This window comes from Paenibacillus sp. OK003 (assembly GCF_900109515.1).
GTDB lineage: Bacteria > Bacillota > Bacilli > Paenibacillales > Paenibacillaceae > Paenibacillus > Paenibacillus marchantiae.
Window position 1 is genome coordinate 57672 of record NZ_FOBD01000015.1, and the last position, 57671, is coordinate 115342.

General features: G+C 47.1%; 53 protein-coding genes, 2 tRNA genes and 1 riboswitch (2 of these 56 cut by a window edge). Of the genes, 9 read left to right on the forward strand and 46 right to left on the reverse strand.

What is annotated here, in order from left to right; all coding sequences use genetic code 11:
• From BMW94_RS21890 to BMW94_RS21930, 9 genes are all read right to left on the reverse strand, one after another.
• On the reverse strand, positions 1-227 hold the 5' end (the start) of the coding sequence (locus BMW94_RS21890; RefSeq protein ID WP_091001032.1) for a S1C family serine protease. Its footprint begins 1474 nt before the window's first position; the window shows 227 of its 1701 coding nt (coding positions 1-227); the start codon lies at positions 225-227; the stop codon falls past the left edge of the window.
• A gap of 148 nt (positions 228-375) precedes the next feature.
• Complete coding sequence (locus BMW94_RS21895; RefSeq protein WP_063564237.1) at positions 376-1038, reverse strand: response regulator; 663 nt, start codon at positions 1036-1038, stop codon at positions 376-378.
• Positions 1035-2072, reverse strand: a complete 1038-nt coding sequence (locus BMW94_RS21900; protein WP_175480806.1) for a HAMP domain-containing sensor histidine kinase — start codon at positions 2070-2072, stop codon at positions 1035-1037. The genes BMW94_RS21895 and BMW94_RS21900 overlap by 4 nt, the downstream gene beginning before the upstream one ends.
• A 3-nt stretch (positions 2073-2075) precedes the next feature.
• Positions 2076-3131, reverse strand: a complete 1056-nt coding sequence (liaF, locus tag BMW94_RS21905; protein WP_091001033.1) for a cell wall-active antibiotics response protein LiaF — start codon at positions 3129-3131, stop codon at positions 2076-2078.
• 170 nt (positions 3132-3301) lie between these two features.
• A complete protein-coding gene (locus BMW94_RS21910; protein ID WP_090902048.1) occupies positions 3302-3487 on the reverse strand; it encodes a hypothetical protein in 186 nt (61 codons plus the stop codon).
• Between the two features lie 112 nt (positions 3488-3599).
• Complete coding sequence (locus tag BMW94_RS31165) at positions 3600-4373, reverse strand: 3D domain-containing protein (RefSeq protein WP_302848009.1); 774 nt, start codon at positions 4371-4373, stop codon at positions 3600-3602.
• Between the two features lie 146 nt (positions 4374-4519).
• Positions 4520-6457 carry a threonine--tRNA ligase gene (thrS, locus tag BMW94_RS21920; protein WP_091001034.1) on the reverse strand — a complete coding sequence of 646 codons (1938 nt, stop codon included), beginning with the start codon at positions 6455-6457 and terminating at the stop codon, positions 4520-4522.
• A 5-nt stretch (positions 6458-6462) separates the two neighbouring features.
• Positions 6463-6690 carry a hypothetical protein gene (locus tag BMW94_RS21925; protein WP_063564233.1) on the reverse strand — a complete coding sequence of 76 codons (228 nt, stop codon included), beginning with the start codon at positions 6688-6690 and terminating at the stop codon, positions 6463-6465.
• Positions 6691-6886: 196 nt separating this feature from the next.
• A complete protein-coding gene (locus BMW94_RS21930; RefSeq protein ID WP_091001035.1) occupies positions 6887-7831 on the reverse strand; it encodes a putative sporulation protein YtxC in 945 nt (314 codons plus the stop codon).
• 179 nt (positions 7832-8010) lie between these two features.
• Here BMW94_RS21930 and BMW94_RS21935 point away from each other — a divergent pair, with 179 nt between their 5' ends.
• From BMW94_RS21935 to BMW94_RS21950, 4 genes are all read left to right on the forward strand, one after another.
• The gene (locus BMW94_RS21935) at positions 8011-8415 is read left to right on the forward strand and encodes a hypothetical protein (RefSeq protein WP_063564231.1); all 405 of its coding nucleotides are present in this window, start codon (positions 8011-8013) and stop codon (positions 8413-8415) included.
• Between the two features lie 312 nt (positions 8416-8727).
• Positions 8728-9222 (forward strand): cation:proton antiporter regulatory subunit, encoded by a 495-nt coding sequence (locus tag BMW94_RS21940; protein WP_053780467.1) that lies wholly within the window; start codon positions 8728-8730, stop codon positions 9220-9222.
• Between the two features lie 4 nt (positions 9223-9226).
• Positions 9227-10465 carry a cation:proton antiporter gene (locus BMW94_RS21945; RefSeq protein ID WP_063564230.1) on the forward strand — a complete coding sequence of 413 codons (1239 nt, stop codon included), beginning with the start codon at positions 9227-9229 and terminating at the stop codon, positions 10463-10465.
• A gap of 114 nt (positions 10466-10579) precedes the next feature.
• The gene (locus BMW94_RS21950) at positions 10580-11485 is read left to right on the forward strand and encodes a YitT family protein (protein WP_091001036.1); all 906 of its coding nucleotides are present in this window, start codon (positions 10580-10582) and stop codon (positions 11483-11485) included.
• Between the two features lie 85 nt (positions 11486-11570).
• Here BMW94_RS21950 and BMW94_RS21955 read toward each other — a convergent pair whose 3' ends face one another.
• The 6 genes from BMW94_RS21955 to metA all read right to left on the reverse strand — a co-directional run bounded on the left by BMW94_RS21955 (position 11571) and on the right by metA (position 18503).
• Positions 11571-12584, reverse strand: a complete 1014-nt coding sequence (locus BMW94_RS21955; RefSeq protein ID WP_091001037.1) for a zinc-binding alcohol dehydrogenase family protein — start codon at positions 12582-12584, stop codon at positions 11571-11573.
• A complete protein-coding gene (locus BMW94_RS21960; protein WP_091001038.1) occupies positions 12581-13558 on the reverse strand; it encodes an aldo/keto reductase in 978 nt (325 codons plus the stop codon). The genes BMW94_RS21955 and BMW94_RS21960 overlap by 4 nt, the downstream gene beginning before the upstream one ends.
• A 249-nt stretch (positions 13559-13807) precedes the next feature.
• The gene (mqnC, locus tag BMW94_RS21965) at positions 13808-14944 is read right to left on the reverse strand and encodes a cyclic dehypoxanthinyl futalosine synthase (RefSeq protein ID WP_091001039.1); all 1137 of its coding nucleotides are present in this window, start codon (positions 14942-14944) and stop codon (positions 13808-13810) included.
• A 243-nt stretch (positions 14945-15187) separates the two neighbouring features.
• Positions 15188-16381, reverse strand: a complete 1194-nt coding sequence (locus BMW94_RS21970) for a trans-sulfuration enzyme family protein (RefSeq protein ID WP_091001040.1) — start codon at positions 16379-16381, stop codon at positions 15188-15190.
• Positions 16374-17561, reverse strand: coding sequence for an aminotransferase class I/II-fold pyridoxal phosphate-dependent enzyme (locus BMW94_RS21975; protein WP_091001041.1), 1188 nt, complete (start codon positions 17559-17561; stop codon positions 16374-16376). Before BMW94_RS21975 ends, BMW94_RS21970 begins: the two co-directional genes overlap by 8 nt.
• A 24-nt stretch (positions 17562-17585) precedes the next feature.
• Positions 17586-18503 (reverse strand): homoserine O-acetyltransferase MetA, encoded by a 918-nt coding sequence (gene metA, locus BMW94_RS21980; protein WP_091001042.1) that lies wholly within the window; start codon positions 18501-18503, stop codon positions 17586-17588.
• Positions 18504-18736: 233 nt separating this feature from the next.
• Positions 18737-18861: riboswitch (SAM riboswitch) on the reverse strand.
• A 454-nt stretch (positions 18862-19315) separates the two neighbouring features.
• Between metA and corA the strand changes: the two genes are divergently transcribed.
• A complete protein-coding gene (corA, locus tag BMW94_RS21985) occupies positions 19316-20251 on the forward strand; it encodes a magnesium/cobalt transporter CorA (RefSeq protein WP_091001043.1) in 936 nt (311 codons plus the stop codon).
• Positions 20252-20347: 96 nt separating this feature from the next.
• Here corA and BMW94_RS21990 read toward each other — a convergent pair whose 3' ends face one another.
• From BMW94_RS21990 to BMW94_RS22025, 8 genes are all read right to left on the reverse strand, one after another.
• Positions 20348-21349: an HRDC domain-containing protein gene (locus BMW94_RS21990; RefSeq protein ID WP_091001044.1), complete on the reverse strand. Its 1002-nt coding sequence runs from the start codon at positions 21347-21349 to the stop codon at positions 20348-20350.
• A gap of 185 nt (positions 21350-21534) precedes the next feature.
• Complete coding sequence (locus BMW94_RS21995) at positions 21535-22413, reverse strand: ROK family protein (RefSeq protein WP_091001045.1); 879 nt, start codon at positions 22411-22413, stop codon at positions 21535-21537.
• A 71-nt stretch (positions 22414-22484) separates the two neighbouring features.
• Complete coding sequence (locus BMW94_RS22000; protein ID WP_091001046.1) at positions 22485-23180, reverse strand: MOSC domain-containing protein; 696 nt, start codon at positions 23178-23180, stop codon at positions 22485-22487.
• Between the two features lie 29 nt (positions 23181-23209).
• Positions 23210-24316 (reverse strand): phosphodiester glycosidase family protein, encoded by a 1107-nt coding sequence (locus BMW94_RS22005; RefSeq protein WP_368086929.1) that lies wholly within the window; start codon positions 24314-24316, stop codon positions 23210-23212.
• 5 nt (positions 24317-24321) lie between these two features.
• A complete protein-coding gene (locus tag BMW94_RS22010) occupies positions 24322-25215 on the reverse strand; it encodes a 5'-3' exonuclease (protein ID WP_072734037.1) in 894 nt (297 codons plus the stop codon).
• A gap of 173 nt (positions 25216-25388) precedes the next feature.
• Positions 25389-25754: an arsenate reductase family protein gene (locus tag BMW94_RS22015; RefSeq protein WP_091001048.1), complete on the reverse strand. Its 366-nt coding sequence runs from the start codon at positions 25752-25754 to the stop codon at positions 25389-25391.
• Positions 25755-26111: 357 nt separating this feature from the next.
• Complete coding sequence (locus BMW94_RS22020) at positions 26112-27095, reverse strand: RluA family pseudouridine synthase (RefSeq protein ID WP_091001049.1); 984 nt, start codon at positions 27093-27095, stop codon at positions 26112-26114.
• Positions 27092-27673, reverse strand: a complete 582-nt coding sequence (locus BMW94_RS22025; protein WP_064639452.1) for a cob(I)yrinic acid a,c-diamide adenosyltransferase — start codon at positions 27671-27673, stop codon at positions 27092-27094. Before BMW94_RS22025 ends, BMW94_RS22020 begins: the two co-directional genes overlap by 4 nt.
• A gap of 226 nt (positions 27674-27899) precedes the next feature.
• Here BMW94_RS22025 and BMW94_RS22030 point away from each other — a divergent pair, with 226 nt between their 5' ends.
• Entirely contained in the window at positions 27900-28511 is a 612-nt protein-coding gene (locus BMW94_RS22030) for a DedA family protein (RefSeq protein ID WP_091001050.1), read from the forward strand.
• 105 nt (positions 28512-28616) lie between these two features.
• Here the strand turns inward: BMW94_RS22030 and BMW94_RS22035 are convergent, their stop codons facing one another.
• The 7 genes from BMW94_RS22035 to BMW94_RS22065 form a co-directional block, all read right to left on the reverse strand.
• Entirely contained in the window at positions 28617-29153 is a 537-nt protein-coding gene (locus BMW94_RS22035; protein WP_175480807.1) for a bifunctional adenosylcobinamide kinase/adenosylcobinamide-phosphate guanylyltransferase, read from the reverse strand.
• Between the two features lie 37 nt (positions 29154-29190).
• A complete protein-coding gene (locus BMW94_RS22040) occupies positions 29191-29742 on the reverse strand; it encodes a type 2 periplasmic-binding domain-containing protein (RefSeq protein WP_091001052.1) in 552 nt (183 codons plus the stop codon).
• A gap of 162 nt (positions 29743-29904) precedes the next feature.
• Positions 29905-30171 carry an aspartyl-phosphate phosphatase Spo0E family protein gene (locus BMW94_RS22045; protein WP_053780449.1) on the reverse strand — a complete coding sequence of 89 codons (267 nt, stop codon included), beginning with the start codon at positions 30169-30171 and terminating at the stop codon, positions 29905-29907.
• A gap of 145 nt (positions 30172-30316) precedes the next feature.
• Positions 30317-31486 carry an aminotransferase class I/II-fold pyridoxal phosphate-dependent enzyme gene (locus tag BMW94_RS22050; RefSeq protein WP_175480814.1) on the reverse strand — a complete coding sequence of 390 codons (1170 nt, stop codon included), beginning with the start codon at positions 31484-31486 and terminating at the stop codon, positions 30317-30319.
• Between the two features lie 52 nt (positions 31487-31538).
• The gene (locus tag BMW94_RS22055; RefSeq protein ID WP_024628343.1) at positions 31539-32039 is read right to left on the reverse strand and encodes an Lrp/AsnC family transcriptional regulator; all 501 of its coding nucleotides are present in this window, start codon (positions 32037-32039) and stop codon (positions 31539-31541) included.
• A 158-nt stretch (positions 32040-32197) separates the two neighbouring features.
• Positions 32198-32593 (reverse strand): spore coat protein, encoded by a 396-nt coding sequence (locus BMW94_RS22060; RefSeq protein WP_091001054.1) that lies wholly within the window; start codon positions 32591-32593, stop codon positions 32198-32200.
• A gap of 35 nt (positions 32594-32628) precedes the next feature.
• On the reverse strand, positions 32629-32862 hold the full coding sequence (locus BMW94_RS22065) for a hypothetical protein (protein WP_053780447.1): 234 nt from the start codon (positions 32860-32862) through the stop codon (positions 32629-32631).
• A 96-nt stretch (positions 32863-32958) separates the two neighbouring features.
• Between BMW94_RS22065 and BMW94_RS22070 the strand changes: the two genes are divergently transcribed.
• Positions 32959-34176 carry an NAD(P)/FAD-dependent oxidoreductase gene (locus tag BMW94_RS22070; RefSeq protein ID WP_091001055.1) on the forward strand — a complete coding sequence of 406 codons (1218 nt, stop codon included), beginning with the start codon at positions 32959-32961 and terminating at the stop codon, positions 34174-34176.
• 61 nt (positions 34177-34237) lie between these two features.
• On the opposite strand, the gene BMW94_RS22075 is transcribed toward BMW94_RS22070, so the two are convergent.
• From BMW94_RS22075 to BMW94_RS22090, 4 genes are all read right to left on the reverse strand, one after another.
• Positions 34238-35452: an MFS transporter gene (locus tag BMW94_RS22075; protein WP_091001056.1), complete on the reverse strand. Its 1215-nt coding sequence runs from the start codon at positions 35450-35452 to the stop codon at positions 34238-34240.
• A gap of 128 nt (positions 35453-35580) precedes the next feature.
• Positions 35581-36147: a hypothetical protein gene (locus BMW94_RS22080; RefSeq protein WP_091001057.1), complete on the reverse strand. Its 567-nt coding sequence runs from the start codon at positions 36145-36147 to the stop codon at positions 35581-35583.
• Positions 36148-36267: 120 nt separating this feature from the next.
• Positions 36268-36645 (reverse strand): DUF350 domain-containing protein, encoded by a 378-nt coding sequence (locus BMW94_RS22085; RefSeq protein WP_053780553.1) that lies wholly within the window; start codon positions 36643-36645, stop codon positions 36268-36270.
• A gap of 114 nt (positions 36646-36759) precedes the next feature.
• Positions 36760-39129: an endonuclease MutS2 gene (locus BMW94_RS22090; protein ID WP_091001058.1), complete on the reverse strand. Its 2370-nt coding sequence runs from the start codon at positions 39127-39129 to the stop codon at positions 36760-36762.
• Positions 39130-39316: 187 nt separating this feature from the next.
• On the opposite strand from BMW94_RS22090, the gene BMW94_RS22095 reads away from it, so the two are divergent.
• Together BMW94_RS22095 and BMW94_RS22100 are read left to right on the forward strand one after the other, a co-directional pair.
• Positions 39317-39682 carry a phage holin family protein gene (locus BMW94_RS22095; protein WP_091001059.1) on the forward strand — a complete coding sequence of 122 codons (366 nt, stop codon included), beginning with the start codon at positions 39317-39319 and terminating at the stop codon, positions 39680-39682.
• A 216-nt stretch (positions 39683-39898) separates the two neighbouring features.
• Positions 39899-40285: a cupredoxin domain-containing protein gene (locus BMW94_RS22100; protein WP_368086932.1), complete on the forward strand. Its 387-nt coding sequence runs from the start codon at positions 39899-39901 to the stop codon at positions 40283-40285.
• 104 nt (positions 40286-40389) lie between these two features.
• On the opposite strand, the gene BMW94_RS22105 is transcribed toward BMW94_RS22100, so the two are convergent.
• The 12 genes from BMW94_RS22105 to BMW94_RS22160 form a co-directional block, all read right to left on the reverse strand.
• Positions 40390-43077, reverse strand: coding sequence for a cell division protein ZapA (locus BMW94_RS22105; RefSeq protein ID WP_175480808.1), 2688 nt, complete (start codon positions 43075-43077; stop codon positions 40390-40392).
• A 138-nt stretch (positions 43078-43215) separates the two neighbouring features.
• On the reverse strand, positions 43216-45669 hold the full coding sequence (pheT, locus tag BMW94_RS22110; protein WP_091001062.1) for a phenylalanine--tRNA ligase subunit beta: 2454 nt from the start codon (positions 45667-45669) through the stop codon (positions 43216-43218).
• Positions 45670-45741: 72 nt separating this feature from the next.
• A complete protein-coding gene (pheS, locus tag BMW94_RS22115) occupies positions 45742-46776 on the reverse strand; it encodes a phenylalanine--tRNA ligase subunit alpha (protein WP_091001063.1) in 1035 nt (344 codons plus the stop codon).
• Between the two features lie 459 nt (positions 46777-47235).
• Positions 47236-49128 carry a ribosomal protection-like ABC-F family protein gene (gene abc-f / locus BMW94_RS22120; RefSeq protein ID WP_091001064.1) on the reverse strand — a complete coding sequence of 631 codons (1893 nt, stop codon included), beginning with the start codon at positions 49126-49128 and terminating at the stop codon, positions 47236-47238.
• A gap of 479 nt (positions 49129-49607) precedes the next feature.
• Positions 49608-49678 (reverse strand) — tRNA-Gly (locus tag BMW94_RS22125).
• Between the two features lie 11 nt (positions 49679-49689).
• Positions 49690-49763, reverse strand: a tRNA-Pro gene (locus BMW94_RS22130).
• A 142-nt stretch (positions 49764-49905) separates the two neighbouring features.
• Positions 49906-52032: a bifunctional diguanylate cyclase/phosphodiesterase gene (locus tag BMW94_RS22135; RefSeq protein ID WP_091001065.1), complete on the reverse strand. Its 2127-nt coding sequence runs from the start codon at positions 52030-52032 to the stop codon at positions 49906-49908.
• Positions 52033-52434: 402 nt separating this feature from the next.
• The gene (locus BMW94_RS22140; protein ID WP_091001066.1) at positions 52435-53391 is read right to left on the reverse strand and encodes an aldolase catalytic domain-containing protein; all 957 of its coding nucleotides are present in this window, start codon (positions 53389-53391) and stop codon (positions 52435-52437) included.
• An 83-nt stretch (positions 53392-53474) separates the two neighbouring features.
• On the reverse strand, positions 53475-54791 hold the full coding sequence (locus BMW94_RS22145) for a hypothetical protein (RefSeq protein ID WP_091001067.1): 1317 nt from the start codon (positions 54789-54791) through the stop codon (positions 53475-53477).
• Entirely contained in the window at positions 54788-55903 is a 1116-nt protein-coding gene (locus BMW94_RS22150) for a DUF58 domain-containing protein (RefSeq protein ID WP_091001068.1), read from the reverse strand. Before BMW94_RS22150 ends, BMW94_RS22145 begins: the two co-directional genes overlap by 4 nt.
• Before the next feature lie 3 nt (positions 55904-55906).
• On the reverse strand, positions 55907-56875 hold the full coding sequence (locus BMW94_RS22155; protein WP_091001069.1) for an AAA family ATPase: 969 nt from the start codon (positions 56873-56875) through the stop codon (positions 55907-55909).
• A 127-nt stretch (positions 56876-57002) separates the two neighbouring features.
• Positions 57003-57671 carry the 3' portion of an ATP-binding protein gene (locus tag BMW94_RS22160; protein WP_091001070.1) on the reverse strand. Its footprint extends 435 nt past the window's final position, so 669 of the gene's 1104 nt are visible here — the last part of the coding sequence; its start codon lies off the right edge, out of view — the gene reads right to left on this strand; it ends in the stop codon at positions 57003-57005.

Consider the following 57671-nt stretch of genomic DNA (forward strand, 5'->3'; position numbering starts at 1 on the left):
GTAGGTACCGGTTTCACGGGGTCAGGTCTTGTAATCTCTACATTTCCTTCTTCACGTTGATTATGTTCGCCATTATAACTTGCTGTATCTTCCTGATTCACGGACTGAAAAGGTCCATAAGAATAATAATAGGAGGAATCGTCCGTCCCGGATGAATTGCGATTCTCCGCTTGTTTCGTTTCATTTTCCTCGTCTTGACGGTTCGCTCTGTAATTACGTTCGTCCATGCCTCTCTACCTCCCAATCTCTTCTTCGCAAGAGATATTCTTTAACTGTCCTTATTTTGTACTTTAAACCTTAACCGTACCTTAAAAACAATTAAAAAGGAGATAAAAGCACACTGTTATAGAACATTTTTCCCGCCAAATCTACATTCTAACCCTTATTCTTCACCCAGCCCTGACGATGAGCGTAGATTGCCAGCTGTGTCCGATCGTCCATTTCACATTTCATCAGCAAATTGCTCACATGCGTTTTGACGGTTTTGATACTAATATGTAGTTCTTCCCCGATGTCCTTATTGGTTTTGCCCTCTGCAATTAGTAAAAGCACTTCCTTTTCCCGTTCCGTCAGTCCGGATTCGTTCTCTCTTGCTGTGCGCTGTCTGATGCCACGGGTCAAAGCCTGCGATACGTCGCCTGTCATTACAGGCATACCTCGGTATGCTCCCTGCAGAGCATAGATTAACTCTTCAGCAGATACCGTCTTCAGCACATAACTGACCGCACCGGCTTCAATCGCTTGTACCACAAGGTCATCCTCCAGAAAACTGGTCAGCATCACAATTTTCATCCCCGGAAATTCGGTCATAATCGCTTGTGTCGCTTCCGCGCCATTCATTACCGGCATCATCAAGTCCATCAGGATCAGGTCAGGCAGTTCGTTTTCTCCCAGCTTGCGCAGCTGATTCAATGCATCCTGTCCGTTGCCCGCTTCCCCCATCACATGAAATGTAGGCTCCAGCATAAGATACGTTTTTAACCCCATCCGCACCATATCATGATCATCCACAATCATTACATTTACTATTCCGCTCATTCCGTTTCCCCCTCTGGTTCTTTCGGGAATTTCGGGATGAATACCCGCACCGTCGTCCCCGCTCCCGGCTTCGATATAATCTGAACCTGTCCCCCAAGCTTCTCTGCCCGTTCACGCATCGTTGATAATCCGTATGAACCAGGCCGTTCCGCTTGCTGCAAAAACCCCTGACCGTCATCGCTAATGCTCATGCTGATCTGATGTTCACTCTCTCGTATGGACAGACTGACCAGACCCGCTTCCGCATGTTTGACCACATTAGCGACCGCTTCCTGAATAACAAGAAACAGCTGGTGCTCGATGGCATCGGAAATTCCGCCATCCAGTTCCAGCTCTTTCACTCCTTTTAAACCATTCTGCCTGCAATAATCCGGGAACCAGCTGTCCAGCGCTTCGCCAAGATTCCTTCCCTCCAACTCCACTGGGCGAAGCTGAGCGATGAGCCCTCGCATCTGCCGCTGTGCGATATGGGACATCTGAATAAGTTGATCCAGCACTTTGCTGCCATGCTCGGGATTCATCTCCAGCAGACGTGGTAAGGAGGAAGCCGACATATGCATGGCGAAAAGCTGCTGGCTGACCGTATCATGCAAATCTCTTGCCATCCGTTTGCGTTCTTCAATCACAGCGCGTTCGGATGCCTGTTCCTTTTCAATGACTTCCTGCTCACCAAGCCGCTGAAGCAATCTCATTTTTTTCTCAATCGAATCCATCATGACATTGAATTCCTGATATACCCGTCCGAAGGAGGCATCATCTGCCTCAGGCATACGAACAGCGAGATTGCCCTTGGACACTTTCAGCATGTTGAGATCCAGAAGATCAATCTTGCGTTGAAGCCGCAAGGCGGCAATATATCCCGTGATTATGGTAGCCAGGAGCACAACAGCAACATAGGTCCACGCACGCTGACGCCCTGTTCCCATCAGCACTTCCCCGTACAGCAAGTAAAACCCGCCCAAAGTAATGAGTCCGGTCAGCGCAAAATACATCATCAGTTCCCACTTGTTTGCTTTGAGAATCGTTCGAATCATGCGTTAACCCACCTTGTTCACTTTGACATCTCCAATAAACACACTCACAACAATCCGTACTTTTTTTCCTGCTTCGCGATAATGCGCCGTTTCAGCCTGAGCACTGCTTAGGAAGCCACCCCGTTTTTGATTTAACAGCGACATGTCTCCAATAAACGAATTCGTCGTCACGGTCACACCCAGATCCATATCTTCCGGTACAAATACCTTCACATCCCCGATAAAAGAGGAAATGTTAATCTTCGTCTCACCGTAAGGTATTTGCGCCTTCGTCAAATCAATCACCGTATCGCCAATAAATGCCGAAATGTTCATCGGTTTCAGGGAAAACACTTCCTGACCCATATACATATCGCCGATAAATGCCGATTTGTTAATCGTATTCTCATGGCCACCATAATAATTCGGATCATCATCATAGTGGTCATCGTCATCAAATGTTCCATATGCCTTTTTATTTGAATCGTAACCTTTATGCTTGTGATGATGATGTTGATGTTTATGATGGTGTTGATGTCCGTGTGATTTATGGTCTTCCTTATCTGTATAAAATGATCCATGCGAATCATTCTTCTGTTCCTGTTTCGGTTTGCCAAATGTTTTCTCGAACTGTTCATCAAACGAAGACGGCATTTCCAGGTCCTCAGGGGACAATGGCTTATATGGTGGCTCCGGCGGTGGAGGCGGTTGTATTTGGTCATGATGTTTCCGGTCGCGACGACGAGGTCCGATCAGAACAAACAATCCCCCACCAATCAGCATTACCGGAATTAGGTAGCGAATGAACTCACCCATGGAGTAATCAATCCACCCCAGATTGCGTGCCAAGAAGTATCCACCTATCGCCAGTACAATGGCCGGTCCAATCAATGCATGACTCCCGTTGCGCCGAATTTCGGTTATCCCTTTTACACCCCACCAAATCAAAAATAACGGCCAATATGTTCTGAACATGTATCCGATATCTATGTCATAGCCCAATTGCCTGAACAATATTATTGCGCCAATCGCAATAAGAGGAATGCCAACCCACCAGCGGTCCCGCGTAGATCGTTTCATCGCTCATGTCTCCTTTGTCTGTATTCTGTATCCAGTTTACATCAGACAAGAATTGGTTAACAGCGGCGGCAGATGGAATTGATCTCGGTCTCCAGACGGAGGCGGAAGGGTATTTATGTAAAATATTAAAAACACCCTGGAGAAATTCTCCAAGGTGTCTGCGCATTGATTTACTTTTGTGTTTTGCCTGTGTTCTCAGTACCGAACTCAGCATTGTATTTTTCATCAGGTGTTTGGAAGTTATCCTTCACTTTGTTTTGGTGCGATTGCTTCACTTTGCTTGCTACATTCTCTTCTCCAAACTCAGCATTGTACTTCTCGTTTGGCGTTTGTGAACCTTGAGATTTCTTAGCCACGACGATCACCTCTCTCTTCATATTTACATTGCATGTCTGCAACGCGGGGTTCGTCCCCAGAGAGTATTATGTGAAGAGTGCGCGTACGTTATTCATGTATTAAAATCCATCATTATACGGCCTTGTCGAGCCATGAATCCGGTACGGATTTGTACACATCAATGGCTTCCGATAATTCTTCCAGCATTTTTTCGGTGCATTTTCCAGCGCCTTGTTTGATTACCTGCACTTCGACGTCCTTTTTGCCCCATTCCTTATACACTTGCTTGGTTGTAGGGAAATAGAGATCAATTTTATTGCCCTTAATCGCCGAGCCCGTGTCAGCTACGATGCCGTAACCGTAACCAGGGATATATAAAATGGAGCCCAGTGGAAACAGCTTCGGATCAGCTGCAATCGTTGAGACCGTTTCTTTATCGCGGCGTACCTTTACACCTGAATACGTAATTCCGTATTGAGGATGTTTTGGACCTTTTCCGGTTGATTCCACACCTGCGGTGTATCCGGTAGCCGTTACCTTGTGTGTGTCCAATACCTGTTCTGTACGTGGAGCAAGCACAGGCATGGATGGGTCCACTCCAATCTGCTTCTTCGGAATTTCCGGTCGCGGAATGACAATAGGCTGCGGAGACCATAAAAAACCCATATAGACCAAGGTTGTGAGTTGAGCCTGATCGCTGTATTCATAAACTGCCGTTTTAGAATGTACGCCTTCAAGCTCTCCTGAAGTTTCGCTGTGCCGATTCTCCACATATATGACTTCATTTTCCTCTTCAAAGGTATAGGCTTCTACCTGATTCCAGCCCAAGACTACTCCGGTGAGCACTACACAGCAAGAGATGATGAACCTTATGTTTTTCTTTTGAATTAAGAATTGCTTTTTCATTATAGAACCTCCCCCTTACTGCAAAGGTTTTCCAAAATGAAAAAATTCTATACTTTTCTCGGTGAGGGCAAAAAAAACCGTCTGAACCCTTGGATTTACTCCAATATGATTCAAACGGTTTTCTATTATAGAACCACAATTCTGGATTACACCAGTCTTGTTGCAATCTCTTCTTTGAGCTGGGCTACAATTTCGTCCAAAGGTTTCATGCCGAGATCGCCTTCTCCACGTTTCCGCACAGATACACCCTCTGCATTACGTTCATTTTCACCAACGACGAACATGTAAGGCATTTTCTCAAGCTGTGCTTCACGGATTTTATAACCAAGCTTCTCGTTGCGCAGATCTGCTTCAGCAGAGATGCCTGCACGTTTCAGCTTCGCTTCCACTTCACGTGCGTAGTCGTCAAAGTTGCCGGATACCGGAATAACCTTCGCCTGTACAGGAGACAACCACAGTGGCAGAGCCCCTGCAAAGTTCTCCAGCAAGAATGCAGTGAAACGCTCCATCGTACTGATTACACCGCGGTGGATAACGACCGGACGATGTTTCTGCCCATCATCTCCCACATATTCAAGCTCAAACCGCTCTGGCAAGAGGAAGTCCAATTGGACAGTAGACAATGTCTCTTCTTTGCCCAGTGCTGTCTTGATCTGAACATCCAGTTTTGGACCGTAGAATGCCGCTTCGCCTTCTGCTTCATAGAATGGAAGGTTGAGTTCTTCCACAACTTCACGCAGCATGCGTTGGGACATCTCCCACATCTCGTCGTTCTGGAAGTATTTCTCGGTATCCTGAGGATCGCGATAGGACAGACGGAAACGATATTCGTGAATGCCGAAATCTTTATAAACCGTTTGAATCAGCTCAATAACACGAGCGAACTCTTCCTTGATCTGATCCGGGCGTGCGAATATGTGAGAGTCGTTCAGCGTCATCGCACGTACACGGTGCAGACCTGTCAACGCGCCAGACATTTCATAACGATGCATCATGCCAAGCTCGGCAATCCGAATCGGCAGATCACGATAGCTGTGCATGCTGGACTTGTACACCATCATATGGTGAGGACAGTTCATCGGACGAAGAACGAGTTCTTCATTGTCCATAACCATTTTTGGGAACATGTCTTCCTGATAGTGCTCCCAGTGTCCGGATGTTTTGTACAATTCAACATTACCCAGCACCGGCGTGTACACATGCTGATATCCGAGGCTCTCTTCCAGATCCACGATATAACGCTCCAACGTCCGGCGCAGCTTGGCACCATTAGGCAACCAGATTGGCAGACCTTGTCCAACCAGTTGGGAGAATGTGAAGATTTCGAGTTCCTTACCCAGTTTACGGTGATCCCGTTTACGTGCTTCTTCCAGGAAATGCAAATGCTCATCAAGCTGTGCTTTTTTCACAAAAGCCGTACCGTAAATACGTTGCAGCATTTTGTTTTTGCTATCTCCACGCCAGTAAGCACCGGCAACATTCATCAGTTTGAATACTTTGATTTTGCTGGTGGAGGGTACGTGTGGTCCACGACACAAGTCGAAGAATTCACCTTGCTCATAAATAGTGATAACACTGTCTTCCGGTAAGTCACGAATCAATTCGAGCTTGTAAGGATCGCCCACTTCTCCGAAGATTTTGATCGCTTCCTCGCGGCTAACTTCCTTACGTACAATCGGCAAGTTCTCATTAACAATACGTTCCATTTCCTTCTCGATCTTTTGTAGATCTTCGGGATTGAGCGGTTGTTCCAGATCCATATCATAGTAGAACCCATCTTCAATGACAGGGCCAACACCCAGATGTACCTCTTTGTTTCCATATAAACGCTTCACAGCTTGAGCGAGCAAGTGAGCTGTACTGTGGCGCATCACTTCCAGGCCTTCTGGTGAATCCAGTGTTACGATCTCCACCAATGCTCCCTCATGAAGTGTTGTGGACAAGTCCACCACAATTCCATCCAGTTTGCCGGCTACGGCATTTTTGCGCAGTCCGCTGCTAATCGAAGCGGCCACATCTTCAATGCTGCTTCCGTCGGCATACTCACGAACCGAACCATCGGGTAGTTTAATGTTAACTGCCATTTGTCTCATTCCTCCTGTAAATTCAACCTCTGTCCATACATGATCATGGATGGATAATCTATTGCTGTTCCTGCAATCTTTGCAAAGGAACGCAAAAAACACCCGTCCCGGCAAAGGGACGAGTGTTGTATACTCTCGTGGTTCCACCCTAATTCAGCTGCTTCATCCGTATTGGAAGTACAGCCCTCATTGGCATGACGGTAACGGGCATGACCCGGCATATCCTTACTCATGGATGACTACCTGTATATATGGAGGTAATCTTCATATCCATTTTCAAAACTGCAGCTCCAAAGGGGTAAACCAAACGTGGCATCCGGAGGAAATTTCAGCCTGGTTCCCTCTCTCTGCACCGACCGAGCGTATGGTTCTTGTCTTTGTCAACGCTTTTGCTTATTGTTCCATAACAACTCAAATAAATATCATGGATCAACAGTTATTATAATTGCCGATATCACTTGCGTCAAGACCTGTCAACAATCCGGAGCGCAGTACTTCACACTCGGGGCAATGATGGCATAATTGCACCTTGTCCTCAAAGATCTGACGGATCGTAGAGATGATAGGCAGATCTGGAGTGCGCGTATGCAGCATGACCTTTTCAGGCGAGATGGAGATTAGCGTACTCACAATCATGTCTTCGATATCCATTTCCAATTCAAGTCCTGGCATCTCCACGACGACCTGTTCATCCTTTTGCACGGGCAGCACATTAAGCGCAGCATCCAAAACCTGAAATTCATGCAATCCTTTGTGAATCAAATGCACAAGAGGTACTTTCGCCTCCTGAAAGAACACAAAATATTTGAGCAGCCCCATAAACTCTTCATATTGACGATCCATCCAGAATTCATCCAGCGCATATTCTACCAGCTCATGAAGTTCCTGCTTATATGGACGAATCCGAAAATTAAGAATGCCTTCAAGATGAAAAAAATGAACCTCCTCCAAATCCTGCTTCAATCCATTGGCCAAAGTGGTACGGCGACGCTCGCGCAGTCCTGGCTGATCCAAGTCACCATTGAATAATAAAGGCATGCATATCCGATTTACCTTCTCCACCTCATGTTCATCCATGACAGAGCAGGCCTTGGAGATCATCTCTTCCACCATAATACGTTCACGCGTATCCATGATGTAATCTGCAAGTCCCGCAGCAAGCAAATCGCTGATCTGGGGCAGCCACTGCTGGAAGTCAGCGTGATTCTCATTGCCTCTGCATACCCAGGCCGCTCTGCCGTCATTATGTTTGAAGGTGAGCCGAAATCCTCTTTTGCTTATATGTAAACCTTTGGTTTTTTCCTTCACACAACGATAAAATTGATCCGCTTCCTCCTGCCCTGATACATCGGTCCATACGGCGAACAGTTCCATAAGAATCACTCCTTTCCTTCCTGTTCAAAGTATATGGCAAGGCTGATAGGGATATACGAAGCGGATTGATGGAAAGCGTGTCATGATTTCTCAGTATATTATCAATTGGTTTGGAGTTAAGACAAAAATGTGTTATTATTTTTATAACAGTATGTTTCACGGAAAAGGGGGAAGCCAAAATGAGACAACAACCAAGAATACTCCGTTACGCTTTTATTATCATTTTGTGCGTATTCCAAGCGTTGTCCTTCCCTATTCCGATGCAGTCGGAATCCGCTGTCGAGGTAACCGTTGAGACGACTTCCAACAAGGAAGTGCTTGTCCACACATTGGAGTCTCAGCAGAAACCTGCCATTCGCAAATACCCACAAGTCATGTCGAAGTTGATTGCGGTCACGCATAACAAACCTGTCTTTCTTGTGCTCGCTTTGTTGCTAATGCTGCGAATTCCTACACCGCGTCTACCCTTTAAACCGTTGATTTGTCTGTTTAAACGCAGATTATTTCTGCTACCCATCAAATTTACCAGTATGTATGTATCTCCCACCCCTATAGCACCAAAATACGTGAACGCTCTTAACTAGCCGTTACACCGTATTTTAGGTTGCTTTGCATGGAGACACCTCTGTCTGAAAGACGGTGTGCTTGTGCATAACTTATAACCCTTTTAGCAAATGTTAGATATCGATCAGCCTCATTGGCAACACCTATTTGTTAGCATCTATTTTGTTATCCCCATTTTCATTAAAAATTCACAACACAAGGCTGTGTGTCAGGAGTCCCTGGCTCTGTTTACCCGCATCATTTAATGTTCCTAAGTGCAGCAGTTCATTCTATTTTCGGGAAATAAGCCTGTCTTCTGTGGCCAGCCCTCAATTTAAGGAGGCATACTATCCATGGATGTACGCGAAACAGATTTGCCGGGAATCGGCAAGAAATTTCAGATTGAAACGAGCAGTGGAGATAAAATTATTGTCATTATTCACGATGACGGTCGCCGGGAAATGTACCATTTTGAGTACGATGATCCAGACCAAAGCATCTCCATGATTACGCTGGATGACTATGAAGCAAGACAGATTGCTGCCATCGTTGGTGGATTGACCTACAAACCAAAGCAGCTTGAAAATATTGAAGTAACGTTTGACGATCTGATTATTGAATGGTACAAAATCGAGCCATCCTACGGATGTATCGGTAAATCTATTGGTGAACTGGACGTACGTCAAAACTCAGGGGCAACGGTTATTGCCGTTGTAGAGAAGAATCACAAAAAACATATCAGCCCCGGTCCGGAGGTCGTGATTAGTGCAGAGTCCACGGTAGTAGCCGTTGGCGAACGCAATCAGCAAAAGCTATTCAAATCCCTCCTCCTGACCGGAAGGGGGTGAGTCGATGGATCATCTGATATTCGAAGTGGGTCTGGCACTTGTGCTCATTGCAGCAGCCGGACTCTTGTCCGCAAAACTGAGATTTTCGGTCGTTCCGTTTTATATTCTGATCGGGATGGCTGTTGGGCCACATGCTATGAAAATCTGGCATCTGGACTTCCGTTTCATTGAAAGTCAGCCGTTTATTGAGTTTATGGGCCGCATTGGTATTCTCTTCCTGCTCTTCTATCTAGGGCTGGAATTCTCGGTTGGTCGTTTGATCAAATCGGGTAAATCCATTGCAGTCGGCGGGTCTATCTATATTGGGATTAACTTCACGCTGGGATTAATATTCGGTTTTATGTCCGGTTTCCCAGTTGCAGAAGCACTTATTATCGCAGGTATAACTACCATCTCTTCCAGTGCCATCGTGGCCAAGGTACTCGTGGATTTGAAACGAACGGCCAATCCTGAAACAGAGATGATATTGGGTATTATTATGTTCGAAGATGTATTCCTCGCTGTATATATCTCGATCTTGTCCGGACTTGTGCTTAGTGATTCATCCTCCATCGGAGGCGTCATCATGTCCGCACTTATTGCTCTCGGATTCATGCTTATCGTGATTATCCTTGGACGCAAAGCAACACCGCTACTAAACAAATTGCTTAAAATTCGATCGAATGAGCTATTCTCTCTCGTTGTATTCGGAGCCTTGTTCCTGGTAGCCGGCTTCTCTGAAACCATTCATGTTGCCGAAGCGATTGGTGCATTACTGGTTGGTCTGGTGCTTGCTGAAACAGAACACGCGAAACGGATTGAGCACTTGATTCTACCGTTCCGTGACTTCTTCGGAGCAATCTTCTTCTTCAGCTTTGGATTGTCCATTGATCCGTTGTCCTTGGGTGGCGAAGCCGTATGGTTAGCTCTGATTGCAGTTGTTATTACATTGTTCGGTAACTTCCTGGCAGGTATGATGGCCGGACGCAGTGCAGGACTATCGCCCAAAGCATCGGCGAATATTGGATTAACCATTGTGTCACGGGGTGAATTTTCCATCATCTTGGCCAACATGGGTAAAGCCGGAGGACTGTTGCCAATGATTCAACCGTTTGCCGCGCTCTATGTCCTAATTCTGGCCATTCTGGGTCCTTTATTAACCAAAGAGTCCAAACATGTATTCCGTTTATTAGATAAAATATTCAAGTTCAAGGATCCTCGGAAAAAGAAAGAAGAACCAAAGGTTCTGCAGAAAGAAGGATAATTCCTTATGTCTGTACTGAACAGACACACTAACGTACTTCGCGGCTCTTACGCCGATCTTTCTGTGACTAACCCAGGGAGAATGGCTCGAAAGCCGCACTAAGGAGGATGACCTATGAAAGCACCTCTGATATCGGCTAATCCGGTGCCACAAACCGCCAAGACCAGATTGTCATCTACTCGTCGCCTGTTGAATTTATTGTTTGTAATCGCGGGTGGAATTCTGGCCTCCGTGGGACTTGAATTGTTTCTACATCCCAATAAAATCATTATTGGAGGCATTACGGGCATCTCTTCGTTGTTCGCTCACTGGACTGAGATGAGAATTGGTTTGTTCCTGTTTTTGTTCAACGTTCCGTTTATTTTTCTGTCCTATAGGCTCGTGCAAAAGAAATTCGTACTGGTCACTGTTCTGGGTTTGGTTGTCTTTTCGATTGGTGCCATTGTGCTTCATCCCATGCCGCCGCTTGTTGAGCACCCGCTGGCTGCCGCCATGTTTGGCGGATTATGTCTCGGTCTAGGAATTGGGCTAGTCGTGCGGTATGGTGGGACACTGGATACGCTGGAAATCGGTGATCCGTCCTCCCGTCCACCTGAACGTGTATTTAGCGGGAAACGGATGCTTATCGAAAAAATAATCATGCTGCTCAACTTGTTGATTCTAACCGCTGCTGGTGTTGTCTTCGGTTGGGATCAAGCGATGTACTCGGTAATTGCTTATCTCATTGCATATGAAATGGTGTATATTGCATTCCGCGGATTCACAGCTAAGCGCAAAATATGTATTTTAACCACACAAAGCGCTCAAGTTGAAAAAGCCATCCGTAAACGGCTGCGCCGTGAACCTGGAACATTGCATTCTTCAACGGATCCAGGGCATCCAGCTGTCGCTGAAGGTTGGATCCAACACGTTCCGGGAGCACTCTACTATGAGATTCATTTCCTCGAAATGATCTGGCTCAAATCCATTGTGCGTCACATTGATCCACATGCGGGCATTGTGACAAATCCGGAAAAATAAAAAAACGCTCTCTTCCCCTATGGATGGACAGTATTGTCCACCAAGGTCAGAGAGCGTTTTTTTCTGTTATCAGACTTACTTGTTATTATAGCTCAACGATGGCTTTGACTACATGTGAGTCTGGCAATAGCCATTGGTCTATTGCAGAAGGCAACTCATCAAATTCCACTCGGTGTGTGATATAACCATCCATGCTTAATTTCTTTTGACGCAAGGTGGACAGGACCTGTTCAAAATCTTCACGGGTTGCATTTCGACTACCCAGGATGCTCATCTCCCGCTTGTGGAACTCAGGATCATGAAAGGTAATATCCGCTTTCACCAGCCCAACAAAAATGAGTTGACCACTATGCGCCACATATTGGATGGCATCATTCATGGAATTCACGTTACCGGTTGCATCGAAGACAGCTGTAGCATAGTCGCCTCCCGTGATTTCAGCCACTTGTTGTACAGTATGTTCACTAGCCTGTACCAGGTCATCCGCTCCAGCCCAAGTCCGGCTAAGCTCCAGTCTGTCCAGATTACGATCAACAGCGATAACACGTGCTCCCGCCTGTTTGGCAAATGCCATCACACCCAATCCAATGGGGCCAGCTCCAATCACAACCACATGCTCACCAGGCTTGATTCCTGCTCTTCTGACGGCATGGGCTCCAATGCTTAATGGTTCTACCATTGCCGTCTCATCCAGCGTCAAACCTTCTGCTGAGAGCAGATGTGAGACAGGCACGCTGATTTTTTCTCTCATGCCTCCGTCTACGTGCACACCCATGACTTGCATGGACGCACAACAATTGGTTTTTCCACTGCGACATGCAATACAGTGCCCGCAGTGCAGATACGGAATAATACTTACCTGATCGCCTAGCTGTAATCCTTCGTCGTTCGGACCGATTTCTTCAATAACAGCCGCCAGTTCATGACCCAGAACACGAGGATAGGTAAAGAATGGCTGGTTGCCTTTGTACGCATGCAGATCCGTTCCACAGATCCCAATCCGTCGAATGGCAACCAACGCCTCTCCTTCTGCTCGTTCCGGTTGAGGCAGGTCCTGGAGCTTCAATTGATCTATTTCTTCACATACAATGGCTCTCATCGTTGTTCCCCCTTGGATGCTTCTGCTGTCGTGTTGCTTGGCCTAATATTATATTCAGGTCGTCCGCTTGACCACGTCTCGTTATGCAATGGAGCCAGAATGCGCAGCACTTCATCCAGCAGGCTCTGATCCATCGGTTCCTCTATCCAGGCTGCATTATTGAGGATATTGCGCTGGCTGGCACTGCTCACCAGTGTTGTCGGAATTCGTTCATTCGACGTGGAGAATTGCACGGCCAGCTTGGCAATGTCACTGCCTTGTTCTGCACAGAAGCGGGCAGCCTTCAGGCAGAGTTCTTTCACACGATCATCTGCCGGATGCCAGGCAGGAGCACCTCGGGTACTCAACAAGCCCATAGAAAGAGGCGAAGCATTGACGAGGCCAATTTCTTTTTTTTCCAACAGGGGCAATAACGATAATAATGAGGTATTATTCAATGAATAATGACAATACGAGATGATCGCATCCGCATCGATCTGTGGCAGAACCTTCTCAAACAAAGGCAAGGGTAAACCACAAATGCCCGCATGTCGTATAACTCCCTGCTCTTTCAGACGCAGCAACGTTGGAAAAGCTTCTTCGATAATAATCTCTGCTGGCACAAATTCAATATCATGCAGGAACAGAATGTCGATATAATCGGTATGCAGTCGATCCAGGCTCTCTTGCACACTATCCAGAATCCGCTGACGTGAAAAATCAAACTCATTTTCCCCATACCGTCCGGCTTTGGTTGATAACATATATGAACTGCGCGGCAAGCTGCGGATGGCTTCACCCAACACCGTCTCCGCTTTTGTCAGCCCGTAGTAAGGCGAAACGTCTATGTAATTCATCCCCGCATCTACGGCCGCATGTACAGTGCGAATCCCTTCGTCCCGGTCAATGTCACGAAATACAGAACCTAGAGAGGATGCTCCAAAGCTCAGTACAGGTACTTCCAGTCCCGTCTTACCAAGTCTTCTTGTTTTCATATGCCTGCCCCTTCCCAGCATGTCTGCTTACTCACATGTCCTTTCATTGTAACAGTTGAATTTCAAACTAAAATATCGCCAAATGCGTAATATGTACTGTTTGATGATCTGTGAACAATCGCTTGGTGTGAAGTCAAATTAAAAAGTCCGCCGATTCCCCCTTAAAGAGTAATCAACGGACTTCATACCAAACTGACTGAATGATCTTATCCATTCAATTGATCAGCGTGATGTACTATAAAATAAATATTAGTTCTGCATTACAAAATCTTGTTGAATGGCATTATTCTCATCAAACGTCCGCAGGATGTCATATTTTGTGTTACGCTGTGCCGGAATATAACCGGACTCCCGAATCAGTTGCGTAATGGAACCAATGTTGACTTTGTACGTTGCACCAGCAGCCGATACCACGTTCTCTTCAATCATGGTGCTACCAAAGTCGTTGCAGCCAAATTCAAGTGATTTTTTGCCGACTTCAGGTCCCATCGTTACCCATGAGGATTGAATGTTTTTGATGTTGTCCAATACCAGTCGACTGATCGCTACCGTCTTCAGGTACTCTTCAGGCGTCTGGCGCTCCAGCTTCAGGTTCGTATTGTCCGGTTGGAATGTCCAAGGAATGAACGCCAGGAATCCTTCGGAATCATACTTGTTCGCAATGCACTCATCCTGAGCTTCACGTACACGAAGCAGATGCAGTGCGCGCTCTTCCATCGTTTCACCAAGGCCGATAACCATCGTTGCCGTTGTGTTCATACCGATACGGTGAGCTGTCTGCATAACGTCCATCCAATCGCGCCATGAGCCTTTCAAACGGCTGATTTTGCGGCGTGTGCGGTCATCCAGGATTTCGGCACCACCACCAGGCAGGGAATCCAGTCCCGCTTCGTGAATTGCACGTACAACCTCTTCCAAAGTAAGACCGTCGGATACTTCGACCATTTTCATAATTTCGGCTGGCGAGAAGGAGTGCATCGTAATATTAGGGAAACGCTCCTTGATCGCTTTGAGCAAATCGGTGTAATAGCTAAACGGCAGATTCGGATTCGTTCCGCCTTGCATCAGAATCTCGGTACCATTCACGTCTTCGGTTTCTTGGATCTTCTGGAAGATGACTTCATCGGGAAGTACATATCCTTCGTCAGAGCCAGGTCTGCGGTAGAAAGCACAAAAACGGCAGTACACATCACACACGTTCGTGTAGTTGACGTTACGCCCAATAACAAATGTTCTGTATGGTTCGGGGTGCATGCGTTTTACAATCACATTGGCGGCGGCCCCGATTTTGTCTACTTCATTCGATTCAAACAGCTGAATCGTGTCTTCCAAGTCCAAACGTTCGCCCCGAAGGGCTTTATCTAAGATACGGTCTACCGTACTCATCGTAAAAAAGCCTCCCTCATGAAGAGAAAATAGTATTACGATCCGTCCCAACTTGCTCATATAGATGAAAGTTTTGGTGGCAACATCGCATTTCTGTACTCCACATATCGTAACACAGGTTACATGTGAAAAAAAGCACCTTATGAGAAGGTGCTTTAAAAATGAATAAAAATGTTTACATATGCGATCTATTTCATTTCTTTTGCAGCGGGCTCTAACACCCGTGTTTCAATACTATCGACTCTACGAGTCCTGAAGTGCCTGATCCAGATCTGCAATCAGGTCATCGATGTCTTCCAGACCTACCGAGAAGCGCAGTAATCCGTCAGTTATACCTCGATCACGGCGAACCTCAGCCGGCATAGCCGCATGAGACATCATCGCAGGATAAGACAAGATACTTTCAACCGCACCCAAACTCACGGCAACAATTGGCAATTTCACACGGTTGAGTACAGCCTTGGCCCGATCTCCCGAACCTACGTCAAACGACACGACAGCGCCGTATCCGCTTGACTGACGTTCATGAGCTTCACGGCCGGGATGATCCAGCAGCCCCGGATAAAATACAGCCGTAATATCACTGCGTCCACTAAGCCAAGCAGCCAGCTTCGCTGTGCTCTGTTCACTATGTGCCATGCGCGCACCCAAGGTTTTCATACCACGCATCAGCAGCCAGGATTCTTGAGCCCCGAGCACGGTTCCAAGTCCATTCTGCAATTGTTTTAGCTGTCTTCCCAATGAATCCGTACGAGCAACGGCTAAACCTGCCAGCACATCACTGTGTCCGCCAAGAAACTTGGTCGCACTATGTACGACAATATCCACCCCGAGCTCAATCGGACGTTGGTAATAAGGTGTCATGAAGGTGTTATCGAGAATGGAGATTAGCTCATGTTCCTGTGCCCAGGAAGTGACCGCAGCAATATCCGTGATCCGAAGTGTCGGGTTGGATGGTGTCTCCATATAGACTGCCTTCGTATTCGGTTTAAGTGCTGCCTTTACTTCCTCAATATTGGTCATATCCACAAAGGTAGTCTCAATCTGCATCCGGCTCAGAATGGAAGTAAGCAGTCGATACGTACCTCCATATACATCTTCCGTCACAATCATGTGATCGCCTGCCGAGAACATCATGAACACACTGGAGATGGCAGCCATGCCTGAGGAATAGGCAAATCCACGTGCTCCACCTTCCAATAATGTAATGTAATCCTCCAATGCCTGACGAGTGGGATTACCTGAACGGCTATAGTCATGTTGAGGTGGATTAAAAATATCAAAATGATGGAATGTCGATGCCTGGTAAATGGGTACACTGGAAGCCCCGGTGGTTTTATCGATTTCGTCACCGAAATGCAGCAGCTTGGTATCGAACTTCAGGTCAGAATGAACATTGCGTTCATGATTGTTGGCATTATTGTTTTGCTCACTCATGATGTGTTCCCCCTTCTATCTCCTGCTGTGCAGCTGTAAGTGCATTACCCAGATCGGCAATCAGATCATCGGCGTGCTCGATCCCAACAGAGAATCGCAACAGACGGTCATCTACACCTACCGCGTCACGAATTTCAATCGGAATATCCGCATGGGTCTGTACCGCAGGATAAGTCATCAACGACTCTACACCCCCGAGGCTTTCCGCAAAAGCAATCAGTTTGATGTGACGCAGCAACGGTTCAACATAACGAGCATCCTTTACTTTGAAAGAGAAAATGCCTGTATTTCCACTGGATTGTTTATTCTGTATTTCAAATCCGGGATGATCCGACAAACCAGGATGATACACTTCATTTACGGCTGGGTGCTCCAAAAGGTACTTGGCAATCGTCAAAGCATTATACTCATGCCGCTCCATGCGAAGAGCAAGTGTCTTCATGCCTTTCATCAGCTGATAGGAGTCGCTTGGAGACAACACTGCTCCAATGGAATTGTGCAGGAATGCCATTTCGGCCGACAACTCTTCCCCTTTGGTAATAATCAATCCGGCAAGTACATCATTATGACCACCCAGATACTTTGTGGCACTATGGATGATGATATCGGCACCTAGTTCAATTGGACGCTGGAAGAAAGGAGTCAGTAGTGTATTATCCACAATGGTCAGCAAGTTATGGCTCTTGGCCCAGGAGCAAACCGCTTCCACATCCGTAATCATCATCAATGGATTGGTTGGTGTCTCAATAAATACCGCTTTTGTATTCGGCTGACGAACACTTTCCAGAGCAGCCAAGTCATTAGTATCGACGTAACTTGCTGTCACACCAAATCGAGACAGGATGCGTTCAAGCAAACGATACGTTCCGCCGTACAGATCCAGCGATACAATCAGATGGTCCCCTTGTCCGAATAAAGCGAAAATCGTTTGCAAGGCTGCCATGCCGGAGCTACAGGCAAAACCTGCATCACCGGATTCCAACGCTGCCGCTGCTTCTTCCAACACTTTACGGGTTGGATTGGTCGTACGAATATAATCAAATCCCGTGCTTTGTCCAAGCTTGGGGTGGCGAAACGCAGTGGATTGATAGATCGGAAAATTAATGGCGCCCGTTACCGGTTCATTGATTGAACCGATTTGGGCCAATCGGCTTTCGATTTTCAACTTGTTGTCTTCCATTGCTGCATCCTCCTGTAATGTCGATTAGATTTGCGGACCAATATCGTAAGGGGTCTCTTGATACACATAGTAATTGAGCCAATTAGAGAATAATAAGTTTGCATGTGCCCGCCAAGTGGCCGGGGGAACACGGGAAGGATCGTCATTCGGGAAATAATGTCTAGGCAGCGCAATGTTCATGCCTTTAGCCGCATCCCGATCATATTCCCATTTCAATGAAAGCGGATCATACTCGGCATGTCCGGTTGCAAAAATCTGTTTGCCGTCTTTGGTAGCAACCAGGAAAATACCTGCTTCCTCTGATTCAGCCAATATTTCAAGGTTTTCATTTTTTTCAATATCTTCACGGCGCACTTCCGTATGACGGGAATGCGGGACGTTGAATACTTCATCAAATCCGCGCAGCAACTGCACATTGGATCTGTTGATCGTATGTGAGAATACGCCAAAACATTTTTCATCCAGCGGAACTTTGGGAACTCCGAAATGATGGTATAAACCCGCTTGGGAAGCCCAACATATATGCATAGTCGAAGTCACATTGGTTTTGGTCCATTCGAAGATCTCCTGGATTTCTTTCCAATAATTCACGTCTTCAAAGTCCATTTGCTCTACAGGAGCGCCTGTAATGATCATGCCGTCAAAGCGGCGGTGTTCGATCTCATCAAAGGTTTTGTAGAACAAGTCCAAATATTCCTGGGAAGTGTTCTTGGACGTATGAGACTTCGGATGAACCAGAACGATATCTACCTGAATGGGTGTGTTACCCACCAGACGAAGCAATTGAGTTTCTGTCGTTTCCTTTGTAGGCATCAGGTTTAATATAGCGATACGTAGTGGACGAATGTCCTGCTGGTAAGCAGATGTCTCGTCCATGACAAAGATGTTCTCTCCTGCAAGTACTTCCTTGGCAGGCAATGTGTCTGGAATTTTGATTGGCATGGTGTTTCTAACTCCTCCTTGTGCATAAATAGATGCAGCCACTGCGGATTCGATACGATTCGCATCCGTACAGTTATAGGCTGCCATGAGCTGCCTGCAGGCGCTGAATTGCAACCACATTGCTGGCGGCAGGCTCAAGTTCCTTAGCGAAAATCACTGCTGAGAAGTCGGTGCATATAACAAAGACCTTCCTCGGATTCCGAGAAAGGTCATATGTAAATAGATATGCGCCTCTCTCATCTCTCAGTTACAACAGTGTCACTTGGACACTTGGTCGCTGCAAGAATTAGCACCGTGCGGTATACCGCCGGTTGCCGGGTTTCATCGGGCCAGTCCCTCCACCTACTCTTGATAAGATTTCGCTTTATTCAATTGTAAAAACTAGTGTGGTTCACCTTTTACTTTAAGACATTAATCTCCTCACGTCAAGGTGTAGTTCTATGTATGTTCCTCAGGATCGGAACCGTTCATCAACCGTTGTCATACACTGCTCCAGGGCGCGAAATCGACACATTTTTGCGCTTGAAAGGACCCTGTACCAGCGGTATACTAGACAAGTGTTATAAACCCTTATGTGAGAGGTGACATATTCAATGGATGGCGACCCGAGGCCTGACTGGCAGCCGAATTCCGACAAACTGCATAGAGAATTGATATCAGCATGCCGGCAGCGGGACGTTACTTCCGTTTGATTATAGAGCGAACGCAGTCCTGACTTCCAGGCTCCGCTGCCGACCGGCTGATCTGTTCTTTTTGCGCCCATATTTGATGAAATCCGCCCATTTGGCGGGTGCAGAAGGAGTAGATGAATAATGAAAATCCGGTTGGTAAACAACGGTGTATTTATTCCGGTGGACGACATTCAGCAGGCGCTGACTCCACCAGCGGAGGGATTTTACTGGATTGATGCGGACGTAGACGATTTGGCGGTACTTCAACCGCTGTTCATGATGCATGATCTGGCCGTGGAAGACTGTTTAAGTGACGAAGAACAACGTCCGAAGATTGAAATTTATGAGAGCCATTATTTTATTGTTATTAACAGCATTCGTTTTGATGATGAAGAGATTTTCTTACGTGCCGTCAACTTGTTCCTTGGCAGACACTTTATTATCAGTGTGACCAAACAGAAAGTCAGCGAATTGCGGACATTGAAACCAATCCTGTGGGAACAGGAAATCAGTACGCCGGATAAGCTGCTGTATCTGCTGGTTGACTTGATTGTTGATAATTATTTCACCGTAGGTGACCGAATTGAAGCACGCATCGAGAAGCTGGAAGAAGACATTCTGATGCATACCAAGAAGTCTCATCTGAATGAGATAATCGGGCTGCGCAGTGAGATTCTGTGGCTGAAGAAAGTGCTGGGACCTCAGAAAGAGGTCATCAACACACTTAATAAAAAAGATCTGCGTCTTATTGATGATCAACTGCAGAAGTATTTCAGTGACATTTATGAGAATGCTGTGAAAATATCCGAAACCTTTGAGACTTATCGCGACTTGATGGGGAACTTGCGAGAAGCTTACCAATCCAGTATCGCCAACCGGGCGAATGAAATCATGCGTGTGTTCACCGCCATTACCACGGTGTTCATGCCGCTGACCGTGATCACTGGCATCTATGGGATGAACTTCACGAACATGCCTGAGCTGGACTGGAAGTATGGTTATTTTGTCGTCATTGGCCTGATGGTTACACTGGGCCTGAGCATGTTCTTTATTTTCCGCAAAAAAGATTGGATTTGAAATTTCAAAGACGAAGCGCTCCATACCTGGAGAAACGCCTCGTCTTTTTGATATTCTATTTTAGAATGAATACATCCGCTGATCTATCCCCATTTTCTAGCCTGCATTCCGCTCCGTCTCCGTGTGACGACGAAACCGGATGCGAATCATGCGCAGTCTTTCGTAGACCTGCTCCAGATTGCTCCCACCAGGCTTCTCTTCTCCATACACCTTATGTAACACAGGCTTCAGAAACGTATCTCCCAGCTCCTCGTAGGCACTCCATACCGCCTCTTGCTCCTCTTCAGGCATGACAGCAAGCTCCGCATCGAGCAGACAATCTGTGTCATACCCCTCCAAATCCAGTGTCTCCAATAGCTCAATTAGCTCCCGCCGGGACAATCCGGAACGATTCACGATCTCCTCCAACGTATATCCTTCCTTCATACCTTCAAGTACCTGCTTCCGTGTGGTGAATCTGTCCAGCTCCTGCTTGTATTTCTGCTCTCTCTGTTTGTACAGCCAGCTCTCATATTCTTGTTCCCTCAGAACCGTATACACCCAATCTAGCGGAAAAGATGTGGAACGTTCCAGTCCATTCGTAAGCTCCAGCCATTCCTCTCCGTACTCGGAAGCCTTGCTCTCTCCTACGCCAGGCAATTGCATCAATTCATCGATGGTTTGTGGAACAAATGCACTAATCATGCGCAACAACCGGTTCGTTGCAATAAAATAGGGGGCCTTCCGGTCAGAAGCTGCTCTCTTCCTGCGCCATATACACAGATCCATATACAGCCCCTCATTGCCATATAATTCACTGTAACAATGAAGACGCTGACCGCCATAATTGCGCGACTTCAGATCATCATTTTCGTGAAACAAATTTTGCAGCAATGGACGATATCCTTCGCCCATCTGTATGGCTAACTGATGACGATACACATGTAACAGCTCGTCCCACGAACTGCCAGCATACCAGATGGCATCCGTACGATCTCCTTCCTCATATCGGCTCCATCCCAGATGCCACGCTCCTTCTTCTTCACCGATCCACAACTGGGCATGTTCTTCATTTTGACCTGACATTCTGGATAATCTGTTCATGAAAATGACTTCCATTTCTTTTCCCTCCTTCAATAGTTCAGCTCACACACAGTCTGTTTTGTGCTAAATTAAGCAACAAAAAAAACACCTCTCCTGCAAAATCCATGCAAGAGAGGTGCTTCCTCATTAACCGTGCTATGCTGTTGCTCATATATTACCACAATGGATAAATTAGTCAACCACTTGTTTTGTAAAGCTATTTACTTGTTCAAAGCCAATTTCGCCAGCGCAAGCGAACCACACAGTCCTGCATTATCGCCAAGTCCCGGTGAAACGACATACTGATCAATGTCGGACTGAAGTGCAGGATGCTGAACGTATCCAGCAAGCAATTCCTGCAACTTGCTGCGAACCATTGGGAACAGATGCTCCTGCTTCATCACACCGCCGCCCATTACAATTTTCTGCGGAGTGAGGATCAACACATAGTTCATCAGGGCATGCGCCAGATAATGTGCTTCAATCTCCCAGGCCTTATGATCGGCTGGCAGTTCGTAAGCCGGCTGCTCCCAACGTTTATTGATGGCAGGACCTGCGGCAAGGCCTTCCAGACAGTCTCCATGATACGGACAGAACCCTTCATACGTATCTTCGGGATGTCTGCGTACAATGATGTGTCCCATCTCTGGATGCGACAATCCATGCACCATTTTGCCACCTACAACTGCGCCTGCACCAATACCCGTTCCGACAGTAATATACAGACAGCTATCCAGGCCTTGTGCAGCCCCCCAGGTTGCTTCCCCAAGAGCAGCACCGTTTACATCCGTGTCAAACGTCATCGGTACATCAAAGTGCTCCTTGAGCTTACCAATCAGGTTGTACTGACCCCAATGCGGCTTCGGTGTTGTTGTGATGTAACCATAGGTTGGGCTTCCTTCAATCGGATCAATCGGACCAAATGAACCTACACCCAAAGCTTCAATGCCTTTACCTTCAAAAAAAGCGATTACTTGAGCCATCGTCTCTTCCGGTGTTGTCGTAGGAAAGCTTACGCGTTCAAGAACTTCTCCTTCTTCCGTACCGATCCCACATACAAATTTGGTTCCTCCAGCTTCAATTGCGCCTAAAATCGTCATGTTAGTCACTCTCCCAAGTCGTTTAAAATTAAAATGGATCTTCGAATCTGTTCTCTAAACGAGAGCATGAATTAATCCTGTTCAGCAGTTTCGAGCTTGGCCAATCGCTTCAATAAGGTCTGCTTCCAGCTGTCGGCTAACGTTGGAATGGCCAGCAAAGCACGCATAGCAACGGCATTCTGCTTCCCCTGATGCATAATTCGATTGGCTTCCAGAATGGTCATTGATGCAGGGTCCGTGCTTATTCGTCTGAATATTGCAGAAGGAGTTACCTCACCCTCTTGCAACACCCGAAAATAAAATCCGGTATGCCCGCTATCCTGAAAATAAACAGGCAATTCTTTGTAATCATACCTTGCACCAAGCTTGAAGCAAGGCTGTCTTGGCTGGCTGACCTGTACCGTGGCTTCCCCCAATTCATACACATCACCAATTCGGACTTCTTCCTCCACACAGCCTTCAACGGTCAGATTTTCTCCACAAGCTCCCCAGTCCAGCTTGCGATCCATCAGTTGTTCAAGCGCCGGATAACGACTGTAATCGTATACACAAACCGCCTTGTCAGGCCCACCATGATGCTCCAGATCCGCCTGGGCATCCCCTGTCATTCCGGTGAATGACAGGAAAACCGGGCTGGATATGGGATGTTTCACAATGCCGCTCATCACTTCGCGCTTCTGGCCAGGCAAGGCCTGAGGCTGCCCTACGTTTACAGCTAATACCGCCGTTTTGCTTTCATCTGGCTTCCGGTTATGTGTGAGTGTCATCTGATCCTACCTCCCATATTAGCTTTCTTTTAACGAACAGAGCCACCAAAAACAAGTGTATTACTTAACAAGCGGCCCGGGGAAGTAAGCATTTTGCCGCCAGCATACATGCCAGAAGATGCGCCACCATCCAGGTTCATTGCCTGCTTGGCACCAAGCTTCTGCATGACAGCAGCCCATTCCTTAATCGTCGCTCCTGACACGGTAGCCAACATAACCGAACCGTCGGCCATAATGGCAATGCCACTTCTTGCACCGGAAGCATTGAGAATCTTGGTGTCCTTGAAGCCCTCACTCGCTGGATTGACGGCAACTTTGCCATCTTTCACCAGACGTGGACCTGCGCCTACAGCAGTAACTACATCTTGCCAAGGGATCTCTTTACCTGCTGCATTGGTGTATTTATAATTCATCTCTACAGTTGATCCAACGGTGAAGCGGTCCGACGAAGATTTCTGATTGCCCGTGAAGACCAGCACCGAGCCATTCTTCGGAATGGCTACATCGGTATTCGGTACTTTTTTGGTGACAATCCCTTTCTCCATCACAACCGCCGTACCTCCTTTGAATCCGACTGTGGAACCCCGCTCTGGCGTGTATAACATCGTAATACTTGCATTCGCGGAAGGTGTTCGGTTAATAAAGGTCGCATACCAACTGCGTGATTTCCCTTCTGTATCTGTTACTTTACCCGTCAGACTCACTTGAAGCGAATCCATGATGGCTGAGCCATCCTCCTTAAATCCGATCGTTGTTCCGTATCTTCCAATATGTATAACTTTGCCGTTTGCTATTAACATGCCGTATGGATCTGGAGCTCCGTTATAAGCTTCAAAAAACGCTCCGTTAATGGCCGCCTGCGCGCCATATGCCTTAACAATGGAAGGTAATGTTGCGGTCTGACCGACCTGTTTCTTCGCCAATCCTACGGTAACTGGTGTACCCTTGGGAATACTAACCGTCTGCACGGTAAAACTGCGTCCTGCTGCTTTTACTTTCTGTACCTTGGTGCTTATTGCCGCTTTGGCATCTGCTGTCTGTGGAGCACTCACCGCTCCTGAAAGGATTACAGGCAAAGCAAGGACGAGGGCCATAGCCCCTGTCCACCACTTTTTGCCCGTCCGTTTTGTCTGCATGCTACTCACCCTATTGCCACTCCCATCCAAGAGCCCAGGCTCTTCATCTCAAGTTGTTCGAACTTGTCCATCACCATATCCGGGTCAAGACGCAATTCACATACATCCAGTGCACAAGCTACCGGAACTGCACAGTGAATCTCTGCCAGTTTGCGGGACAGATGCAGCATGTCGAGATCATTCTCAATCTTGTTACGTACCGAAGGGGTAAGTTTGTCCATATTGTCCAAAATACCTTCAATGGAGCCAAACTCCTGCACAAGCTTCAAAGCCGTTTTCTCTCCAATGCCCCGTACCCCAGGATAGTTGTCACTGGCATCGCCCATCAGACCTTTCATGTCAATCACTTGACGAGGTGTCAGTTGTTTCTCCGTCATTAGAGATTCAGGCGTATACACCATGTAATTGCCATGACCTTTTTTCATAATAATAATGCTTGTGCGATCATCAATCAGTTGCAGCATATCGTGGTCGCCCGTAAGTACCATCACGTTCATATCCGTCTGCTCGGTGTAGTACTTGGCAAGTGTACCGATGCAATCATCAGCCTCGTATCCTTGAGCGCCAATATTCGGAATGTTCAAACTATCCATCACTTCACGAATCAGAGCAAACTGAGGAATCAGATCATCTGGAGCTTCCGGACGGTTCCCCTTGTACGCTGCATACTCTTCACCGCGAAACGTCTTGCCCCCCATATCCCAACAGCATACGACATGACTTGGCCCAAAGGTCTGAACCGCATCCCAAAAATAACGGATAAATCCGTATACTGCGTTGGTTGGCACGCCTGCCTTTGTACGTCTGATATATCCGCTTGCAGATGTTGCATAGAATGCACGGAACAACACCGCCATACCATCTACCAGCAACAAAGTAGGTTCATTACGTTGATTCACTTGAATTTGTTCTCTCCTGTCCTGTATATAGCAAATAAAATATCGAACTAATTCTATCATTATAGCATAGTTCCGCCAAGGATCGACCAGCCAAAAAAGCCCTGAAATTTGAACATTCAGAGCCTTTTTTACCTTGGTTCGTTTAACAATCAATGAAATCATTCATCTATAAATTACGCGTTGTTCCATTCCTGCTCATACGTATCTTCCTTGAATCCTACGGTCACTTTGTGACCATCCGTAACGATTGGACGTTTAATCAGACGACCATTGGAGGCCAGCAACCGAATCTGCTCTTCTGTGGACAACCCTGGCAACTTGTCCTTCAATTGCTGCTCCTTGTACACTTCCCCACTCGTATTGAAAAACTTCTTCACTTCAAATCCGCTCTTCTGAATCAACTCCGTTAATTCTGCTTCGGATGGAGGTGTCTCGAAAATAGGGATTAATTCCAGCTCATGCCCCTGAGCTTCCAGCCATTTTACGGCTTTACGGCACGTGCCACATTTGGCATATTGATATACTTTTAGATTACTCATCGTTACTTGTCCTCCTATGTGTGCTCCGGTTTCGTGTGATCCGGTTTCGATTTCTCGCTTCCCTTGGTTTGCTTCGCAAATCCAAAAGTCGCTCCAAACCGATACCATCGCACTGTAATTTTAAACCTCTTTGCGAATGAGAAAAATGTCCATTCGGCTTTAGGGTCAAAAACCTTAAAACATATAAATCCTACAGCCTAAAAATTTTAAAAATTAGCCTGCGGCATTTTGTTCGGATGCAGTTTGCATGCCTCACACGGGTTAAGCTAACTAACCGTTGACTTACAGCTGGACACGGACACAAATGCACTCTGAGCTACTACACACAGCGCGAATTGCAGGCTGTTTGATAGATCCCTACACTACTTCTCTCGGTGATGCCTCGACATCCAGGCGAGCCTCCAGGGCTGCCATATCAGCGGGCAACGGGGCTTGGAACGTCATACGGCTTTGCAAAATGGGATGGTCAAACGCCAGCTCACATGCGTGTAATGCCTGACGAGCAATCCAGGTATCTCGTTCCTCCCGAACAGCCATGGTCTGCCCATCGATCTCATGCACAGGTAGGGTCTTGTACATCCGATCCCCAATTAACGGGCAGCCGATCAATGTCATATGTACCCTTATCTGATGGGTTCTGCCGCTCTCCAGCTTCAGGTTCACCGCACTGGCGCTTCCGCCCGCCCACCTTGCGACTGTCGTGTATAACGTTCTTGCCGCATACCCGTCAGGTGTAACGATTCGACGATGCGGTTCTTCGGGATCACGATCAATCGGGCCATCAATGGCCCCCTCTTCTTGGGCAGGACTACCGTGTACAAAGGCAATATATTGTTTATCCACCGTTCCTGCGATCATTTGTTCAGAGACATGCTGGTGCACATATGGATTTTTCGCGATTGCCAGTACTCCTGATGTTTCCTGATCCAGTCGATGAATCGGTCTGAAGCGGAAACGCTCGCCTTTGGACTTCCAATAATGGACAACCCCGTTTGCCAATGTACCTGTGTAATGCCCATGTGTTGGATGTACGATGACACCAGCATCCTTGTTCACGATAAGCAAGTGCTCGTCTTCATACAGTATCGTAAAAGGAATCGGCTCAGGTAAAATATCATCCGACTCTTCCTGCTCCATCCGGACTTCCAGAACGTCACCTGCGCTAACTTTGACGCTGATATATACCCGCTCGCCATTCAGCATAATTCCCTGCTCTGTGAGTTTGATTCTCGACAGGAGCTTACGCGATACCTGTAGACGCCGCTGAAGCACGGTCTTCAGCAGCCAACCATCTTCATGTTCGGAAACCGTGTAAGTAAGTGGTGAATAATAACCGCTCATTCTTTATCTTTGCGGCGGAATACTTTTTTGCTCCGCACATACTCAATGTCAGCTACCTGTTGTCTCGCATTGGCAGTCCGTGCAACAACGAAGAAATAATCAGACAGACGGTTCAAATATCGTCGCACAGAAGGGTTGATATCCGTATGCTGTCCGAGGGTTACGGCGCGGCGCTCAGCACGGCGACATACGGTACGGCAGACATGCAATGTGGAAGAGAGCAAACTACCCCCAGGCAAAATAAACCGTTCCACCTTCGGATTCTCCGCATCATACTGATCAATCCATTGCTCAAGCCGCGTGACCATTTCATCCCGCACTTTATATTTGGTTTCGCTAATTTTTACAAAGGCGAGATCGGACCCGCAATCAAACAATTCTTGCTGAATTTCAAGCAAATGTTCACGCAAATCCTCAAATTCCCCATTTGCTTGATCAATAAAACTGATGGCCTGCCCAACAAAACAATTCAGCTCATCAATTGTCCCATAAGCTTCAACCCGGTCATCGTCCTTAATGACCCGTCCACCAATGACTGAGGTCTGCCCCTCGTCACCTGTTCGTGTATATATGCCCATTGTGATCCCTCCTATTGTTAATATCATTCGCATGGTAGAACGCTGGGGTTAAATATAAATGCATGCCCTTCTTGAGTTTAACTTCATCAGTATACTTGACCTGCTATGAATACGGGAATGCTATTATTTTCAGAAACCAGTAAGATCCTTCACACGTATATATGAATTGGTGTACTCTGCCGAGTATACGCCAAATCCTTGCAAACCAAAAGTAGAGGAGACGATTATGCAAAACTGGATAACTGATTTCATGGAACAATACGGCTACATAGGCATTGCACTCATTATTGCACTAGAAAACGTATTTCCCCCCATCCCCTCCGAAATCATATTACCTTTTGGCGGCTTCATGACCACCTACACCAGCCTGACCCTTCCCGGTGTTATTATTGCTGCTACCATTGGTTCTGTGCTTGGAGCAGTCATTCTCTATGGGATCGGATTGCTGATTGATGTCAATCGACTGGAGAAGATTGTAGATCGTTGGGGTCATATTCTGCGGATCAAAAAAGAAGATATCCACCGTGTCGATGCATGGTTTGACAAATATGGAATGTGGACCGTACTATTCTGTCGCATGGTTCCCCTTGTTCGCAGTCTGATCTCGATTCCTGCCGGCATGTCCAACATGAAATTTGGTTTATTCGTCCTCTTCACTACCATTGGAACATTGGCCTGGAATATCATTCTCGTCTCCGTTGGTGCGGCTCTCGGTGCTTCATGGGAGAGTATCCTGCACTTTATGGACGTGTACTCTCTCGTCGTATATGTACTTCTGGCGATTATTGTTGTGGGCTGTATAATCTGGTGGATCAGACGAAATAAAACTCGGAAATAAACAGATTTACACGCATAGACTTTGTCATAAAATAAAGCCTCCACACCACCATTTGTGGTGACGGAGGCTTCTTTAGACTCGTCCATTGTTTAACATTATGAAATGCTAATCTTCATACCTCAGCCCTCGATCTTTGAGATCAACAGGCAGGCCAGATATCAACAGATACATCTGTTCCGAATGCGCCTGCAGCGCCCGATTAACTGACGCCATTCTTGCCGCAAAAATTCGTTCTTCCTCTGAGGGATACAAAGAACCGTGCATTTCATTGGTAATCACGAGCAGCTTTCCCTGGTAAGACAGAAGGGCGTCCAGCAACAACTGCGTCGCTGTACGCTGCTGATCCAGATCATCACTTGCCCTGAACCCCGCTGCCATCCAGGCTGTCAGACTATCCACAATGACAATTCGCTGATCTGCCAGAAAGAGATTGGATTCCCGATTAATCTGGTGAAGCACCTCCGTCAGGTGCTGGCCGTTCCCAGCCTGGATGGCACGATAATGAGCGGATGGCAATTCGGGAATCACGGGATCATGATCACCAGTGGATAAATAGATGCCCTCCCGGCTAATCCGGGCTGCGTATTCAAGCGCAAATCGGGTTTTACCACTGCCTATGCCGCCTGTGACCGTAATTAGCAATCCGCTCCCCTCCTTCAGTAGCCATACTAGATTGCATTTACTCTGTCAGCGCCTTCAATACTTTCTTGGATTCTTCGACATTGGACGCCGAAACAGGGATGGTAGCAAACAGATTTTGCGCAGCATAATCTACATCTTTGAACATTTTCATATCTTCCAGCGGTATGCCATAGAGATGTGATTCTGTCTTGATATCTGAACCGTCATCTCCTTCACCCTTCTCAACCAAGACTCCGCCTTCAAATACACCGCGCTTATACTTCTCCGAATCAAATGTATCATCAAGCGGAATATTGGAGCCGTTACTTCCGTACTGCTTCATATCAGCCTCAGGCAAAATGAAAATATCATGACCTCCAGCCGCATACTCTACCATAATTTTCTGAACATCATACATCGCACTGGTGATAACCTCCACCTTGGGCTCCTCGCCCAGCTTCTGCTGCAAATTAGCTTGCAACTGCTCCGATATCACGGATGGATTTCCTTGGTTGTCAATGATAAAAATCGTAAAACCGTCCTTACCGCCACAGCCAGCAAGCAGAAAAATCATAGAAATGATCGCGGTAAGCCCCCAAAATCTCTTCATTCAAGTTCCCCCTTTAGTCTCCTATGTACAATATATCACAATTGTTCCACGCAAAAAAATAACACTGCCTATCCGAAGCAATCTGTTCATAGATCAAAAAAAAAGACCCCTTCCGGGTCTTCTTCCAATCGAATATGCGTAACGTTTCGATACAACGAAAAATTACTTTCCTTTAATCGGATTAGCCTTCATGTATTCATTAATCTTCAAATCTAGCAAACTGCTAATTTCAATTACAATATCGGATGTGAATGATTTCTCTTCAAGGAATATCTGTTCCATCTTGCGGCGCAGCATATGGATCTCATCTTCCAAGGAAACGTTATGCAAAGATGCGTGATCCGGTTTCACCGACCATCGGTCGCCATGATCGCCTTCTGCCAAATAATGCCCACGATTAGTCGGTAAATCATATTCAACACAAAACAAAGCCAACCCCTCCTTGGAAAAATTAGTTTCCAAATACAAGAAAAACATATTTCAAATTGAAATTATATCACAATATTTTGTAAAAGAAAGTTATTTTTTTCTAGTTTAAAGAAAGTTTATGTCGATCAGAAGCTTCTAATCCCTATTAACCCTCTTTTTGAAGTTTGTAAACAAAGTTTCCGATTCGTTCCAATGCTTCATTCAACTGGGTTACGGATGTTGCATAAGAACAACGAAGAAACCCTTCACCTTGTGGACCAAATACATTACCCGGAACAGCCGCCACTTTATTTTCCGTTAACAAACGCTCGGCAAAAAGATCGGAACTCAGCCCCGTTTTCTGGATACTAGGAAATGCATAAAATGCTCCCTGTGGTTCATGACAGTCCAGCCCAATATCTCTAAACCCCTGCACGATAAGACGTCTGCGCTGATTGTAGGATTCAACCATTCTGTCCTTCTCACCCAAACCGTTCCTCAATGCCTCAAGCGCAGCCACCTGTCCCATGGCAGGTGCGCACATCACCGTATACTGATGAATTTTGAGCATGGCTGCAATCAGTTCAGGATGCCCGCACATATAACCGATCCGCCAGCCCGTCATCGCAAAAGCCTTGGAAAACCCGCTAACCAAAATGGTACGTTCCTTCATATCCGGAATTGTAGCGAAACTAACATGTTTTTGCGTATACGTCAGCTCAGCATAAATCTCATCCGCAATGACGATCAGATCATGCTTTTTGATCACTTCAGCAATAGGCAGCCATTCTTCATAGGTCATGATGGCACCTGTCGGATTGCTTGGATAACATAGGATAAGAACCTTGGACTTCGGCGTAATTCCCGCCTCCAGCGCCTCGGCAGTAAGTTTAAACTGATCCTTCGCATACGTTTCGACACCAACCGGTATGCCTCCGCCAATTGAAGCGATTGGAGAATAGGCCACATACGAAGGTTCGGGAATCAGAATTTCGTCTCCGGGTACGATTAAGGCACGCAATGCCAGATCAATGGCTTCACTGCCACCAACGGTAACGATAATTTCGTCCTTGGGATCATACTTGGTATCGAATTGAGTCTCCAGATACTCGCTGATGGCTTCCCTCAGTTTCGGCATACCCGCATTGGAAGTGTAACTGGTCATGCCTCTTTCGAGTGAATACACACAAGCTTCACGCATATGCCACGGTGTTACAAAGTCCGGTTCACCTACACCCAGTGTAATAATATCCTTGTTATCGCCAACCAGATCAAAAAATTTGCGTATGCCGGATGGCGGAATCTGTTGAACCAAAGGAGCCAAATACGATGTCATTTTCTTGTTGTTTCCTGTTGTCTGTTCATTCACTATCAAGACGCATCTTCCTTTACGGCGAGATCATGAGACGGTTGTCTTCCTGATGGTCTTCAAAAATAATCCCGTCCTGCTTATATTTTTTAAGAATAAAATTCGTTTTGGTTGAAAGTACAGAGTCAATCGGAGACAATTTCTCCGAAACAAAATTAGCGACTTCACGCAGGTTGCCACCTTCTACTTCTACGAGCAGATCATATGCACCTGACATGAGATATACCGATTTCACTTGCGGATACAGATAAATGCGTTCAGCGATCCCTTCGAAGCCACGACCGCGCTCAGGCGTAATCTGTACTTCAATCAAGGCTGTTACTTTCTCATCATCAATCTTGCTCCAGTTCACAACGGTTGCGTATTTCACAATCACGTGGTCCTGTTCAAGCTGGGCCACGGCGTTCTTGATCTTATCTTCCGACTCCCCCAGCAGCGTCGACAGCAGTGCGGGAGTCCTTCTCGCGTCTTCCTTTAACAAATCCAGAACTTTTAATTGCAGATCGTTCAGATCCTTCATGTCTTTCCCTCCAGCGTCATCCAGGTTCCTGAAAATGAATTAATACTTATATTACATGAATTCAACGATCATGCAAAGACAAAAACCGCCCGCCCTGAATTCGGGCAAGCGGTGGTATGGTCTGCAACAGTACCTGCTTCAAACCATAATTACAAAGGTTACATGTAATAAGGGTTACCGTAATTCGGTTGATGCTGGGGTACATTAGGGGCCTGATTGTAAGCACTGGCCTGTGTATTCTTTTCCTGAATGAACTGCTGGCATTTCTGTTGGGTCTGTTGAGCCGATTGGATCTGCTTGTCCACATCCTGGCGCAATGCCTTCGAAGCTACCGAATACATGTTGTTCTGCTGCATCACATTGAACAGCTCACCTTGCAAACGGAGTGTATCATTGGTCAAGTCTGTGAACATTCTGCGTGTAACGGGACAGGAAGCTTCGGTTGTTGCTGTCGTATATTCGCGCGCGGTTCGTCTTAAATCCGCAAGAATCGACTTCAACAAATCCTGTTCCTGCATAAAAGATCCATTAGATGATAAAGATTGAGAATACACACGGTTTCCTCCTATACGTTTAGATTTGGCTGCTATTACTGCGCTTGTGTTGGAGCAATAGATTGATGTTGCTGCAAAGCATTGACAAGTGTGTTCAGATGCTGTTCATGGGAACGAACATAGTGATTCAGTGCCTGCTGAATTTGCGGATGTTGCGAGATGGAAGCTGTAGCCGCACACTGCTTGATCAGCAGTTCTTCATTGGTTATGGAATCCGCAATATAATTCAATTCTTTCGGACTCAGCGCTTGCATGGATTGATTCTGCATGTTTCGTTGACCTCCTCGGCATAAAGTTTATGCGCAATTATTGTTAACCCGGTCACTCAAAAGTATACAAACGTAATCACGAAGGAGATGTTTCTAATGGATCTGGTCTATGGCACACCATTCTGGCCTTCCACTTTTAAACCAAATTTCTATCCCTCGCTAAAAACCGACATTTCCTGTGACTGCTTGATCATAGGCGGTGGTATGGGAGGCGCACTGACTTCCGAATTGCTTACAGAACGTGGAGTTAACACGGTTGTCATTGATAAGAGGGAGATTGCGCATGGCAGCAGCTCAGCCAATACAGGTCTTTTGCAGTACACAAACGACAAAACACTGACCTCCTGCATCAATACCTTTGGCGAAAAAACAGGCGTGCGCTTCTATCAACTATGTCGTGAAGCCATGCAGAAGCTCACACAAATTGCGGACAGGCTGGATACCGATCCCTGGTTTATTCCGCGGACCAGTCTCTGTTTTGCCAGCAGCACTGATGATGTAGCCATGCTGGAGGAAGAATATCAAACGTTGAAGCATTATGGCTTTGAAGCTGAGCTGTGGAATTCCGACAAAATCAGCAGCCATTTCCCCTTCAGTAAACCTGCCGCATTATATACGTTGGGAGATGCTGAAGTGAACCCGTATCGCTTTGTTCACGCCTTGTTTGAATCGGCAAGCAAACGAGGAGCACGAATCTATGGACAGACGGAGATGATTCATTGTGAATTCGATGATGATGGTGTACTCTGTCATACTGCAGGTGGGAAAATCCGGGCCCGCAAGGTTATTTTTGCTGCCGGTTATGAGACGCAGACCATCAAAAAGGATCAAGGAGCCTACCTGCAAACCACCTATGCTATTGCCACTAAACCCTTGTCAAACCTGAAAGAATGGTATGAGCATAGTCTGATCTGGGAGACAGCACGCCCTTACCTGTATATGAGAACCACACCAGACGGAAGGATCATTGCTGGCGGTCTGGATGAAGAGACACCGAGGGAAGATCAGCGGGAGATTCGGGCAAAACATCGGGGAGATACACTGCTGGAAGAAGTCCGCTCTTATTTCCCACTGGAGGGTCTTGAAGTGGATTATGCCTGGGGTGCCGTGTTTGGCAATACGAATGACGGACTTCCGTTTATCGGCCCACATCCTGAATACCCGCATTCTTATTTTCTGGAGGGTTATGGCGGTAACGGGACGGTGTTCAGCATGTTCGCTGCTTCTATGTTGGCCGATGCTGTTACAGGAGTTGAGAATGGCGACATGGAACTTTTCTCATTAACGAGAACGAGTAAACCGTCTCCTGTCTGAGTAACGTCTCACATAAATAAGGGTACAGCTCAGGATTGATCCCTGGACTGTACCCTTTTCCCTATGCAGAGGGTTTATGCTGATCCGGATGTACTAGCAGTTTACGCATAAATATCCATCCGATGAGCGGAAAAGCCCCCAGCGCCACAATAAGCCAGGTTAACGTTTGTAACGACGGGCCATTCATGACCGTCAGAATAAATACAGCAAGGCCAAATAAACGACCGACCATCAAACAAAGCTCCCTTAATACGACAAGTTCAACCCTTTTCTCTACATTTTCGCCGCTCGCTCCCATCAGGTCGAATCCTGCCGAAATCATCGGCAAAATATACAACGGCATCGACAAGGCAGATCCAATTCCCATAATTAAAAGCGTACCATAGCTGACCTTCCATAATAGCGGAATTAACACGATGAATAACAATATCGCACCGGCTAACATCCCTCTGGACCTGTATTGCGGCTTAAACCATTTTCCTGCGGCCCAGTAACTCACCAGTGCTACGGCTGAAGTAATTAGCGAGAACTGCCCTAGTTTATATTCCTGCTTAGTTGCCACATAGACAAGCAATGCAATCAGAAAGGCAAATACGCCTTCCCGCACGCCTTGTGCAAACAGTCCCATGCCAAGCGGTCTCCATGCGCTATCCTTGGCAGACAACTGTCGCCACGGTTCAGACCAGCGGTATGTGCCGCTGACCTCCCTTTTTTTCAGAAAAAAACTGAACACAACGGCAATCACATATATGACCAATGACACCGTAAAAATAAGGCGATAACCCGAATTATCAACCATTCGTGAAATAATAAGACCTGAGAACCACGGACCGATGATGCCTGTCATGGAACCCAGCAGACCCACCCAGCCATTGAACAGGTCCCTATTCCCCCGGTCAGTCACCTCAAAATAAACCACATTGAACGCAATCCAGAACAATCCAAGTGCACATCCAAACAAAATCCCCAGAGGCCATATCCAGTCAACCGCTTTTGGTCCCGCCCATAACACAAGCATGTAAAAAACACCTGACAAGGCCGTTCCCAATCGCAACGCACTCATTTTGTTATGTTCCTTGACCCACTTTCCCGCAAGCCAAAACGTGAGTCCGAGTGCAATTTGCTGGCTAATCGTGAACCATCCCAGCATGGCGTAATCCGGACGGCTTTTCCACAGATACACATTCAGAAACGTTCCCGACAAAGCTCCGGCTAACACAAACAATCCATTCACGCCTAGTAGCAGAATGGATTGTCGGCCCAGAGAAATCTTCATCTGCTCCCTCCTTATTCCACCTGAAGTCAGCACTTCACAGGCAAGGTCTCAGGGTTAACGTACCCCAAGCAGAAGGAAAACATGATGAATTTCCCGGAATATTATATTTTCAGAAACGGTTTACGCCCTTATTTCCGCGCACTCAAATTCTGGATCAGACGCAGACGGTCATCTTCAGACAAGTTATATTGAACCTGGAAGCAGCCTGAGCATACATACATTTGTACAGAGAACGGCGCATCCAGCAACGAGTCTGTACCCAAGACAGCATTGGCAACAGGATTAAACGTATCCTTGGTAGCCTTCTGTGTACCCGTTAGGATCATGAATTCGCGACAGTGTGGGCATTCCGGCACCTCTTCTTGTAAATCAAGCTGCTTCTCCACGCCTTCTTCGTATTGAATCAGATCATTGCCCTCATCCGCATATTTGGTCAATGTACGAAGCTCCGGCAATTTCAGCTCTACTTCGTCTCCCCACAGGTTAGCGAGATCCGTAGTTTGTTGATCGTCCTCGACGTCATCCATATCATAGATGTCTTCCTCGGCTTCATCGTTCTCTTCATCACCAATATTGATGTTTAGTGTACGATATCCCTTTAATTCATTGTGACAGTAAGGGCATTCTTCTTCAGGACCTAACTCCTCATCCCATACAATCTCGGTGTGGCACCATGGACATACTGTTGGTTCCATATTGAATCAACCTTTCTCTTTCAGATAATCATGTGTTTAACACATAAATGACGCCTATGGCAAAAAATACGATCGATGCAGCGAACAGAATCCGTATCAATATTTTCATGAACGGTCCTCCTACATGATGCTCGCGCCAATAACAAATGACAACGAGACGGAAATAATCATGGATATCAATCCAACGGCCCGGTTATCCGCTTCAATCTCCTTGTCAATGGAGAACACCGGTGTCAGAAACTCGAATAGAAAATAGGCAATGAGCAGAAGGACAAATCCTACAAATGACCACGTCATCGCTTCATACACCGATGATTTGGCCTGAATGCAGAAATGAAGCACGTTGCAGATTCCAAAGATCTTGCCTCCTGTAGCCATCGCAACCGCCACATTGCCCTTCTTGATTTCATGCCAGCATTTGTACTTGGTCACCAGTTCAAAGCAAGCCAGAAATACAAGCAGCTCCATAATCGCTACGGAGAAAAATCCGAGCACCATCCCCAAGGGATGAGACAGCAATTCGTCAATCGTCCCTTTCACTCATCGTTCCCCTTCCCCATTCTGCTGCCCGAACTCACTCAGGCGGCAGAACTTCTTTGATTCCTGGTCGGGCTATTCCAATTCTGCGACGGTCACACCGTTTCCGCCTTCTCCGTAATTGCCCAGCCGGTAACTTTTTATATGTCTATGCTTACGCAGGTAATCCTGAATACCGGAACGCAAAATTCCTGTTCCCTTACCATGAATAATATAAACCTGACCCAGATTAGCAAGGAAAGCTTCATCGATAAAACGATCTGTCTCCATCAAGGCTTCTTCCAAATTCGTCCCCCGCAAATCAAGTTCACTCTTCACATTGTCATCACGAGTTCGTTTCACGCCCGTTACCGGTTTCTGCTTCGGTTTGGCTTCTGCTGGTGCTGACTGCTGTAATTCAAGGTCATTCAGGGATACTTTCATTTTCATAATCCCCAATTGAACCATGGCATCCTTGGTGCCTGACATTTCCACCACATGACCTTTTTGATTCAAACTGTAGACAAGAACTTCATCGCCCGGTCCGATGGCCCGAGACTTTGTTGCCGTTGCAGTGCGCTTAGCCGTCTTCTTGCGTTTCTCAGGTTCAGCTTCATCCAATTGTTTGCGAGCAGCAATAAGTTTGTGCTCCTTCACGGATGCGCCTTCTTCCATAGCGAGCTGGCGAAGATCAGCTATAATCTTCTCAGCTTCCGCTCTGGCCTTGTCCACAATGTTGCGGGCATCTTCTTCCGCTTTTTCAATGCGTCGATCACGCTGCTGTTCCAGTTTCTCCAGTTCGGCTTGATGACGGCTGCGCAATTTCTCCATATCCTGGCGCAGACGTTCCGCACTCTCACGTTCTTGCTCCGCAGTAAGACGGTTTTCTTCCAGGGAAGCGATCATATGCTCTACGCGCTGGTCTTCCTCTTTCACTTCGCCACGCGCGTAATCCAGAATGTATCCTGGCAGACCTAGCCGCTCCGCAATTGCAAACGCATTACTCCGTCCCGGCACACCGACGAGTAGTCGGTAGGTAGGGCTCAGTGTATTAACGTCGAATTCCATGCTGGCATTAATAACACCTTTTCGCTCATAAGCGTAAGCTTTCAGCTCACTGTAATGCGTTGTTGCTACCATGCGGCATCCGGTCTGATGCATATGCTCCAGAATGGAGATCGCCAGCGCAGAACCTTCTGCCGGGTCAGTTCCTGCACCAAGTTCGTCGAGCAGCACGAGGCTTTTGGTCGTCATGTTCTTCAATATTCGAATGATGTTCGTCATATGACTGGAGAACGTACTCAGGTTCTGTTCAATGCTCTGTTCGTCACCAATGTCTGCGTAAATCGCATCAAACACACATAGCTGGCTGCCATCTTCCGCTGGAACGAACAAACCTGACATCGCCATGAGGCTCAGTAAACCAATCGTTTTGAGTGTAACTGTCTTACCACCCGTATTTGGACCCGTTACGATAATGGACGTATAATCGTTGCCGAGTTCAATGTCGGTTGGCACTACATTCTCAATCGAGATCAGCGGATGGCGTCCCTTTTTGAGCTTGATGAATCCGCGATCGTTCATGCGTGGCAATGTGGCTTTCAATTCTCGGGCAAGACGTGCTTTGGCAAATATGAAATCCAAAGATCCCAGCAGGTCAACATCAAACAATAACCAATCTGCCTGTTCACTGACAAGTGCCGTTAATTTTTGCAAAATCACTTCAATTTCGCGTTCTTCCCGGATTCGGGTCTCCCGCAATTTGTTATTCATCGCAACGATGGATTCCGGCTCAATAAACAGCGTTGCTCCCGAACCGGATTGATCATGTACAATCCCGCCAAAGTACGAGCGATATTCCGATTTCACGGGAATCACGAAACGGTCTCCCCGAATGGTAATCAGCTGGTCCTGCAGCATTTTGGATACCGTGGAAGAACGAATCATCGAATCCAGTTTCTCACGGATGCGAGTTTCACCGCCGCGCAGCTCACGACGAATCTGCGCCAGTGTTACACTCGCGCTATCTGAGACTTCAGCATTGTCGTCAATACAGATACGAATCGCATCTTCAAGCGTTTTTTGCTCCGATAACTGATCACTGATATAGAAAATTGATTCCACCTTTTCATCATCGTGGAGTGCTGCAATCTGACGTTTCAATCGACGTGCTGCCATAGTGGTGTTGGAAATTCCCAGTAACTCATGCGGGTTCAACGTGCCACCTATTTCCGCGCGTTTAATCGAAGCGGTAATATCCACAATTCCTCCAAAAGATGGAGAGCCTTTCAGACGATCAAACGTAAAAGCTTCATCGGTTTGCTGGAGCAATCTCTTCACTTCTTCCAGTTCACTGATCGGCTCCAATTGTTCCGCTTTCTTTTTTCCCATCGTAGTCTGGGCAAAGCTTTGCAATGTATTTAAAATTTTGCGATATTCCAATGTTTTTAGAATTTTCGTGTCCAAGTGTACAACTCCTTCCAAACTATAACTGTATTATAACGAAAGAAACTTTCTAGCGCTATTTAACGAATCCTTCCACACATAACTTACGACATAGCGCCGCAAACTACAGGTGTCAGGATTGTGCAACCTCACCATCGAACAGGATGTACAATGCTCAATCCGATCTGAATAAAGGAGGTATAACACCATGAATTTTCTGGGACATGTCGTGCGATTTATCATCGCCGCAATTGTATTGATGGTCGTCAGCTGGATCGTACCCGGATTCGCCGTCGGTGGTTTCTGGAGCGCACTGATGCTTGCTCTGGTTATCGCTCTGCTTGGCTGGGTTGTTGAAGGCATCTTCGGTAAAAGGGTTAATCCTTTTGGCCGTGGTATAGTCGGCTTCATCGTGAGCGCACTGGTGATCTGGATTGGTCAATATGTCGTAGATCATGTGCAAGTTAGTCTGCTTGGTGCCGTTCTGGCTGCATTGGTCATAGGGATCATTGATCTGTTCATCCCGGTTTCCACCCCTTTTGATGCCGGAAGAAGATCCAAAGATCACGCGTAGGCTCCAACGGTACCCACTCCTCATAGACTGTTGCTCACTTCCCCTAAACCTCTAATGGCTTATATGCCTGATGAGGTTATTTTTTTGGGTGTGTGTGTGCATGCTTATGTTCAAAAAAACGACATAGGCAGCATGTACAGGCATCATCAATTTGCGGTATGATGACTGGAGAAATCATTCAAATTTTATCCATATCACGCTTTTTCGAGGAGGCATATGATGAAGAAAGGCATGGCATGGCTCGCGGCCTGCATGTTGATTCTGGTCCTTGCTGCATGTGGTGGAACTGGACAATCCGCAGAATCAAACAGCGAGTCCGATTCGGGTGCAACTGCAAGCGAAGAACTGGTAATCAAAGCAAGCAACTATGAATTTGACCAACCTGAATACCATTTGAAAAAAGGTGTCCCGGTTAAGATTGTTTATGAAAATACAAACGGAAACCATGGCGTTCTCGTGCCCGAGTTTAATCTTCGGCTGGATACCAAGAACAATTCCAAAGTGATTACTCCAGACAAAGCAGGGGAATTTGAATTGTCCTGTTCCGTCTTTTGCGGAAGCGGTCACAGCAGTATGATCTCCAAAATTATTGTTGAAGAATAGTGTTCAAGACAAGGAGCCCCCGTAGCGACGGGAGCTCTTTCTTCATTATAACAAATTGTACAAGAGTGCGCTGTCCAGGATTCCAGTTATGATGTAATCATCAGCTAGGTCTGATCCTGCTCAATCAATTCAATCCATTCGTTATATTCCGTCTGTAATTTCGTATATTCATCCCGCAATTGGCGGTAATCTGTATTCAGTTGCTCCGCCTTCTCCTGCTCCATCTCACGTTCAACCTGCAGCAAACGTAACTGATTGGCCGCAAGTTCATACCGCTCACCGATATCCAGCAGTTCGTTTTCCATCGTCTGCTTTTCTTCGATTGCTTCCGCACGCTGCTGGGCAAGCTGCTGCCGCTCGTGTTCCAGCTCTTCTACCTTCTCCACACTGGCAGCACTTTCTTTCTGCCAGAGACTCAATTCATTCTCCAGTGTAGTCCATCGATCTTGCCAGGACTGCTCCTGAGCCGCCCATTCATCTGCACGACGTTGCCAAACCTGATCTTGTTGTTCCGCATGTTGTTCTGCTTGTTCTACCTTGGAGCTTAGCTCAACTTCTCTAGCAGTCAGCTCTTGCAGGCGAGAGGAGAGCTCTGCCTGTTTGGCAGACAATTCTTCATGTTTAATCTGCCACTCAAGTGCTTCTTCTTCTGTCTGAGCCAGTAAGCTGCCTTGTTCATCGATCCGTTCAGATAGCCGATTGGCATTCTGCCTGGATTCTTCAAGCGCACGCATGATTTCTTTCTTTTCTTCGCTCATCTCATTCAGCTTGCGAGCATAGCCTTCTTCACGCTGCAGTGCATCACCATATTCCTTGCGGATTTGTTTATAATTTTCCTGCAGCTTGTTCAGTTCTTCACGTGCTTCATTCAATTCACCATCAAGCTCTTTATGTTGCAGCTCCAGACGACCGGCTTGTGCGATGTAACGTTCTGCTTCTTCGCTGGCGTGACGAGCTTCTTCTTTAACAACGGATAATTCATCATGAAGGGACTGCACACCGGACTCCAACGTTTCAGTTTGTTCTGCAGCTTCAAGTACCTGTGTCTCTAATTCACCGATCTCGATCAGACGTTGTTCAGCCTGCTCTTTCCAGGACTGCTCGCTCTGCGTCAGTGCACCGAGTTCATGTTGCAATGTGCGTACTGCCGCATGGGCCTGCTCTAGCACTTTTTGCAGCCTGCGCTGCTCATCCTCGGACTTCACTTCGGCTTCACGAAGTTTCTTGAGTTCCTGTTCGAGCTGACCGTGCTGCTCCTGTACTTTTCGCAGCTGTGCTGTCATAGAAGATTCACGTTCAACGGTCTCGTTATACTGCTGTTTCCATTGCTGTTCCGCTTCTCGGAAATGTTCGGCCTCAGCTTCTGTGTTGCGGAGTTGTTCAGTCAGCAGAGCACTATCCGCTTTTAGTTGTTCCAGCTGCTGCTCCAATTCCGTAATTCGACGAAGCTGAACATCTTGCTCCTGTTTGTATACGGCTTGTTCATTGCGCAACGTTTCAGTTTGGCTACGCTCGTGTTGGAGCTGTTGCTCCTGATCCACAACAACCTCTTGAGCCTTCTTGAGCTGCTTACGCACCTCGGCTAATTGGCCTTCAACATCGGCTAAGCGCGATTTAGCCTGTTTACGTTCTTCTTCCAGCAAAATCTCAGCAGTTACCGCAGCTTCGCTCGCCTGAGTCTGGGCCGCTTCATGGATTTGCTGAATCTGCTCTTCATAGGCCGCTTCTTTTTTCATCCATTCCAATTCGGCCTGTTCGGAAGACTCCTTGAACGTTGCATTCAGCTGTTCAATCTCAGCCAGTCGCTTCTGCTCTGCTTGTTGCTGCAGTGCGGCTCGTTCTTCTTTTGCCTTTTCAGTCAGTTCTTGAGCTTGATTCACGCCAGCTTGCTCTGCCTGCTGTATACGCTGCTCCATCTCGGATTGAAGTTCAAGGTATTGTAGCTGGGCTTCTTCCTGAACCTTTTGCAATTGGGCCTCGGCTTGTTCCAATTCAGACAAAATTGCCGCTTCGGCTTGTTCCTTCGCCGTTTGTACTTGCTGTGCGGCTTGAACCTCAATTTTTTGACGTTCTGCCAAGGCCCGAGCTTCGGCTTCTTTCAGTTGGGCTGCCATCTTATCCTGCAGCTCCTTGTATTGTGCAGCCGCTTTGGCTTGTGCTTGCTGCAACTCATTTGCGGAACGTGCCTGTGCTTCCTTCAGCTGGGCTGCCGCCTGAGTCTGTGCATTCTTCATTTGATTCGCTGCTTTTTCTTCTGCTTCTTTCAGACGAGCCTGCGCCTTCTCCTCAGCCGCTTTCAGCTGCGCCGCAGTTTGAGCCTGAAGCTTTTGCTCTCGACCTGCTGCCTGAGCGCGTTCCTGCTCCAGCAATGTATTCAGCTTAGCTATTTCAGCCTGCTGATCCTTCTGCAGCTTCGCGATGGCTTGTTCTGCCTCAGCCTTAAGCTTCGTTGCTTCAGCTAGTGCTTGGTCACGGCGTTCCAGTTCCTGCTGATGTTCATTTTGTATGGCATTCAACCGATTGAGTTCATTTCTCATTTCGGTACGTTCACCGGTCAGCATTTTCAGCTCATTTCGAATTTCCTGAGTCTGAAGAGACTGCTCAGCCATATGTACAGCTGCGAGAACTGCAATACGCGGGGTATCCAGTCGGGAATGATGTTTGGAGATGGCGCTCATTCGCTCATCCACCAGGTTAGCTACTTGTTTCATATAGTCGGCACTGCTGCCAACCAGTTTATAGGAAGTCCCGTAGATCTCTACGGTGACGCGTGTACGATCAGGTGTAGTCACAGTTGTGCCCTCCTTCAAGTCTGTATGTTGATTCTAAGCTGTAAAACAAAAAAAGTCACATCGATCCTCTAATGCTAAGGATTCGATGTGACTTCAAGCAATTCCTGCTAATCTTTGTTCAAAAAATTGACTTATGTTCTATTTACGCAATTCGGCTCCAAATTGCTCCTCCAGACGAGCAACAACACGAGCATGAACCTCGGTAATTTCCTCATCCGTCAATGTGCGTTCACGGTTGCGATATACGAGAGCCATCGCTACGCTCTTCTTGTCTTCACCGAGCTTGCTGCCTGTGAACACGTCGAATACCTGTACCGTTTGCAGCAGCTCACCAGCAGATTCACGAATCGCACGCAGCATATCCCCAGCTTCGATATCTTTACTTACAACAACAGCGATATCCCGCTCAACTGCTGGGAAACGCGGAAGCTCACGATAACGGATATCCGCATCCGCTTCACTATAGATGGCTTCGAGCGCAATCTCCGCGAGATATACATCGTTCAAATCATACTGCTGCTGCAGTTCAGGATGCAATTGACCCATCGTACCAATCAGTTTACCCTCTCCGCCATCTTTTGCATCCAGGTATACCGATGCGGAGCGACCAGGATGGAAACCTTCTGGACTGTTTGCCACCAGGCGAATGCGCTGCTCCAGACCCACATAGGCGAACAGGTTTTCAAGTGCACCTTTCAAATCGAAGAAGTCCACTTTCTCTGCTCCCACATTCCACTGCTGGGATGCACGGTTTCCGGTGAGCAACAAGCTCAGGACCGGAATTTCATGCGGTTGCTTCGTAAGCTTTTCTTCATCAGTGAAGAATACACTGCCTACTTCAAATACAGCCAGTGAATCATGCTTGCGGTTCATGTTATACACGGTTGCATCCAGCATTTGCGGCAAAATGCTCGTGCGAAGCACGCTGCGATCCTCACTCATCGGCATAGCCAGCTTCACGGCTTTACTGCCTTCTGTCAGAGCAGGGAACAAGGATACTTTATCCGGGTGTACAAATGAATAGCTGATCATTTCCTGCCAGCCACTACCTGCAAACAAACCACGAATGGTACGGCGCATTGCTTGCGAACGCGTGTAAGCACCCGGTGTTGTTGGTCCTTCGATCAATGTAGTTGGAATATTGTCGTATCCGTACAGACGGGCAATCTCTTCAAACAGATCCACATCAAGTGTAATATCCCCTCTGCGGCTAGGCACTTCAACATCTAGCAGACCCTGCTGCGCATCACCACACGCAAAGTGCAAACGAGCGAAGATGGTTTTCACTTCAAGAAGGGACAACTCAGTTCCCAGATAGCGATTCAGTTTATCCAGCGACAGCTGCACAATATGTTTATCCGCTGCGGCTGTTCCAGCTTCCACGATCCCCTGATGAACTTCGCCTTCCGCATAACGCTGGATCAATTCAGCCGCACGGTTCAATGCCGTAATGACAGCAGCCGGATCGACTTCCTTCTCAAAACGCATGCTCGCTTCGGAACGCAGCCCCAGTTGGCGCGACGTTTTCCGAACGGTTCCGCCGTCGAACTTGGCGGATTCCAGCAACAGATTCACTGTGGTTTCCGTTACCTCGGAATTTTCGCCACCCATAACACCCGCGATGGCTACCGGTTTCACGCCATCGGTAATGAGCAGCATATGCGGCTCCAGCTTGCGCTCCTGGCTATCCAACGTCACGATCGTTTCGCCTTCTTTGGCCATTCTCACCTCAATGTGGCCCTTCTCCAGCTTATCTGCGTCAAAAGCATGCAGCGGCTGTCCGTATTCCAGCATCACATAGTTCGTGATGTCAACGATATTATTGATCGGACGGATGCCAGCGGCCATCAAACGGTTTTGCATCCACTGCGGGGAAGCTCCCAGCTTGATCCCAGTTACATTGCGGGCTGCATAATGAGTGCATTGTTCGCCAGCCGTAATCTCAACCGAGATATGATTCGCAGCCGCATCACCGATTTCCACCAACGTTTGAGTTGGATCAGGCAGCTTCACTTCACGACCGAGAATTGCCCCTACTTCATAAGCTGCACCCAGCATGCTCAGACAGTCGGAGCGGTTCGGTGTCAGGTCCAGTTCAAGGACATGATCGTCGAGACCAAGCACTTGGCTGATTGGTGTGCCAATTTCCGTTTGTGCCGGCAGTACGAGAATGCCTTCCTGTTGGTCCTTCGGCAGCAACTTGTCGTTCATGCCCAGTTCTTTGGCAGAGCAGATCATGCCAAGGGATACCACGCCGCGCAGCTTGGCTTTTTTGATATCGAGTCCACCAGGGAGCTTCGCTCCTACCAGGGCAACGACTACCTTTTGACCGGCATCCACATTTTTCGCACCACACACGATCTGCAGATCTTCTTCCTGTCCGGCATCAATCACACATACATTCAGCTTATCCGCGTCAGGGTGCTTCTCCTTGCTCTTCACGTAACCGACAACCACGTTGTTCACGCCCTGGTTCCGGTTCTCCACTACATCAATCTCAACCCCCGCACGGGTGAATTTCTCTGCCAACTCCTGCGGTTCCACGCCTTCCAGCGCGATATAATCAGACAGCCAATCTGTCGATACTCTCATGGACGTTCACTTCCTAATCTATGAATTGGTGTTGCAAATGAAGGGCGTTCGCCCTGTATGCGACTTCGGTAATTACAGTCGTCCAAATTGTTTCAGGAACGCCATATCACTGTTGTAGAAATGACGAATATCATCAATGCCGTATTTCAGCATGGCGATACGCTCTACGCCCATTCCGAATGCAAACCCACTGTATTTCTCCGGTTCATAGCCGCCCATCTCAAGCACTTTCGGGTGAACCATGCCGCCGCCCAAAATCTCAAGCCAACCTGTCTGTTTACATACCCGGCAGCCACTGCCACCACATTGCACACAAGTCACATCCACTTCAGCACTTGGCTCGGTGAACGGGAAGAAGCTTGGACGGAGGCGAATTTCAGTGTGTGAACCGAACATTTCGCGTACGAATTGCAGCAAGGTGCCTTTCAGATCACTCATGCGAATGTTCTCGCTAATAACCAAACCCTCAACCTGATTGAACTGGAACGAATGCGTCGCATCGTCATCGTCACGACGGTATACTTTACCCGGACAGATGACTTTAACAGGCACTTCTCCTTTCATGCTTTGCATGGTCCGAACCTGAACCGGTGACGTATGCGTACGCATCAGCAGATCTTCTGTTACATAGAAAGAATCCTGCATATCACGTGCCGGGTGGTTCTTCGGCAGATTCAGTGCTTCGAAGTTGTAATAATCCATTTCAACCTCAGGACCTTCCGCTATGCGGTATCCCATACCGATGAAAATATCTTCGATTTCCTGTACCACTTTGGTCAGTGGATGCAGTCCGCCTTGACGTCCGCGACGTCCTGGCAGGGTCACATCAATTTTTTCGGATTGTAGGCGTTTCGTCGTCTCTTCCTTCTGGAACTGCTCCTGCTTGCTGTCAATAACTTCTTCAATAGCACCGCGAACATCATTGGCAACCTGACCGATCACTGGACGTTCCTCTGCACTAAGCGCACCCATTCCGCGCAAAATCTCGGTCAATGCACCCTTTTTCCCCAAATACTTTACACGCAGATCACTCAGCGTCTGTGGATCATTCACGCCAGACAGTTGCTCCAGCGCTTCGATCTTTAATGCCTCCAAACGTTCTTTCATGTGTAAATGCCCCCTTTATGTGGTGTTAAAGCAACAAAAAAAGGCCTTCTCTCCCCTGAAGGGACGAAAAGACCGTGGTACCACCCTTGTTAGACATTCAGTGCTGCCCGGCCCTTCCGGCCTGCAACATGTTTGCCTCACTCTATACGGAATAACGACCGTTAACCGTTACCCCCTACTAACTCCTGCAATGAATTGCAAGATATGGTTCAGGGAACCGCTCCGGAGTGAATTTCAGCAGCCTTGTTCTATAGAAACGCTCTCAATCTACGGCGCTTCCTCCCTGTCCAGAGGCACTGCTTACTTGTCTCCATCATCACGTTTGCATGTCAGATAAACCTTCAAATTTACTGATGATCGTCCATTATTATATGCAAAATCGCTCGAAATAGCAAGCCGTAAAGCCGCATGATCAAATGTTAAGCCAAAAAGTAAAACAGCATAAGCTTCGTCAATCGATTACTTCTGTTTTCGCAGCTCGTGCAGCTGTTTCAAACGACGCTGAATTTCCCGAACCTCGGCAATTTCAGCCGCCCGTTCAATTACATCATCAGGCTTAGTCAACACATCATTGCTCGCGCTGTTCATGGGAGATAACAACTCAGATAAACGCATTTCAAGCCGCAGCCGTTCATCATCTGACTCCCTGACCTCAAGGGCGGACTCTCGCAGTTTGATGGATTGCTCCCAGTCCTCCACTCCGCCTTCATACAGTGTAGCCTTCCCACCGGGTTCTAAATCAAGCAAACGGCTGGCGAGTACTTTGGTCAACATACGGTCATGGGATACGAGTACCAGTGCTCCGGATGCCTGCTTCAATATATTCTCCATCACTTCCTGGGTGTCAATATCCAAATAGTTCGTCGGTTCATCCAACACCAGCACGTTAGCTCCCCCGAAGTACAACCGCAGGAATGCAACTCTGCACTTCTCTCCCATACTCAAATCCCCAATACGCTTGAACACATCATCTCTTGAGAATAAAAAGCATCCGAGAATGGTGCGTGCAGCACTTTGTGTCATGGATGGAAGACTGAGCAAACTGTCCAGAAGCGTCTCTCTTTCCGGTAACCCCTCAAGCTCTTGCGAAAAATAACCGATCTTCAGCTGTGGATGACGTGTCACTTTGCCCTGGGATGGTTCCAGCTCTCCAATCATCAGTTTGAGCAGTGTCGTCTTGCCTGTGCCATTCAGACCACGTACGGCAAGACGATCTCCACGTTCGACTGCAATCCGGAGATTGTGAAGCAATGTCGGGCTTTCCGGATAACAAAAGCTAACGTCTTCCAGTGCAAGAAGCTGGCGGGCAGCCAGTGTATTCACCTGCAGCTCCATGTTCAATTTTGCAGCTTCGCGGGGTTTATCCACGCGTTCCTTCTCCAAGCGCTCCAGTTGCTTTTGCTTGGCATGGTAGCGGGAAATGTTCTTGTTGGCTTTCGCTTTGTAAAAGCTCTGAGTTATTTTCACTTCCACATCGCTTGCTGAATTATGAGCCTGATGAAACCACTGCTGATAATTGCGGATCGTCTCTTCTAGCGCTTTACGTTCCAGCTCCTGCTTGCGATAGGTTGCTTCCTGCTCACGCAATTCCCGTTCCTTATGGCCTTTGTAATCCGTGTAGCCGCCCTTATATTTGGTTAGTGCATCCGGGCTAAACTCGATGACACCCGTTGCGACCTCATCAATAAAGGTCCGATCATGAGAGACAAACAACAATGTTCCAGCATAGGCCGAAAGCCATTCTTCAAGCCAGCGCATACTCTCTTCATCCAGATGATTCGTCGGTTCATCCAAAATCAGAAATTTGGGTTTACTGACCAATAGTCCTGCGAGACGGGCCTTCGTTTTTTGCCCACCACTCAAAGAATGATATGGCCGACTCCAATGTTCCGACGATAACCCCAGACGCCTCAGTACCTTCTCTACCTCAGTCTCCCACATATACCCGTTCAATTGCTCATATTGCTCCATCGCTATCGTATAAGCTTCGAGCAGCCGCTGCTCATCTGCCGCTCCACTGTTGCTCATCCGTTGTTCCAGTAATTCCAGGTCACGTTTTACTTCGTAAATCCGTCCACTTTCCTGCCGGACAGCCTCAAGCACATTCATCTCAGGCTTGATCAAGGAGCCCTGGCGCATGAAACCCCACTCCTGCTGGGGAATGTGTCGTTCGATGCGTCCACCGCCCTCTTCTTCTCCAAGAATGATGCGTAATAAGGTGGTCTTGCCACAACCGTTGCGACCTAGAATGGCGAGCCGCTCCCCTTCATTTATTTCGAGATTCAATCCTGCAAACAACTCATTTCCGTTCCACTCTTTCGATACTTCATGTAGGCGTACCATTGTCATCATGAGGCCTCATCCTTCCTGCAATTCAAAATAAAAAAACCGCTGGCATCAGCCGGCGGTAGGCAATTCAGGATTGGATAAAGCGTCAAAAAACAAGCATAAGATACCCCACGGTATGAACAAAGAACCCTTAAAAGGGTACACACAAGCAAAGCCAGAACAGCCTGCCTGTTTCCATACCTGATCCCATAGCTGAATTTGGACACACGAATCCCCTCATTGCTCAGCCGCTTTTTGGCTGACTGCGTCAATACACTCTCTGCAGTTACTGGGGTTCAATTCATGTGTTTTACTTCATGGGACGTATGGTTACCTCTCATTCATATGTAGTATCAATTTCTCCGTTATTGTACCAGATGATGGGGAAAAAGCAAAGGTTTTGAATTTCAATCTCTCCATTCAATATAACTTTTGGTGAGTTTATTTCAGAAAAAAAAGAAAAACCCTTGTGTCCACAAGGGTTTCGGATGTTGCATTAATTAAGCGGGTGATGGGAATCGAACCCACGCTATTAGCTTGGAAGGCTAAAGTTCTACCATTGAACTACACCCGCGCGAATGACGATCGGGACGACACGATTTGAACATGCGACCCCCTGGTCCCAAACCAGGTGCTCTACCAAGCTGAGCTACGTCCCGTCAAGTTCCGAGGAACATTAACATGAATTTTACAAAATTAATATAACATGATCATCCAATGCTTGCAACTTCTTTTTACCATTTCGCCCCAAACCTTTCGAAATAAAACAAGACAGAAGCGTGTCCACGCCCCTGTCTATCCTTACCCCGTGGGTTTATCCACATCTCTCAAAAACTTTTTTTCAAAATCGGCTGCCTCAATCGGTTTGCTGAAAAAGTACCCTTGAGCCTCATGACAATGCTGATCACGAAGAAACGCAAGCTGGTCCTCATTTTCAACACCCTCAGCCGTCACTTTCAACTGCAGATGATGAGCCATCGACGTAATAGTCGACACAATTGCCGCGTTATTGCTGTCCTCCATCACTTCATTGACAAAGGAACGGTCAATCTTGAGGCGGTCAATCGGCAGATCTTTCAAATAATGCAGTGAACTGTACCCGGTGCCAAAATCATCAATACTGATGTGCACACCAATTTCCTTGATTTTGCGCAACTGCTCAAACGCACGATCCTTGTCAAACGTCATGCTCTCCGTAATCTCGAGCTCAAGCCACACCGGTTCCAAGCCTGTCTCTTTGAGAATGCCGCTGATGTTGTCCAGCAGATGGGAATGCCTGAATTGTCTCATGGACAGGTTAACCGACACACACAGCTTACGGTAACCCGCTTCTTGCCAGCGCTTGTTCTGTGTACAGGCCTCACGCAATACCCATTCTCCAAGCGGCACGATCAGCCCACTCTCCTCAGCAAGAGGAATAAATTCCGCAGGGGATACTGCCCCTCTCAGCGGATGCTGCCAACGCACCAAAGCCTCCATACCCACAATCAACCCACTCGCCAGATTAACCTGCGGCTGATATACAAGATAGAATTGCCCACGATCCAGCGCTTTGCGCAAATCATTCTCAAGCTGCAAACGTTCCTGGGCTTTCATCTGCATCGCATGGGCATATCGGTTTAGCTCTATTCCCTGCTCTTTGGCATTATGCAGCGCCGTATCCGCATTCTGGATGATCTCTTCCGGTGAGTGTCCGTCATGCGGGTATATCGCCATACCAATACCCAGTGTGAGATGATATTCGTTCCCATCTACCGTTACAGGTTTTTCGAACAGTTGCAAGATCGATCTTGTCCGCCGCAACGCCGTATCTGTTGTGCAGAAGTCTGTCATGGTCAGTACGAACTCATCTCTTCCCAGTCCGAACACTTCCTCTCCCGGGAGCGAAGAATGCTTCAAACGCTGTCCAACCTGACGAAGTACACGGTTAGCCGCTTGTTGGCCCAGTGAATCATTAATTGTTTTGAACCGGTTAATATTCAATACCAAGACTCCGACAAGCTGCTCCTCAACCATAGCTGCATTCATCATCACTTTCAGTCGCTGAGAAAGACGACGGCGATTCGGCAGCCCTGTCACATCATCATGATGAGCAATAAAATTCATTTTCGCTTCAGCCACCTGCTGTTTGAGGAAAGGCGTATCCACCACAGACGAATACAGTCCCTTCTGGATGAAGAAATAGCCTAAACAATCGATTAACAGACCTAGCAACAGATTGAGATCATTAATCTTCGTAGCAGAGACAAAGTAACATTCTCCAAAGAAAAAACAGAGGATGGCACAAAGGATGGTAGGCAGATCAGCCTCTTTGCCTTTTTTCCATTGAACAAATAACACAACAGCAGTCACGCCATACAGGATTCCGACCAGAAAATGAATTCGGGTAAACATGCCACCAAGCTCATTGCCCTCCAGTAAGTTCGGCAGCACAGCCCATTCCTGAATTGCCACTGTATACAAAACAATAAAAGTACCTAGAGTTCCACTGAAGATTAAAAATTTGCGTGGTAACGCAATTTCCCTCTCGCTGACTGTATATATGAACAGCAAACCTGCCGCACAAACAAGAGATCCCAGCGACATCATCTTCAACGAGAATTCTGACTCCACCATCGCGCCATTCGGTATTTCTTCGGCAAAAGAAACGATGTGAACCAGTTCAAATAAACCAATTAATAAAAACAGCGTAGTCATAAGGACCCTTCGGAGGGTCAGTCGTTGAGTCTGAAACAACCAGCTTTGATTATAAATGCCGATACAGGCCGCTGCCGCAGCGAATCCACCCAAGAGTGTCAAAACCGGATAACCGGATATGATCAGATCAGAGCTTGCAGAGGAACGATACCATTGACTTGCGAGGAAACACAATAAGCCGCCTATCGCGACCCAACCTATTTTTCTCTGATCTTGCTGATTAGCCTTCATGCCGTGTTTTTTCCTTCCCGGGATCACCTATCCTGAAATAACCTTAACGATATAAATCTACATTGTTACAATATTCGACATTTTTATATCTACCAACGTTCAATTCACATGCGAATACATGCTATCTGGTACATAATAACATTTATTTCCGCAGACGTGAACAAAAAAATAAGCACTCCTAGGAATATTTATTCATAGATATGTAGAAAAACAAGGCAATAAGAACTAAAAAAACATGAACTCTCCATTGGAGTCCATGTTTTTTTAATTTGCAACTGTATTTTAGACTAATTTTCGCCTATGTGCACCATTCGACTTAAAACGCTAATGCGCTAAAGTTATAGACGTAGTAGATTCATTTCTTGTTGACTTAAAGTCAATTTCAAGAATTATGCAACAAACTTATTTATCAAAATTCACTTCTGGTGTCGTCAATTTATCAAAGAAATCAACAACCTTATCTTTATCTTCCGACGAACGCAGTGCCATCGCCGAGCGAGGATGCTCGTCCAATGTACCTGTAATCATATAAGGCAAAATGTAACCCCACTCTTCTTTTTCACGGAGAGGGACCATCAATTGCTCCAATACACCAAGTACGGGACGCAGATTGTATTTCGTGCCTTTCAAATGAGCAACAAGCAGTTCAGTCGGACAGTTCCCTGCAGCACGTCCCATACCGTATACGGAAGCATCCAGCAGTTCAACGCCAAGCTCAGCTGCTACCAACGAGTTCGAGAACGCCAGTTGCATGTTATTGTGCGTGTGAACGCCAAGACGTTTGTTCGGCAGATGCGTCTTGAACTTCTCCACCAGATATTTCACATCGTTATGATCCAGGCTTCCATAGGAGTCTACTATGTATACAACATCCACAGCACTTTCCTTGATCAGTTCAAATGCTTCCAGCAGTTCATTTTCCATAACATTAGACAATGCCATAATGTTCAGCGTTGTTTCATATCCACGATCGTGGAACGTTTGAACCAGAGCAAGTGCCTTGTCTACATCTTTGCTGTAGCAGGCTACACGGATCAGATCCAGCATGCTTTCGCTGCGCGGCAGAATGTCATTCTCGTCCACACGTCCAACGTCAACGAGTGCAGACAATTTGGTATTTCCTTTTTGCGGAATTACCTTGCGCAGGAAATCATCATTCAGAAAACGCCATGGTCCAGCTTCCTCTGCACCTTTCAAGAGCTTCGGTGAGTTTTTGTATCCAATTTCCATATAATCAACGCCGGCTTCATTCAATCCAGCATAGAGCTGTTGAACAAAGTCCACGCTAAAGTCCCAATTATTTACCAATCCGCCATCGCGAATTGTACAATCTACTATTTTGCAATGATTTGTCTTCATTAATGTCTGCTCCTTTTCTGACCAACTTGTGTATTCCTCTCATGATACTTGAACGTAACAAGAAAAGTAAAGGGATTCCCGACTTATTTACTTCGATAAGATTTCCATATCCGATCAATCTCACTCATCTCGGAATCGTCTGGAGCTTTCTTCCCATAGCGCACAGCGTTATAGGTATCTGGTAGCATCGCAGAGAGCTTCTGATCATCTTCTCTGGCTCCGTGCTGAACAATCGTCTCCGCAGCCTGCAATGGCGTATGTGCTCCCTGTATATCCACGCCCCGGTGTGCAGCTCTGTCAATCCACTTTCGATAATAATATCGAACACGTTCAGCTTCCTGTGAGGGCAGCGACTCCTTCTTGCGGAACCAGGATTTACGCGTTTTTGCAGGCGCCTCTAACGTTTCGCTAATGTCCACATACTCCGTCCGGGGTTCTACCTTCTTCTGACCGGGCTGCAGTAGGCCTTTGAAACGCTCCATAAGTTTGTTTATCGCCTTCTGTCCCAAACGTAGGATAAGCCACAAGATCACAACTGCGACAGCCCCCATGACTACCCAGCCCAGGATATCCCAGAAAACAGAGGGCTCCCCTGCCGGTTCCATCCCTTCTGGCATCATTGGCGGTTCATTTGGAGCTGTAGGCGTAATAGATGGCTCCTGATTAGGGCTCGAGCCTATTAAACCTCTGATCCATGCAAGCAGACGGTCACGCAGTGGACCTAGCCAGGCAACAAGACTGGGAAAAGCGCCGATTCCTGCAATCACAATCAGCATCCATACCAGACGCTGGTGATTGGCCCGGGCAAACTCACGTAACACGATCCGTTTTGAGCCATCATTTAATATCGCCCGATCCAGCTGCACACTGTATTGGCCTACCAACCAGCCAACAAAACTGATTACTCCCGCTGCATATATGGTTCCGGTGTAAGCCCGAAGAGGTTGCATAAATTCCATTCCATTGGCCGCCCCACTAAGCACAATTGCACTGACTACACCCCAAATCTGCAAGCGCCAAATCAAAATCGAGCGGAAGACAGGTTGAAAATTTATCCCAATATAGGCTGAAATAACACCCCATACCACTGCCGTCAGCAAATCAGGTAAAGGAAACGCCCACACTAGTGCTATAAGCAATGAGACCAACAGCCCCATAAGCAACGCTGCTCCCCATCGAATAAATGTGTTTTTTTCGCTCAGGGTTGGTAATCTATGCTGTACCCACTGACCTAACCAGCCAGTAATAACAAAGATAGCCATTAATGTGTAAGGGAAACGTCCCGTTGCATAGAGGGAAGTCAGCGTTAAAAGCGGATAGAAATATACCCCAATCAACAGAACGGCCGATATGGATAAAAACACTCTTTCCTTTTTACGGTTGCTTATGGACTCATTCATGCACTCACCGCCTTGGAATCGCTTTTCCCGCCCTCTACCGGAAGTATAGTCACACGGTGGCCTTGCTCATGCAAACGCGCAATTTCATGTTCCATGGCTGGAGATACATAGGACGTAATTAAGAGATAACTGCGAACCTGCTGAGCCTCATCATTCCGTTCAACTTCATCACTCAGGAACTGCTCCATGGGAACCATGCATTTAAGCTCCGTCTCTGCCATAGCTTCCAGCAGCATTTCCAGATGAGGACTGCCGTAATCCGGCTCAATCCGCAATGGATCGCGCCCTCCACTCACACGATAGCCATTATGAGCAAACCCTGCGGGTAACCCTCTTCCAATCGCATCTACCGCTGCTGTTGCTGCATAACGGAGTGCCCGTTCGATCATCTCCGGGCGGGTAACGACACTCCACATGTCTGCTGACTCCTGAATGTTAACCACAATCCACGATTGAGGGTCCGCAGTCCATCCCTGCTTATAGACCTGCAATTCTCCTGTGCGTGCACTCGCTTTCCAATGAATACGGTTCATCGGATCACCCGCACCATACGGTCGTACCCCAAGAATCAGAAAGGGATCTTCAACAATCCATCGGGATACCTCAACCTCACCGTGCCATACCTGATAGATCGCAGGCAGATCCTCCGCATGAACAAGTGAAGGATATACGACCATCGACAGATGAACGGGAATTGGCTTCGAGGTACGCCAAAGGCCGAACAGATCCCCTCCGGTCATAGTTACGCTGTTTAACGTGTAGATCCCACGTCTACTGCATACAAAAGGATGCTTGCGCGTAATACGGGTAAACGGTTTCAAAGTAAAGATACTTTTATGATTCTGATAAATGTCTCCCTGACTGATATCCATGCCTGAGCCGGAACGGAATACAAATGAAACTGGCATCATAGCTTCAAGTCTGAGCCATGGAACCGATACTCGTTTTTCATTCGCGATCGTCTCAACCATCTCCAGCTCATCCCCGGCGTAACAACGCATTTTGCTGAATTGTCTGGTGTACTTCAGCTTGCGTAAAGCCGGACGGCCGAACCATATGCCATGTACTCCGATAACAATGCCTCCAACAACGACAAGCCATAGTAATGCCATATGTTATCGCCCGCTGCCTGTGGCAAGATTCTCCGTCGGCACTTCAGTCTGACTCAGAAGTTCCTGAATAATACGTTCCGCTAATCCCTCTTGTTGTCTCACTCGGTTGCGGAATACAAGCCGATGGGCTAACACGGGCTCCGCCAATAATTTAATATCATCAGGGAGAACGAAGTCTCTGCCATGTAAAGCAGCCCAGGCCTGACTTGCCTTGAGCAACGCCTGTGCTCCTCGTGGACTTACGCCCAGTGAAAGCTCGGGATGCTGCCTAGTCGCTTCTGTCAGACGGATAATATATCGCAAAAGATCTTCGTCGATTTGGACCGATGTATACGTGCTCTGTGCCTCAAGCAGTTGCTCGCGACTAATGATAGCCGACAGATCGGCAACAGATCGGCTCGCTACCGTACGTCTCAGAATTTCTACACTTTCTTCACTACTTGGATAGCCCATTCGGATCTTCATCATGAAACGATCCATCTGTGCCTCGGGTAACGGAAAAGTCCCCTGGTTATCTACCGGGTTTTGTGTGGCAATGACGATAAACGGTCGTTCCAGCTGTCTGGTCGAACCATCAATACTAATTTGCCGTTCTTCCATGCACTCCAGCAAACTGGACTGGGTACGCGGTGTAGCCCGGTTAATCTCATCTGCCAGCACCAGGTTGGCAAACAGGGGGCCAGGTCTGAATTCAAAGTCACCTTCTTTTTGATTGAAAAAGTGAATTCCCGTCAAGTCGGATGGCAACAGATCCGGTGTGAACTGAATACGCTGGAAGGTGCAATCCAGTGAAGAGGCTACTGATTTGGCCAACATGGTTTTCCCCGTACCAGGTACGTCCTCCAGCAGGACATGTCCAGAAGCAATGATAGCTGTCATCACAAGCTCTATCGTATGGTCTTTGCCCACAATGATCTTCCCTACATGGTCCATTAGCTGTTTGTTCATTTGTTCCATTCCCTGGATATTCATAATTGGTTCTTCCTCCCGTAAATTGAACTATGTATTCGCATTCATTCCTAACTATAACCCTAATCGTCCCAACAAAAAACAACAGGAATCGGCGGGTTAGCCAATTCCTGTTCGCATAACTCTGTTTTCACACCAAAGGAAGCATAATGATGAACCGGGTGCCTTCCCCTTTTTTGCTATCCACAGAGATGTTGCCTCCGTGATTTTTGATAATGCGGTAACTCACGGAAAGTCCCAGCCCTGTTCCGCTCTCCTTGGTGGTGAAAAACGGGTCAAACAGGCGTACTAGGGTGTTGTGGTCCATCCCCTGTCCATTATCAGCAATGGAGATCTGTACATACTTACCCTCGGTTCCCGTAGAGATCTGAATCAAGCCAGTATGCTCTTCGCCCACATCCTCGATGGCATCCATTGCGTTTTTAACCATATTCAAAATGACCTGCTTAATCTGTTTGACATCAATGGACACATTTAACGGGACTTCTGCTTCATCCAGGGTGATCTCGCACCCCTTCATTAATCCTTCGCTTTCTGTCAGCAAGACCACCTCTTTGAGCAAAGAGTTAACAGACATAATGGTCTTCTGAGGAGCTGACGGTTTCGAGGAATTCAGAAATTCGTAGATAATGTCGTTCGCCCTGTCAATCTCCGTTAGAATGATTCGAGCGTACTCGTCTTTCCCCAATTGCAGCAAATGAGGACGAAGCAACTGGATAAATCCGCGGATAGCCGTCAAAGGATTGCGAATCTCATGGGCAATCGATGCCGAAATCCGCCCCAGCATTGCAAGTTTGTC

Bases quoted from the DNA above. Each gene is read 5' to 3' on its own strand.
- BMW94_RS22005 (WP_368086929.1), bottom strand. From the start codon at position 24,316: ATGCAGACAAAACGGACGGGCAAAAAGTGGTGGACAGGGGCTATGGCC.
- BMW94_RS31165 (WP_302848009.1), bottom strand. From the start codon at position 4,373: ATGAAAAAGCAATTCTTAATTCAAAAGAAAAACATAAGGTTCATCATC.
- BMW94_RS22155 (WP_091001069.1), bottom strand. From the start codon at position 56,875: ATGAATATCCAGGGAATGGAACAAATGAACAAACAGCTAATGGACCAT.
- BMW94_RS21995 (WP_091001045.1), bottom strand. From the start codon at position 22,413: ATGACGATTTTAGGCGCAATTGAAGCTGGAGGAACCAAATTTGTATGT.
- BMW94_RS22055 (WP_024628343.1), bottom strand. From the start codon at position 32,039: ATGAAGGATCTGAACGATCTGCAATTAAAAGTTCTGGATTTGTTAAAG.
- BMW94_RS22085 (WP_053780553.1), bottom strand. From the start codon at position 36,645: ATGGTGCTCGGATTTTTCTCCGTAGCGATTATGGAGCTGCTTGTATTT.
- BMW94_RS22040 (WP_091001052.1), bottom strand. From the start codon at position 29,742: ATGAAGAGATTTTGGGGGCTTACCGCGATCATTTCTATGATTTTTCTG.
- BMW94_RS22065 (WP_053780447.1), bottom strand. From the start codon at position 32,862: ATGCAGAATCAATCCATGCAAGCGCTGAGTCCGAAAGAATTGAATTAT.
- BMW94_RS21955 (WP_091001037.1), bottom strand. From the start codon at position 12,584: ATGAGAGCCATTGTATGTGAAGAAATAGATCAATTGAAGCTCCAGGAC.
- BMW94_RS21970 (WP_091001040.1), bottom strand. From the start codon at position 16,381: ATGAGTGAGCAAAACAATAATGCCAACAATCATGAACGCAATGTTCAT.
- BMW94_RS22020 (WP_091001049.1), bottom strand. From the start codon at position 27,095: ATGAGCGGTTATTATTCACCACTTACTTACACGGTTTCCGAACATGAA.
- BMW94_RS21990 (WP_091001044.1), bottom strand. From the start codon at position 21,349: ATGGAAGTCATTTTCATGAACAGATTATCCAGAATGTCAGGTCAAAAT.
- corA (WP_091001043.1), top strand. From the start codon at position 19,316: ATGAAAATCCGGTTGGTAAACAACGGTGTATTTATTCCGGTGGACGAC.
- pheT (WP_091001062.1), bottom strand. From the start codon at position 45,669: ATGAGAGTATCGACAGATTGGCTGTCTGATTATATCGCGCTGGAAGGC.
- BMW94_RS21935 (WP_063564231.1), top strand. From the start codon at position 8,011: ATGAGACAACAACCAAGAATACTCCGTTACGCTTTTATTATCATTTTG.
- BMW94_RS22000 (WP_091001046.1), bottom strand. From the start codon at position 23,180: ATGACACTCACACATAACCGGAAGCCAGATGAAAGCAAAACGGCGGTA.
- BMW94_RS22030 (WP_091001050.1), top strand. From the start codon at position 27,900: ATGCAAAACTGGATAACTGATTTCATGGAACAATACGGCTACATAGGC.
- BMW94_RS21940 (WP_053780467.1), top strand. From the start codon at position 8,728: ATGGATGTACGCGAAACAGATTTGCCGGGAATCGGCAAGAAATTTCAG.
- BMW94_RS21945 (WP_063564230.1), top strand. From the start codon at position 9,227: ATGGATCATCTGATATTCGAAGTGGGTCTGGCACTTGTGCTCATTGCA.
- BMW94_RS22140 (WP_091001066.1), bottom strand. From the start codon at position 53,391: ATGAAGACAAATCATTGCAAAATAGTAGATTGTACAATTCGCGATGGC.
- abc-f (WP_091001064.1), bottom strand. From the start codon at position 49,128: ATGATGACAATGGTACGCCTACATGAAGTATCGAAAGAGTGGAACGGA.
- BMW94_RS22075 (WP_091001056.1), bottom strand. From the start codon at position 35,452: ATGAAGATTTCTCTGGGCCGACAATCCATTCTGCTACTAGGCGTGAAT.
- metA (WP_091001042.1), bottom strand. From the start codon at position 18,503: ATGCCAATCAAAATTCCAGACACATTGCCTGCCAAGGAAGTACTTGCA.
- BMW94_RS22050 (WP_175480814.1), bottom strand. From the start codon at position 31,486: ATGACATCGTATTTGGCTCCTTTGGTTCAACAGATTCCGCCATCCGGC.
- BMW94_RS22100 (WP_368086932.1), top strand. From the start codon at position 39,899: ATGATGAAGAAAGGCATGGCATGGCTCGCGGCCTGCATGTTGATTCTG.
- BMW94_RS21930 (WP_091001035.1), bottom strand. From the start codon at position 7,831: ATGGAACTGTTCGCCGTATGGACCGATGTATCAGGGCAGGAGGAAGCG.
- BMW94_RS22135 (WP_091001065.1), bottom strand. From the start codon at position 52,032: ATGAAGGCTAATCAGCAAGATCAGAGAAAAATAGGTTGGGTCGCGATA.
- BMW94_RS22080 (WP_091001057.1), bottom strand. From the start codon at position 36,147: ATGGAACCAACAGTATGTCCATGGTGCCACACCGAGATTGTATGGGAT.
- BMW94_RS21925 (WP_063564233.1), bottom strand. From the start codon at position 6,690: ATGAGTAAGGATATGCCGGGTCATGCCCGTTACCGTCATGCCAATGAG.
- pheS (WP_091001063.1), bottom strand. From the start codon at position 46,776: ATGAAAGAACGTTTGGAGGCATTAAAGATCGAAGCGCTGGAGCAACTG.
- BMW94_RS21960 (WP_091001038.1), bottom strand. From the start codon at position 13,558: ATGAAAACAAGAAGACTTGGTAAGACGGGACTGGAAGTACCTGTACTG.
- BMW94_RS22015 (WP_091001048.1), bottom strand. From the start codon at position 25,754: ATGAGTAATCTAAAAGTATATCAATATGCCAAATGTGGCACGTGCCGT.
- thrS (WP_091001034.1), bottom strand. From the start codon at position 6,457: ATGGCAGTTAACATTAAACTACCCGATGGTTCGGTTCGTGAGTATGCC.
- liaF (WP_091001033.1), bottom strand. From the start codon at position 3,131: ATGAAACGATCTACGCGGGACCGCTGGTGGGTTGGCATTCCTCTTATT.
- BMW94_RS22150 (WP_091001068.1), bottom strand. From the start codon at position 55,903: ATGGCATTACTATGGCTTGTCGTTGTTGGAGGCATTGTTATCGGAGTA.
- BMW94_RS22095 (WP_091001059.1), top strand. From the start codon at position 39,317: ATGAATTTTCTGGGACATGTCGTGCGATTTATCATCGCCGCAATTGTA.
- BMW94_RS21950 (WP_091001036.1), top strand. From the start codon at position 10,580: ATGAAAGCACCTCTGATATCGGCTAATCCGGTGCCACAAACCGCCAAG.
- BMW94_RS21900 (WP_175480806.1), bottom strand. From the start codon at position 2,072: ATGATTCGAACGATTCTCAAAGCAAACAAGTGGGAACTGATGATGTAT.
- BMW94_RS22025 (WP_064639452.1), bottom strand. From the start codon at position 27,673: ATGGGCATATATACACGAACAGGTGACGAGGGGCAGACCTCAGTCATT.
- mqnC (WP_091001039.1), bottom strand. From the start codon at position 14,944: ATGAGTACGGTAGACCGTATCTTAGATAAAGCCCTTCGGGGCGAACGT.
- BMW94_RS22145 (WP_091001067.1), bottom strand. From the start codon at position 54,791: ATGAATGAGTCCATAAGCAACCGTAAAAAGGAAAGAGTGTTTTTATCC.
- BMW94_RS22070 (WP_091001055.1), top strand. From the start codon at position 32,959: ATGGATCTGGTCTATGGCACACCATTCTGGCCTTCCACTTTTAAACCA.
- BMW94_RS21975 (WP_091001041.1), bottom strand. From the start codon at position 17,561: ATGGAAGACAACAAGTTGAAAATCGAAAGCCGATTGGCCCAAATCGGT.
- BMW94_RS21895 (WP_063564237.1), bottom strand. From the start codon at position 1,038: ATGAGCGGAATAGTAAATGTAATGATTGTGGATGATCATGATATGGTG.